The sequence below is a fragment of the Anaerostipes rhamnosivorans genome (assembly GCF_005280655.1).
In the GTDB taxonomy this organism is placed as follows: domain Bacteria; phylum Bacillota; class Clostridia; order Lachnospirales; family Lachnospiraceae; genus Anaerostipes; species Anaerostipes rhamnosivorans.
In genome coordinates this window covers 95,001-152,671 of sequence record NZ_CP040058.1, presented here as the reverse complement: position 1 = coordinate 152,671, position 57,671 = coordinate 95,001, and the positions used below count along the sequence as shown (strand labels likewise).

Sequence of the window (57,671 nt, the reverse complement as noted above, 5' to 3'; positions counted from 1 at the left end):
CTTCGGGCAGGCAAGACTTAAGATAAATTATTTCAATCTTAAGGAGGAAACAACATGACAAACAAACAAATGGCAGAAGAAATTCTGCAGAAAGTAGGCGGGAAGCGAAATGTGATTTCTTATTCCCACTGCTCCACAAGGCTTCGCCTTGACCTGAAAGATTCCAGCAAAATCGACCGGGAAAGTCTTGATAAGCTGGATGGTATTCTATCTGTGATGGATGTAGCAGGGCAGACCCAGATTGTACTCGGTCCCCAGGTCCAGTACATTTATGAAGAACTCCAGGGGATCTTTCCGCAGAGTTCTTCTGCTTCTTCGGATGCCGGCAGTCAGAAAAAGAAAGGGTTTTTAGGATCAGCTCTGGAGATCATCTCCAGTCTGTTTACTCCCCTCATTGACGTACTGATCGGCGCTGGTATTTTAAAGGGACTTTTGAGCATCCTCACTGCATCCGGTCTTTTGACAGACGCCAGCGGAACCTATCAGATTTTAAATGCAGCTGCGGACAGTCTATATTATTTTCTTCCAGTGGTGCTGGCGATCACTTGTGCCAAACGCTTTAAGACAAATATGTTTGTGTCCGTAACAATTGCCGGAGCATTATTATATCCGAATCTGACGGCTCTTTATGATGCCGGAAAGGCTATCAGCTTTTTAGGTATTCCTGTACAGCTTACTACATTTAAGAGCAGCGTATTCCCGATTATATTTGCAATCTTACTGCTCTCCTATGTAGAAAAAGGCCTCGCAAAACTGCTTCCTGAGAAGATCAGAAGCCGGATTGCTCCGTTTTTCTCTCTCCTAATTGTAGTTCCTGTGACGATTACCGTCTTTGGACCTCTTGGCTCTATGCTCAGTAATACGATAGCAGGCTTTTACATGAATCTGTATGGATTTAACCCTATGATTGCGGGAGGTTTCATCGGCGCCATTGCTCAGGTGCTTGTTATTTTCGGAATTCATTGGGGATTATTCCCGATCATTTTCTCCAACATTGAAAAGTTTGGTTTTGATACTATCCTGGCTGTATTTGGTCCCAGCATTATCGCCCAGTCAGGCGCCGCTTTCGGTGTATGGCTGAAAACAAAAGATCAACGGCTGAAACAGATTGCGGCCCCTGCGGCTCTCATGGGATTCTTCGGGATTTCTGAACCCGCAATTTATGGAATTACACTAAAATATCGCAGAGCATTTGCGGCTGCTATCATTGGAGGAGGTATCGGTGGTGCCGTTGCAGGAGCCTGCGGTGCCAGGGCTATGGCTGTAGCCGTCGCTGCCATTCCAACCTTCCCTGCTTACTTCGGTGCCGGATTTACCGGGTTTATAATTGCCTATTTTGGTGCTTTCCTGATTTCCGCTGTTCTTACTTATCTTTTCGGTTTTAATGATTCTATGATACCGGAATCAGAACGGGCTGATGCAAATATCACGGCAGATCATACAGAGCTCGGTACATCCACATGCAAGGCTGTGGCAATCAAAGTACATGCGCCTGCTGACGGAACGGTTCTCCCTTTGAACAAAGTAAAGGATCCTGCATTTTCCTCTGAGGCCCTTGGAAAAGGTATTGCAGTAATTCCCAAAAATGGACAAATCACCGCACCTGTTGCTGGAACTGTGGCCGCCGTTTATCCAACCTTGCATGCCTATGGCATTGTAAGTGAAAACCAGGAAGAATTTTTAATACATATCGGAATTGACACGGTAAAATTAGATGGTAAATACTTTACGTCTCATGTAAAGACTGGTGATATTGTCATGCCTGGAGATTTAATTGCTGCAGCTGAAATAGATGAGATTAAAAAAGCAGGGTTTGACCCTACGGTCATCATTGTTGATACATCCGGCGGCTCTGAGAGAAAAATGACCTTACTCCGGGAGGGATCCGTCTCTTCCCAGGAAGATCTGCTGCTCATAGAATCATTATAAGGAGATCTGTATGTTTAAAGAAAAAACGATCCCTCTTTATGCTGAAAGTAACGATTGCTGCAGACTGAAACAAATTCCCTGCTGTAACAGGGACCACCTTCTCGATCCTTCTGTGATCGGGAAGGTGGAAAAGTCCGGAGTTTTTCTGACAGGCTATGAGAACGCCCCCTTCACACCTTTTATGGATCTCTCTTCCCTGAGGCTTGAAATGGGATCTGAGAATTTGGACATCACACAAGAGTTGGTAGAAGAAATGCCCTTTTTGATCAGACTTTCTGACCGCTTTATCCCTGTAACTTTTTTTCGTTTACCAAATGGGCAAATGCAGAAACCTGTGATTTTCTTCCACGGCGGAGGCTTCCTCGGGGGAAGTACTAAGGTTCTTGAGAATCAATGCAAGTTTCTGGCAGAACAGTCCAAAGCTACTGTCATTTCCGTGGACTACCGATTGATTCCTGAAAATCCGTTCCCCGCGGCTCTCAATGACTGCAAAGAGGTTATCTCTTGGATCTGGGACCATGCGGAAGAATGGAATTTGGACAGAAACAAAATCACTGCTGCCGGCGAAAGTGCCGGCGGCAATCTGGCAGTTTCATGCTCCCTTTCTGAAACAGGAAAAAAAGTTGCGCTGACCATGCCGGTGTACGGTGCACTGGATTTATCATATGCCGAAGATACGGACTACTGGGACTATCATAAATATGAAGTCATCCCTGAACACTACAATCATGCAATCACAAGACTCAACCGCTTTCGGATTTTAAACAATACCATTCATGATTTGTACGCAGCCAACGGAGAAGATGTGAAGGATCCTTCGATTTCTCCGCTTTATGCAAATGATTTGTCCAAACTAAAAAAAGCGGTGATCATCGAAGCCGAATTTGACTATTTCCGCTTATCCAATGATTTATTTGCTGAAAGATTGTGGGATTCTGGGATACCGTGTGAGGTGATCCGTTACCAGGGTATGGATCACGGTTTTTATGACCGCTTGGGATTTTGCCAGCAGACAAAAGATTGTATTATGGAAATGGCACTACAGATCAGAAAACTGTAAAAGAATAAAGGCAGCGGATGGTGTGATGATAGTATTATACCTCACACCCGTTGCACATGTAGTCTGCAAAGATCCTCATGGCATCTGTCTGCGCTGTTCCCGCAAGCTTTGCAAGGACAACAGATAATTTCGTAGGCGGATCCAGCGGTACAACTTTTACCTGGCCGGCCTGAAAGATCCGGAAGTTGCTTTTTGCCAGCAGGCTGATACCTTCGCCCACTGCAACGCCGCTGATAATGGATTCTACCCTTCCGGTCCGAACAATCTCAGGAGTAATGCCTGCGTCTTTCAGAATCTGGATGCAAAGCTGGTGTATGGATGTGTACGCATTCATTAATATGAACTTTTCATCGTACAGATCCGTCAGCTTTACAGATGAACAGCTGCATAATCTGTGGTTTTCAGGGAGAACGGCCATCAGTTCATCCTCTGCCAGCGGAACAGAGACACATCCAAGCTTTGAGAATAGATTCTCCCTGGCAATAATATAATCATACTTTTTCTGGCGAAGCCCTACCAAAAGCTGCGCCTCTTCTGTCTCTTCAAAAGAAAAATCAATCCATGTATTTTGCTCCGTGAACAATTTTAAACGGGCCGTCAGATTATATTGGGTCAAAATCGGCAGTGTACCGATACAGAGTCTCTGCCTCCGGTTCCCCTGATAGGGCTTCAGTCTTGTGAGCATCTCAAAATAGTCCTGGTTCAGACGGCAGGCTTCCTCATAGAATATCCTTCCGGCCTCAGTCAGCGAGGCTTTTCTTTTACTCCGATCAAATAATTTTACATTCAACTCTCTTTCCAGCTTAATGATTTTTTTTGACAGAGTTGATTGAGATATATTCAAGGTTTCTGCTGCTTCCAGAAACGTGTCATTTTCCACTACGGCGATCATATCACTTAATTGTTCAAAGGTCATGGCTGCCTCCTATTCATTCCATTATGGAATCAATTATACTACAAATCGAATTGATTCACTACCTGCCCCTTGCTAATATGGTTACAAAAGGCCCCTGTTTCACATAAAATTCATGAAATACAAGAAAGGAATAAGATTTATGTCTGATAAAGTTACTGATCTTCGAAGTGCTATTGAACGATTAAAAGAAATGCCCGGACAGCTTTTGGAAACCCATGTTCCTGTGGAACCTATGGCAGAGCTTTCCGGTATCTACCGCCATGTGGGAGCAGGAGGGACTGTCAAGCGCCCTACAAAGGAAGGGCCGGCTATGCTGTTCCACAGAGTAAAAGGACATCCTGGGGCTAAAGCCGCCATCGGTCTTCTGGCAAGCCGCAAACGAGTGGCTTCCCTTCTGGATTGTCCCCCTGAGAAGCTTGGCTGGAAGCTGTTTGAATGTGCCGGACATCCCATAGAGCCAGTGGTGATCCATGGAAAAGCACAGTGCCAGGAGGTGGTCCACCGGGCGGATTCCCCGGATTTTGACTTGAGAAAGCTGGTCCCGGCCCCGACCAACACACCAGTGGATGCTGGACCTTATATTACCCTTGGCATGTGCTATGCCTCCCATCCAGACACAGGTCTCAGTGATGTGACCATCCACCGGCTCTGTATTCAGGGAAAAGATGAACTCTCCATCTTTTTTACTCCCGGTGCGCGGCATATCGGCGCCATGGCAGAGCGGGCAGAGGAGCTTAACCAGCGGCTGCCGATCTCTGTCAGTATCGGTGTGGATCCTGCCATCGAGGTTGGCTCCTGTTTTGAACCGCCCACCACACCGCTGGGATTCGATGAGCTGTCCATCGCCGGTGCCCTTCGTGGGGAACCTGTAAAGTTATGCCGCTGTCTCACTGTCAAGGAACATGCCATTGCCAATGCAGAGTATGTTATTGAAGGAGAAGTGATTCCCGGAGTGCGTGTGCAGGAGGACCAGAACAGCCATACAGGTTACGCCATGCCGGAATTCCCGGGATATACGGGTCCTGCCAGCAGTCAATGCTGGATGATCAAGGTGACGGCTGTGACACACCGGAAAGATCCTATTTTACAAACATGCATCGGTCCCAGCGAAGAACATGTATCCATGGCAGGAATCCCCACAGAAGCCAGCATTATCGGAATGATCGAAAAGGCCATGCCCGGACGTCTTCAGAATGTATACTGCTGTTCTGCCGGGGGAGGCAAATATATGGCAGTCCTGCAATTCTGCAAAAAAACAGCCAGCGATGAGGGACGCCAGAGACAGGCTGCTCTTCTGGCATTTTCTGCCTTCAGCGAACTGAAGCACATATTCCTCGTTGATGAAGATGTGGACTGTTTTGATATGAATGATGTGTTATGGGCTATGAACACCAGGTTCCAGGGTGATGCGGATATCATCACCATCCCCGGTGTCCGCTGTCATCCGCTGGATCCATCCAATGATCCTGACTTTTCACCGAGTATCCGGGATCATGGGATCGCCTGCAAGACCATTTTTGACTGTACTGTTCCCTTTTCATTAAAAAAGCGGTTCCAAAGAGCACAGTTTTTAGACGTTGATCCCAGCCCGTGGATGTCTGGACAGAAGGAACATGAGGTGTAGAATATGAGAAAAAAACGATTATTGGTGGGCATAAGCGGGGCATCCGGCATGCCGTTGGCCGTGGAAGTACTGCGGGCATTAAAAGCTTCCAGAATAGAAACTCATTTAATCTGCACAGACAGTGCTGCAAGAACCCTCTCACTGGAAACCAATTTAACCTTAGAGGATCTCCAGGGCCTTTCCCATACAGTCTATGATAACCGCAATATCGGTGCCGCTCCGGCCAGCGGCAGTTGTCCCATGGACGGTATGATCGTTGTTCCATGCAGTATGAAAACCTTAGCGGGGATTCACTGCGGGTACAGTGACAGCCTGCTTCTCCGGGCCGCCGATGTGACCTTGAAGGAACGCCGGAAACTTGTGCTTGTGGCCAGGGAGTGTCCTCTTAGCAACATCCACCTGAGAAATATGTATGAAGTTTCCCAGGCTGGCGCCGTCATCCTGCCCCCTGTGCTGAGTTATTACAATCATCCTCAGTCTGTGGCGGATATGACAAGGCACGTGGCCGGCAAGATTTTAGATCAGTTCGGAGTAGAATTTGAAGGATTTCAGCGATGGGAAGGAAAATGAAATGATAAAGCAGACTTTGCTGAAGACAGAATTGTTCGGGTATGAGATCTGTGCCCATGTGACCCATCTCGATGAGGGTATCCAAGTTCTTATCGCAGGCGGAAGCCGCACTCATATTGGCGCGGTGAGTTTTATGGGGTATAATGGAAATATTCAAACTCTACAGTTTCCGGGACATAAAGACGGATATGTGAGTACACGCTGGGCCAATGCCCTCTGGGAAAACCTGCACGAACCTGTCTGTATCCAATGTGGGATCCATTATGATCGTCTTGAAAACAACCAGATAAAAGAAGTACTTAATGTTTGTGATGAGATGTTGAATACGTTTCTTATAAGTCTATAATCAAAAGATTGATTCTCCTATCTTTTAATAGCATTAATAGTATTCATAAAACGGAAACGACTTAACGCCTTTTCTAGTCTTGACTAAAAGCTCCATCGATGGTATAGTGTACAAAGATTATATGCATATAATGGAAACTATTGATATTTAAAGAAAAAAAGGTATTGACATGAAAAGACTTTTAATTGGTTTATTAATCACAACAACTATATTTTCCTCATCTACTTCTGCCTTCGCCATGGATAAAAGAGTCAAGGCATCAAAACATTGGGTTTCGACTAAGGAAATCACGGCTAAAGAAGCAAAAGCAAACAAGAACTGGAAAAAAGGTTATCTTAAAGGAAACGGCAAGGGGTATGTAACGGCAAACCAGAAGCATTATGTTACAGTTAAATTGTGGGCAGACTATTCAACAGGATGTTGGAAAACTTCAAAAAGAATATGGGGAAAAGGCAAAGTGGAGAATAGTACCGGATGGGCCACAAAAAATTGCTGTCTGATTGATTTGTATTCTTCAAGTGTGTATTATGGATTTTAATAACAGACTGAAACATTATCTGGTTTTCGTGACCATTATAATCATATTTGTCTTTGGATCATCTGTCTATTCTTATGCCTTAATTGTCGAAAGAAATAATTCCTCAATTTCTCAAAATAGCAGCCAAGGAGATTGGCTGCTAACTGACAATTACGACAGAAAAGGTTACCGTTATGAAAACTTTCTAAGAAAAAAAGATTCTTTAAATATTTTAAAACAGGTATATCAACATCTTATGAATATAAAAAATATTGATTATTATGAAATATCAAACCAAGATTTTATTTATACAAAAAAATTTCAAGGCAGCAAAAGTTTCATTAACAGGAAAGGAAACCAAAAAATAGATGATGTGCTGATCACACCCTTGAAATCTATGCAGGTTTCAGAACTCTATGCAAAAAGACAAAATCTCGATCAAAGCATACAAACTGGAGAATTTTTTAATCAATCTGCATATAAAAAAACTTCTAATCAGATCGTTCCTGTTGTGGCGGGTGCAAATTATAAACATATTTTTAAGCTAAATTCTATTGTTGAAAACTCGTATCTAGCAACTAAAAATATCCGCTGTAAAATAATAGGTTTTCTAGACAAAAAAACAAATGTCAAGGTTGATGAAGAAATTATCAATTTAGACAATTATTTAATCATGCCTAGCATTAAGCTATCTCCTCAGGATACTCTGGATTTTAAACAGATTCTTTTATCTGACAAGTGTGAAGGGTATCTACATTATGATAATAAAAATGAATATCATCAGGTTGTCCAGCAAGTAAAAAGAATTGTGAAAGAAACCGGCTATGAATATATCATACCGCCCGAAGAAAAACATAATCTATATAACCTTTCCATTGGGCAAACTTTTCTGATTTTTCTTTCATCTGCTTTAGCTTTTCTGTTGGTTATTAGGAAATTATACCGAGATTATATCATTAAAACAGAAAAGGGGCTGTTTTTCGTCACATTTAAGAATCTTACAGTTTATCTCGGTTGGCTGTTTTCAGCTTTTGTCATCAGTCAGGGGATTCTTTTAGCACTATACAAGAAGCACCAGAATATATTTATTCGTACAAGGCTCACTACGGTGCTGTTTTTCCTGGCGGTTGGCTGTTACCTGACATTATTGTCTGTGCTCCGATGGAAGAAAGAGGATTAATCATGAAAGAAAATTTTTCTAAAGGCGCTATACTGCTTGCCCAGGCTCTGATCGCTGGATTGATTATTTATGCATTAATTGCAATCGTATTAAAAGTAATGGGTAAGACAAAAACTTTTAAAAACGGCGATTGGTTTTTGCAGTACCTCTTTACTGTATATCTTATTTTTATTGGTATTGTCACGGGCATGTTTGCTTTTGATGCCTGGAGTCTCAATGGAGCCCATAACTATAATCTGATTCCTTTTATCGGTGAAGACCTTTCTTACATCATATTAAATATCTTGTTGTTCCTGCCCATGGGAGTATTTGTCCCCTTAATGCAGCAGACTGAAAAACGAAGTCTGAAAAAAACAGTGCTAATTATATTGCTTTTGTCCCTTTTCATCGAATGCATTCAGTTTTTCTTCGTGGGAAGGCTGGCAGACATTGATGATCTGATTGCAAATACCCTTGGAGGACTTTTGGGTTATACTTTTTTTAAGGTTTCAGCTTGTCTGGTCAACCGATATAATAGTGGCAGAAAATCTGGCCTTGGAACTTATTCCATTGTCCTCAGTGTCATTACTCTGTTTTTTGGTTTTACTTTTCCACCTATGACCTGTTATGGAGATATGATTCTTGCGCGATTTGGAATTCCGATCTGGTCAGGCAATCAAAATGGAATCATTTCTCTGGACGGACTACATTATAGTTTATTTCTCTATTTGATATTAAGCTTTCTGGGACTTCTTTTAGCTATGAGATATCCCGGTGATCTTGGAGCTAAGACCGGCAAATTCATATCATACATTGCTATTTTATACTTTATAATTAAAATAATTCTAAATCTTATGCAAACCTATCTGTAATGGAATTTAAATGTAAAATAGACTGTTTGGAAAATCATTTTCGATTTTCCAAACAGTCTATTTTAAAATTAATTTTCCTTTCCCATAAGCCTTCTCCGATCCATCTCGATCAGCTCTCTGGCGGAATGAACATCGGTCACCAGCCCGTCCACGATCTTATGTTTGAGAGCCGCATACAGACTTGCCGCTTTCTCTGTCCCCTCTGTCACAGCAATCACTTCCGGAATCCGTTTGATCTCTTCAATATTTAAAGAGATGAGCTGCCTGTTCCATTTACAGTCTATCAGTTCTCCCTCTTTGTCAAAATAATTATAAGAAATGTCACCGACCAGGCGTCTGCTGATGTCATCCTTCTCCCGGTTGATCCCGTGCAGATAAGATTCGGTCAGCTCAAAATACTGAGGTGAGCTGCCAAGTCCCACCACAGCCAGTTCCGCATTTCTGGCTTTTTCCATAACACTTTTAATAAAGTGCTGCTTTAAAAGCATTTCCTTTGCCTCATAGGAATCTAAAACAATGGGGGCATGCAGCTGAAGGCTGTTCCCCCCGCTGTTCTTTGCCATCCGCTCACACACCACATTGGCCTGGATCTCCCACCGTTCTTCCCCCAATCCTCCCGACATAGGTACAAATGTCACATGGTCAAAGGGCACTCCCGATGAAAAGCTCTCAGCGATCTGGCGGGTGGTAGTTCCCGCCGTCATTGCCACATACTTCACAGTAGACAGCTTTCTCGCCACATATTTTGCTGCTGCCGCACCCACTGTTTTTACCGGATTTTCACTGTTTTCCACACTGACGCACACTACCTCTCTGATCTGAAACCGTTTCTTAAGTTCCTCCTCCAGCTTCCTGTACGGGTGAAACTCCTCGTCATGGATAATGATCTCTACAATCCCGATCTTTCTCGCTTTAGAAAGCAGCTTCGAAACCAGGGACCGGCTCATATTAAACTTTTTAGCGATCCTCTGCTGTGTCCATTCCTCCTCATAATAAAGCCTGGTGATCTCAGCAAGCATCCTGACTTCCTCTGCATCTGCCATCATTCTCCCTCCCACACTGACTGTATTCCCTCTGCTGACACGATTATAGCAGATCTGCAGGTCACTCATCCATTCCAAATATTCTCATGGCAGCCATCACATCCTGCTTCATAGCTTCCGTGGCCGCCAGTGTAAGACAGTCATAGGCCAGATGTTCTCCGGACTGTTTTACAAAGCTTCTAGCCGCGTTCCCTCCCGCTGTATTCATATATGTATAATAGTTAATCTTACAGATTCCCTCTTTTATGGCTCTGCGGTAATTGTCTCCGGATACCCCAGAGCCCCCGTGCATGACCAGGGGAATGCCGGTTTTTTCACTGATCTGAGTTACAATGGAAAGATCCAGCCTTGGCTGCTTTACATAAAGACCATGCACTGTGCCAAAGGCAACGGCCAGGCAGTCCACTCCAGTACGCTTCACAAACTCCTCAGCCAGAGCAGGATCCGTATAAATGTTGTCCTCCCCGGGATCCTCATTGATATTTGCCACATGCCCAAGTTCTGCTTCCACAGATACTCCCACACTGTGGGCAGCTTTAACAATCTCTGCCGTCTCCATGAGATTCTGCTCAAACGGCTTGGCAGACGCATCATACATAACAGAAGTAAACCCTGCCCGTATTGCCTCCATGCACCGTTTGAAGGTGCTTCCGTGGTCCAGATGCACTGCCACCGGCACAGAGGCACTCCTTGCATAGTGCAGCATCAGCGGGGCAATCTCATTTAAATCTATGATCGTATCATGACTCTGGGCATGCTGGAGGATCACCGGCCTCTGAAACTCCTCAGCTGCACCGATTATGGCACGAATTCCTTCCAATGTGGTTCCGTTGAATGCCCCAACCGCCTGTTTTTTGTTCTTAGCATCTTCTAATAATCCCTTTAAAGTAACTAACATTCCCTTCCTCCCTATCGTGTCAGATCTACATTATATTCATCCAGCAAAATCTTTTCAGCCTCCGCATTCCAGCATCCGTTGTGGGCCTCACATGATACTGCCAGCTTTTCAAACAGTGGATTCTCCCTGCCAAGCTCCGCAAAATCTTCAATAGCTGTCAGCGGCAGATCGATCTGTGTATAGATCATTTTTTTCCCGCCCGGGATCTCCGGAACATGCAGAGTAGTCTCAATGGCACTGCTTAATCCTCCGATATGTGTTACCATCACCGTAGGGCGGATTCTTTTTTGTTCCATCAGCTTCAGGGCGTCATGGAGATCCTCATTGGTGCTTCCGGTAAATCCCACCAGATGGGTGTATGAATAATGCACATTGTACATATTGATCCTGGCTGAAAGCGATTGATCCACAGGGCCAGCAAAGAAATTCATGCACCCGTCTTTTCCCAGCACCCGGTCCGCCTGCTCGATCAAAGTTTCCACCGGAGCATAGACAAACACATCATCATATCCTCTGCCACCGTTCAGATCTTTCAGTTCCTCTGCCGTATCCCGGCATTCATTTGCATTCACAAAATACAGCTCTTTTCCGCTTTCCGGGTCAGGAACCAGCATTTTTTCTGCTCTGTTAAGCCGGTCTTTGGACATATCAACGGCGACAATCTTAGAAGGCCCGTTTTCCAGCTGTAGGGCATAGTCAATACACTCTAGCCCCATGGGTCCGCACGCTCCAAAGATCACAAGACTTCCCTGGGGTTTCACTCCCATACGGTGTTCATGGTCTTCCTCCGATGTGTGGTACATTCTCCGATACCCGGCAATGATACAGGCCGTGGGCTCTGATAAGGAAGCTTCAAAAAAGGAGTCTCCATTAAATGGAATCAGACAGCCGTGCTCCATAACTTCCCGGGGAAGAATACAGTAGGTGCAGTCTCCCCCATAAGTCTCGTAGTAGTAACCCGCTGTTTTCATCCGGCCGTTTTCAGTGACCGTGGGCAACACCGTAAACTTCTGGCCCTCCTGGTATAGATCTTTCCATTTCGCGCCTGTTTCTATGATAACTCCTGACATCTCATGCCCGATGACCGAAGGCCTCTCTTTAAGATCCGGCCTGGCTCTCTTGTGGGCTGCCCCCTGCTTAGACAGCTTATAAGTGGACATACAGACGCTGTCAGAAATGACCTTTACCAAAATCTCATCTTCCTTTATAGGCGGCAGTTCAAATGTATCCAGCCTCAAGTCCTCTTTTCCATAAAGTCTGATCGCTCGTGTTTGCATAGTTAGCACCTCTTTCTTATAATTCAGGTTTGTATTGAAATTCAACCCCATCATAATTACCTTCCTTCACCTTCGTCAACCAAAAGTGAAGACATGGAACAAATGTTATGGAACACTCTGGTTTTTTGTATTTATTTTTGTGCAATCGTAAAATATGTTCCAAAACAATCAGATGAATTGACTTCACTTTGAGGGCAGGATAGTATCAACACATGTTAAGAGTTCACGTGAAACTTCTTGTCAATCTATTCATATCAAGGAGGTGCTAACCACTTTATGTTTACTTATGTTCTTGGGATCTTGATGGTCACAATGGTAGCTCAGGCCGCCTTCGGCTGGTTTCAGATCAAACGAATGTACCAGTCCATTGAAGACCTGAAGAAGGCCTACCGCCATACACCGAATCTTCTGGCCATCGGAACTGCCAAATCCGGCCTGACCTTCCGCCCGGGCGTTATCGTGCTGGTCGTGGTCAATGAATCAGATGAGATTGTAGATTACTATGAAATGAAAGGACGGACTGTATTTTCCAGATTCAATCAAAAAAATGACTATATCGGATGTCCTGCCTGCTCTGTCACTGCCCTGATGAAACGGAAAAATGATAAGGCCGCTTTTGCCTCAGCCTTAGAACAAATTTCCGGTAAACGGAAAACTGCTGTCTGTCCATGTTAAGGAGGATATATTTATGAATGTATTTGTAAAACTAGCCGAAGGATTTACCGGGATCGTATCCGCAGGAGGAGAAAACCTGATGGGCCTGATCACCGGAATTCTTCCCAATCTTCTGATCCTGCTCACCTGTATCAATGCCATCATCACTCTGGTAGGAGAGGACAGGGTCATGAATTTCTCTAAAAAACTGACCCGGTTCCGCCTGCTCCGTTACACCCTGCTGCCTGTAATCTCCCTTTTCTTTTTGACCAATCCCATGTGCTATACTATGGGACGGTTCGTGGAGGAAGACCAGAAACCTGCCTTTATCGATGCCTGTTTCTCCTTTGCGCACCCTATCACCGGCCTGTTTCCACACGGAAATGCCGGAGAACTGTTTGTTTGGACCGGTATCGCAGCCGGCATTACAAAGCTCGGCTACTCCACTATGCCTTTGGCCGTACGTTACCTGCTGGCCGGCGTCATCGTTATCTTTATTCGTGGAAATGCCACTGAATTCCTCACGAAAAAGATCATGGCAAAAAATAAAGGAGGTGCAGCAAAATGAAACCATCTGTAACGATCACAAAAGGCTCCAGCGGATGGGGCGGGCCATTGACTGTCTATGAAACGGAAACCAGGAAAGTCGTCGCTTCTGTCACCGGAGGCTCCATTCATCCTCTGGCTGAAAAAATTGCGTCGCTGCTTGGTGTCCCGGTAGTGGATGCCTTTAACAACAAAGTGGAACCCGACACCATCATCATCGCAGTGGTAGACTGCGGCGGGACGCTCCGGTGCGGTGTTTATCCGAAAATGGGAGTAAAGACCATCGATATCCACCCCATCTCCCCGTCCGGGCCGCTCAGCAAATATATCAAAGAAGATAATTTTGTCTCCGGCACTACACTGGACTGTATTACCCAAAGCGGTGAGGCTGTTCCATCTGAACCTGAAGTATCCGGGCAGGCTGTCCCAGAACCGGCTGAGATAAAAGAATCCTCCCCCGCCTCTGGAGGAAATCAATTTTTTAACTTTATTACCAGCATGGGCCGCGGCATTGGAAGTATTGTGAATGTATTTTATCAGGCCGGCCGGGACACTCTGGATATTGTCCTGAAAAACATTTTGCCGTTCATGATCTTCGTCAGCATCATGGTTGGTATCATCAACTATACCGGCATCGGCGATCTCCTGGCAAATGCCATCAAACCATTGGCCGGAAGTCTTCCAGGCCTTCTGGGGCTGTCCGTTTTCTGTGCCATTCCGTTCCTGTCCCCGGTCCTTGGACCCGGTGCGGTGATCGCACAGGTGGTAGGTGTACTCCTCGGTGTAGAGATCGGGAAAGGAACCATTCCCATCGCTTATTCTCTTCCTGCACTGTTTGCCATCAACTCTCAGGTAGGATGTGATTTTGTACCTGTAGCGCTGACCCTGGCGGAAGCTGAGGACGATACCGTGAGCGCCGGCGTACCCGCCATGCTCTTTACAAGACTTGTCACAGGACCTGCGGCTGTACTTGTAGCCTATCTGTTGAGTTTTGGGCTTTACAGTTAATATCAGGTGTTAAACGAAAAAACAATCAAACTGCGAAACCTCCTTCAGCAGTTTGATTGTTTTTAGATTCTGTCATATTTTTTCTTTCCATGCGCTGATAAGCTGCCTGAATTCTGGCTCATCCTGTAGAAAATGAAACTCCTCATTTTCAGGGTCTTCAAATTCGCTTAAGATCTTTGGAAGTATCGACTTTCCAAAATGGTCCGTGCTGGACTTACTGCCTGTGTATCTGTACAGCGGCGATTGGCCCGGCTCCCATTTTTTAAGAATTGCCGGAAACATATCTTTCAGTATGGTGATACACTGACCGGTATCTTTCCTTGCGAATGCAAGCTGAAACTGTGCTGAGTAAGACCCATAATCCCACAACCCAAACAAACGCACCACCTGCCTTGATATATCAGCGATCTCATCTGCGTCTTTGGGCCTGTTCTCTTCAAAGGCTATGGTCATCAAATCCATCAGCGCAGCTTGGATATCATTTAATTTCTTCAAAAGTCTGCTTTCCAGGACACGGCCCGCATCCTCCCACTGTTTCTGTTTCATATACAACCTTGTCCGAATCTGGTTCTTATCCATCATGGACTCCTCCGGCAGCTCCTTAAGGAATATTTCTGCTCTGTCATATTCCTCCCGGTCTATATACTTAAAGATCAGCAGAGAACGCGCCCGGTCCCTGACCTCTGTATCAGTGCTCTGGACTGCCCGTTCATACAGTTTTTCAATATCATTCTTTAAATCAGTACAGTCCTCCTTGTAGTAAATACCTAAAATTCCTTCCAGTGTGACCGCAACATTCAAAATCAACGGATCACAGGATGGATACTCCCGTACTTTTTCCATTCCCATATGAAATGCATGTCCCGCTCCGTTACTGGAAACATCCGCTGCCAGTTCATTGAGAAAATCTGTGATTTCCTCTTTGGTTGGTTCTTCTTTAAAGGACAGAAGGGTATTCAGGTCTGTCTCCAGTAACCGTGCCAATGCAGGAAGCAGTGTGATATCTGGATAGGACACTGCTTTTTCCCATTTGTTGACCGCAGGGGCGGAAACCCCCAGCAGAGAAGCCATCTGTTCCTGGGTTAAACCTTTTTTTATCCGCAGTTCCCGAATCATTTCATTGATCTTCATAAGCCCATCTCCTTTTCTCTTTTCATTGTATCAGCCCAATGAAACTCCTACAATTGAATCCTTTTTTATTTTTCCTCAGGAGAATTTAACCAATAGTTAAAATGATGATCAATCTAAAACAACGTTGTCAGGCCTACTTCATCTCCCCAGCCCCTGACTCTTTAAAAGCCTGAAATACACCTTCATAATTAGGTGCATTTCAGGCCTTCGCTTTTTCTTATATCAATATGTCTTTCATGTCAGCGATGGTTCTTCCCTGTCTTTTAAGCTCCTGTATTTTCCCAATCCTTGCGACACTTTCTTCTCTCTTATATCTGCGGGTTAGATTCTCTTCTTCCTGTTCAAACGGAAGGATTTTTTCTTCCGTATAATACTTTAACGTGCTGTAGCGGCAGCCAGTGATACGGGCTAATTCTCCGATGGTCACATACTCGGAAGAAAGGATCTTTTCCATGGTTCTCTGCCTTGACATAACTGCACCTACACATATGCCGGAACTAAATTAACGCCCTGCACCGGTATTTTATAATAAGCTTTTGTCATGGGAAATATACGGTAATAGCTGTTGTCTATGAGCAGCAACGTCTCAGGTCCGTTTTTGACCTCTTGTGCATAGTGCCCTCTTTCAGCCAGATAGCAGAGCACTGCCTCCCTCCGGCTTTTGACCGTTGAACCTAAAACCACCAGATCAATAAAAATAGCACTTCTGCGTTCTAAAAAAGGAAACAAGAGGTTCACGCCTTCAAGATAGGGATTTTGGAATAGATTTTTCTTTGTTTTTAAAAAACTGGAACTAAAACTGTTAAATACACTGTGAAATTCTGCTTCAAACAACATCCTGTAGCATTCATTTTCTGTTGATGCTTCACCGATCCGCTGTTTCACCGCAACCTGTTCGGTAGAGGAAAACAATTCAGAGATCAAAAAGGTTTCACGGAACAGCCAAAGCAGACAAAGGCTCTCCGCAGAAGGCTTCCCGTCCTCCAAGATCTCGGCACGGATGCTTTCTACAACTCTTCTGTATTCTGTCTCATCGCTCCGGTACTCCATGATCTTTACACCTGCTGTTTCATAGTTCATATCACAGGCAATCAACGCAGGAACTTCCTCTAGGACCCCATCTCCTTTTAAAGACGCGGCTGTCTCTTTCTCTATTGCTTTTGCCTCTTTTTTCCCCAGTCCCTTTACATTTTGTATCAGTTTCGCCAGATGATCTTTAAAGACAGCAGACTCTCCCTTCTCTATCACCGGAATCAATGGTTCCAAAGCCGTCGCGGCAGCAATCCCCCTGATCACGGCGCTTTTGGCCTGTGTCAGATGGTTGGATTCCAAAGTGTCAAATCCTACGATGGCAGTCTGTTGTGACAGTCTATACTCTTTCATAAGCTACATCCCCTTCCCCGGATACTTATTACTTACTACTTACGATTTAAGTATACCATAAACACAGAGCAATTTATATAAGAACTCTCTATAACGAACAAAGTGGGCAAGCCCACTTCAACACCCCAACCCCTCACTCTTTGAGGGGCTTGGCAACTTTGCGCGCCAAATGCGATTTGACGCAGTCAAATAGTTACCTCACGCATTTGTGTGCATAATGCCCGCAGGGCTTTTAGTACCATAAAAGTGTAGTTGTTAGAGAGTAATTAACTCTGACACCTGCACTTATTTTATTTATAATAAGGGGAGTCATTGGTCTTACGTGGGCTTTTTTGGATCTTTGCATCCGTGAATAAAACCGTTAACCAACCCCTTGTTATAAGCATTCGATTAAGCAGGTAGGGATTCGCTCCCGTGTAACCAACTAAACTGGATGGTAATAAGTGCGGCTGGAACAATGACGAATAACAGTTATAGGAGGTTCGAGATGATAAGCGTAGGAATTGATGTATCGAAAGGGAAAAGCACCGTCTGCGTACTTAAGCCATGCGGAGAAATAGTGTGCAGCCCTTTTGAAATGCAGCATGTGCAAGAGGATTTGGAAGGCTTTCACAATCTGCTTCAAAAATTAGATGGGGAGATACGTATTGTGATGGAAGCTACGGGCATTTATCATTTGCCTGTATTAACGTTCCTTCACGAAAAAGAGTATTTCATATCTGTCATTAATCCGTTTGCAATGAAGAAGTATGCGAAGGATAACAGCATCCGAGGAGCAAAGACCGACAAACTTGATTCAATAATGATTGCGAATTACGGAATTGAGAAATGGTTCAAGCTGCAAAAGTATGAAGGTGATGAAGAAACCTATGCGGAGCTTAAACTTCTGGGACGCAGATACCGGTACTATATGGAGCTTCATGTGAAAGCTTTGCAGGAGTTGACGCATATCCTGGATTATGTGATGCCGGGTATTAAGAAGATGTTTAACAGTTGGAATGAAGCAAATGGCAGGGACAAGCTTAGCGACTTTGTGGAGAAATTTTGGCACTTTGATTTCATCACATCCATGAGTCTTGAAACATTTGCTAAGGAGTATCTTGTTTGGGCAAAAGAAAAGAAATACCACCGAAGCAGATCCAAGGCTGAGGCAGTCTATGAATTAGCTTCAAGTGGTATTCCCACACTATCTTCCAGTACCCCATCCACCAAAATGTTAGTACAGGAAGCTGTATCAGTATTGAGAACTGTGGATAGTTCTCTGTCTCTGATTTTAACACGAATGCAAGAACTTGTGAAGTCCCTGCCTGAATATGAGGCGGTCAGGGAAATGGGCGGAGTTGGCGAAGTCCTTGCGGTTAAGCTGATTGCAGAGATTGGGGATGTGAGAAGACTACACAGCGCAAAGGCACTCATAGCATGGGCAGGAATTGACCCACCAGCATATGAATCAGGGCAGTTTATCGGTTCAAAACGCAAGATAACGAAACGAGGTTCTTCAACACTCAGAAAGGTGGGATATGAGGTGATGAGAGTTCTTAAGAGCCATCCTGCTCCAAAAGATGATGCTGTATACAACTATATCTTAAAAAAGGAAAGCGAAGGTAAAAGTAAGAAACATGCAAAAATTGCTGGCTTGAATAAATTTCTGCGGATTTATTATGCAAGAGTAACTGCTGTTTATCAATAGATTGCGAAAACATGAGTTTGTGCAGGCTGGAGCACAATGCCAGCCTTTTTAGCATGCAAAAAATAGACGGATGAAATAATTTAATAATCTGCTGAAAAGTCCTTGACTTTTGTTAGCAGGTTTTATTCCATAGGGAGGTTCGCAGAACTTTCCTATGGAAGAACAAAGGGGACAAATCCGCTTCAACTCCCTATGGAACAAAAAAAACTGCCTGTAAAAACAGACAGTTCTTCAATAATTCTTATAAGCGGGTGATGGGAATCGAACCCACGTGATCAGCTTGGAAGGCTGGAGTTCTACCATTGAACTACACCCGCATCTTTCAGACAAGTGATAGTATAGCAAAACTAAATACAAAATGCAAGAACTTTTTTAAAATTTCTTAATTCTTTTTTATTGCCTGTTTTACAAAACATGCAGTCCCAAGGCTTGCCGCTGATACAAAAAGAAACAACACGGGAACCGAAATACCTGCTTCTAGAATCTGTCCGAACAAAAACTGTCCGGGAGGTATCGTGGCTGTCGCTGCTGCCGTGGAAAACGCACTGGTCTTTCCGATCATAGATCCGGGGACTGCCTGTTGCATGTAAGTCAATGAAATCACATTGGACAGCCCAAGAGAAAGCATGACAGCAAAGCCTCCTGCCCCAAAAGCACATAGATTCATCAGCGGGCTTTGGGACACAAATCCAGTCAGACACATAAAAAGAAAGGAAACCGGCATCAGGTAAAGCACTCTGTGGATCACAGCCATGGAAAAACTCTTGGGAAACACACCGATCAGTACTCCCCCCGTGATCATCCCAAGCACTGTGATCCCCTCCACAGATCCATAGACTTCTGAAGAAAGACCCAGCACATTTTTTACAAAATGCGGTGCTGCTACGGAGAAAACCGGAACAATGAACAGGTTGGACAGACCGTATGAGAAAATAATCCTTAATACGATCGTTTGACATTTTTTTAAGTACAAAAACCCTTGATACATTTCGTTCACACTGTTCAAAAAAGAGATCTTGTTTTTGGAACCGCTCTTTTTTTCCGGCAGATGCAGAAATCCTTCCATCAATGCTGAGGCAAAGAAGCTGATTGCATTTAAAACGACGATCCAACGAATCCCCAGAAAACCATACAGCATCCCCGCAATGACGGGTCCTGCAAAATTGGCAGCGGATCCGATCTGCTGTACAATGCCGTTGGCCCGGTAAAGCTGTTTTGCTGAAACAGACAGAGGGATGGAGGCTGTCACCGCCGGTGAATACACAGTACTCGCAGATGACAAAAGGATCATCGTGACAGCTATGACAGCTGGCCGGTCATGTCCAGAAAATAAAAAAACTGCATAACAGCTTATAACAATGCCGCTGAAGATGTCTGTACAGACCATGATCTTCTTTTTGCTGAAGGAATCTGTGATATTTCCAGCTACCGGCGCGAGAAGAACATATGGAAGCATAGAAATTGAAAGGATCGTTGCAAAGATACCTGGACTCCCGGTTAGCTCCAGTACATAGAGAGACATACAAAACCGCTGGATGGCACTGCCGAACAGAGAGATCATCTGCCCCGCCGCTATGATAACAAAATTTGCTTTATTCCCCCGTATGCTCATTCCAGCTCATACTCCGTGCAAACCGGATATGTGCCGTCCTCACTGAGTGTAAGCTTAGCCCGTATACCATAAAGTGTCTTTAAATTCTGTTCTGTTATCACATCCGCAGGTGTTCCCTCAAACACCATCTGCCCCTCCTTCATTCCAATGATATGATCTGCAAACCTGGATGCATGATTGATTTCATGGATCACCATGACAATGGTTGTTTGGTTCTTTTGGTTTAATTCTTTTAATAGAGAGAGTATTTCCAGCTGGTGAGACATATCCAGATAAGTGGTTGGCTCATCCAGTACAAGAATTCCCGTCTGCTGCGCGAGCGCCATGGCAATCCAGGCCCTCTGCCTCTGTCCGCCTGAAAGAGAATCTGCCCTTCGGTCTTTCAGCGATAGGATGCCTGTTGCCTCCATCGCCCATCGGATCACCTGATGGTCATGTTCTGTCAGTCCGCCTACAGGTTTCTGGTAAGGAAACCGCCCGTATGCCACCAGTTCCTTTACTAAAAGTCCCTCCGGTACCTGCGGGCTTTGGGGCAGAACTGCCATCTGTTTAGCGGTCTCCCTGGGAGCCTGTTTTTTGATCTCTGTACCATTGATAAAGATCTCGCCCTTTTTGGGCTTCAGTATCCCGGCCACAGATTTGATCAGTGTAGACTTTCCGCATCCATTGCCGCCGACTACGATGGTGATCTTCCCACCAGGGATATTCAGATTCAGCTTTGGTATGACGATGGTCTGCTCATAGGCGACAGTGATATCCCTCACTTGAATCTTTTGTTGTTCCATTTTACACCCTTACCTTTCTTTCATCAGGAGATAAACAAAATATGGCACTCCGATCAGGGAGATCATGATACCCGCTGGTATTTCCAGCGGTGAAAACAGATTCCTCGCAAGTGTATCCGCTCCCAAAACTAAAATACTGCTTAAACATGCTGCCGCAGGAATCTGTCTTTTGTGCACAGGCCCCACGAGACGTTTTGCTAAATGCGGTCCGATCAGTCCGGCAAATGCAATATTCCCGGCCACAGAAGTGGCACAGGCAGCCAGACAGACTGCGAGAACAAGGAAAATCTTTCTTTCTCTCTCCACTTGAACCCCTAATCCCATAGCCAGCTCATCACCCAGATCCATCACATCCAGCGTTCTGTTTTTGTAAAAGACAATGAGGATCAGCACAATAATAATGGGCGCAGTCATGGCAACATACATCCAGCTGCTGCCCCACAGGCTGCCACCAATCCATGCCAGAGCCTGATTATAGTCTCCTTTTGACATGTTCAGCTGATAAAGAGTGATCAGGGCATTGATCCCTGTGTTGACACCAATACCTGCCAAGATCATTTTTACAGGCCTCACACTCCCATTATCCCTGGCCAGAAGATAAATACACAGAAAGCTTATAAAAGCACCAGCCGCTGCTGCTACGGGCATGAGCAGAACAGTGCCAAAGCCCAGTGCCGTATAATAGCTGGTGCTCTGTACAGAAATCAAAAGCACAACCGCAAGTGCCGCGCCTGCATTGATACCGATGATCCCGGGCTCTGCAAGATCATTTTTGGTGACACTCTGCAAAATACAGCCTGAGACAGATAATGCAGCTCCGGTTAGAACCGCTGTCACTGCTCTTGGGAGCCGCAGATCAAGTACAGCGATATTCTGCATGCCGTCCCCTTTGCCGAAAAGCGTCATTACAACATCTTTTGCCGTCATGGAGTAGCTTCCATACATTAAGTCTCCCACAAACACGGCCAGAAACAAGAACACCACCAGGGCCACTGCTGTACGCTGCCTTTTTTTCATCTGCTTTGCTCCTTTCTAATCAGCCACAGAAATACTGGCACACCTAATATAGAGGTAAACAGCCCTACCGGAGTCTCATATGGCTGGTTTGCCAGACGCGCGGCCAGGTCCGCCCATACCATCAGCACACTTCCGCCTAAGAAAGACAACGGTATCATTCTTCTGTAGTCATTGTCGAATATCTTTCTTATCATGTGGGGAATGACCAATCCAACAAAGGCAATATTTCCTGCGCTGGCCACACAGACGGCACAAACCGGAATCAGCAGAAGAATCGACCAAAGCCTGATCCTTTCAGGACGGACACCCAGTCCTGTGGCCGCCTCATCTCCAAGGCTCAGGATGTTAATGCTGCCTGCCAGAAAGAAAAACAGAATCAAAGAAATCCCTCCTGCAAATAGTAAAAGCCACACATGACCCCATGTGATGGACTTAAATCCTCCCGCTACCCAAAACGCAAGCTCCTGTGAACGATTTCCCAGAATCCCAATCAGGGAGGATAACGATAGAAAAAAAGTTCCCAGGGCTGTCCCCGCCAGCAGAAGCCTTGAGACACTTAAATTTGTCGTTCGCAGGCAAAATCCAAGCACAAGAATCCCGCCGAGAAAAGCACCAATAAGGGCCGATGCTGTCAAACCAAAAAGACCGGATACTGCCGGTATTACACTTGCAGCTGCCACAGCCAGGGACGCCCCCTGCGTCATTCCCATGATGGACGGCTCGGCCAGAGGATTCCTGGTCACTCCCTGCATCACAGCGCCCGCACTGGCAAGCATCCCTCCTGTCAATACAGCGGCGATGGCCCTAGGCAGCCTGACTTCCCTGATCAATTTTATATCCAGTGAATCCCCACCTTTAAAGAGCGCCGAGGCCACCGTTTCAAACGGCAGCCTCTCTGCTCCAAAGGAAACAGCCAGCAGCACTACAGTTATCAAAAGGATAACGGAAACTGCGGTAAACACAGAAACCCTTTTACTCATTCATCTTCTCCATTAAACCGTTCACTTCATCCAAAAATGAGAGACGCCCAATGGAACTGTATCCCTGGTTAAAGTAAGGGCTTGCGGGAAGCTCTGCCACATGTCCCTTCTTCACGGCAGGAAGTTCTTTCCACACAGAGTTTTTCTTTAACGCGGCCATATCATCTTTGGTTCCTATGGCAAGAATATAATCTGCCTCAATGGACGCCAGCCCTTCATAGGATACTACCGGAAGACTGATATCCTTCTGCTCCGGCAGTCCCTTCGGTCTTTTTAATCCCATATCTTCATATAAGATACTTCCGATCCCGGCCTTGTCATACACAAAGATTTGGCCTCCACTGGCAAGGATGGAAAGGTAGCTTTTATTCTTTCCGTAGGATTTTTTGATTTCTTGTCCCTTTTCCCGGGCTTTTTTCTTATAGTCTGCAAGCCATGCTTCGGCTTTCTCTTTTTTCTGCATGATATCGGCTACCTTGAGCACATCTTCTTTCCAGTCTGTCTGAGCCAGCTTCAGCATAACTGTAGGAGCCGCTTTGGAAAGCTGCTGATACATTTTTTCCTGAACTGAGGAAATAATAATCAGGTCAGGCTTTAAAGCAAGAATCTTCTCAACGTCCATTTTGTCCTGCATACTGTAGCCCAGGATCTCAGCACCGGAAAGCTTCTTTTCTAAATAGGATGGGAACTTTGTATAGTCATACGCATCTGAGTTGGCGGTTCCGACTACAGAATAACCGAGAATTGAGAGTATATCACTGTTTCCGCTGATATCAACGATTCTCTTTGGATCTGCAGGTATTTCAACCTTTCCTTTGGCATCTGTCACAGTGATGGTTTTTGATTCCTCTTTTTTATCTGTCTGATCTTTTTCACCTGAGCATCCCGCCAGCAATGCTGCCAGGGCTGCCATAACTAAAATGACTGTAATTAACCTTGATTTTTGCGTTCTCATTGTACTTTTACCCTTTCTTCCTGTATACTATCTTTGGTTAGTCCTACCTAACGACCTCGCAACGTATTGTACCTAACCCGTACTCGCTTTTCAATTGATTTTTATTTTATTCATCCATTTGAATAAATCTGACACCCAATAAAATAACTCGGAAAGGAATCTATGAAATGACCATAACCTCCAGTAAAGCTTTCCGGGAGGAAGTGCTGAACCAGCTTTCATTTCAGCCGTCCTCCCATGGACACTGTACTTTATATCAAAACGTATCAGCACCGGAAAACGGGTATTTTTTATTTTATTCCCGTCCTGGTTATTATGAGCTTGGAATCGCAGATTATACGATACCTAAGGATTTTCAGATTCAGTTTGACAATCCGGAATCTCTTTTGAGGTTTGGCACCGTATATAAGGGAAGTACAAAGTTTCAGCTGAAAAATCAGCAAGTATCATCCTTTACTCCTTCTTCTTTTTTTGTGGCAGAAAAAAATCTGAAAGGAAAACAGGCCTGGCACAAGGGACAGCATTTTCACGGGACAGAGATAACCGTCCACAAAGCCTTTTTGGACGAGATTGTTTCCGTGCCTTTCCCTGATTCCCTTTCCCTGAGTGACTTTAAACAAAATCATACTTACCGCTATCTGCCCCATACTGTCATTTCCGTTATCCACCAGCTTAACAGCCTGTCTGTCTCCGGCCGTCTGTCTCCTCTTTTTTTGGAGAGCAAGATCCTGGAATGTATCGCACTTCTGACAGAGGAAGTCAAAAAACCTAAAGATAATATGTTTCAGCACCAGCTTGATTTTGGGTTGATACAAATTGGAAAAAAACGCAGCTTCAGGCTTACGGCCTCAGATATCTTGGCCATTCAGAAGGCCCACGATATTTTGACGGAGCAGGCAGTTCATCCTCCTACCATTGAAGAATTGAGCAAGAAGGTGTTTCTAAACCAGCAAAAGCTGAAGGCTGGTTTTGCGAAGCATTATCATATGACCATCGGGGAATATACCAGCAGCCTGAGAATGGCAATGGCGGCCGGCCTTCTCTCTGCCACAGATCTTTCTGTCAGTGAGATTGCAAAAAGAACAGGCTACCGGTACAGCGGAAACTTTTCTAAGAAGTTTAAAAGTTATTATGGTGTAAGCCCTCTGGAATACCGCCGGTCCCAATAGAACTTGAAATTAATAAGGTTTATCTCTATAATATTTCAGGAAAGGAAAATTTCATCATTTATTACACAAAAGAAAAAGAGGAGGATTTAACTATGATAAACGCTTATAAAGCGTATTGGAAACGCTATTTCGATTTTAAAGGAAGGACATCCCGTTCTAATTTCTGGTGGGCAATCCTGGGACAGTTTATTGTATCAATCGTTGTTGGTTTTCTTGCAAGGATGTTAGATACAAACGCTGTTAACTCGCTGTGGTCACTGATCACTTTTATCCCCGGACTGTCATTGAATGTACGCCGTCTGCATGACGTAGACCATTCAGGTTGGTTGGTTTTGCTTGCATATATACCGATCATTTTACTTATGGTCAGCTTAACCTTGACAACCGCATCCTTGCTGATGAGTGCGGAAGCTGCCTCCGGCGGATTTGGGCTTGCAACCATTGTATTCGGAATTCTGGCCCTGATCGTTGTAATTTATTTTATTATTCTCTTTGTTAAACAAGGGGTGCAGGGCACAAACCGTTATGGTATGCCGGATAACGATTAGTATCAGTACTAAAACATTTTCCTTTCATTTTTTATATAAAAATTCAGGAGACAGCGAGGGCAATCGCTGTCTCCTTTTAACATCTGTTTTTCTGTGGAGAAAAACAATCAGGTGTTACCGTATGTAATTAGAATGTGATAATATTGCGGAATTTATCCCCTTTTATCGCTGATTCCAATGCATCTTTTATATTTTCTGCCGGATACACTCCGCTGATAAAAGGTTTTAAGTCGATCACTCCCCCGGATACCATCTGGGCCGCTCTCATAAAGTCTCTATCATTGGAATTAGCCGTTCCCATGATCTGAACAGACTTTCCGTGAACCCAGTTAGGATCAAACAGAACCGGCTCTGCCGGATGTATGGAACTGTAAAGGACAATCTTTCCCGCATTGCTGACACACTGAAATGTATCCTCTACCACTGACGGTATGGGTGTCGTGTCAAAGACCACCTGAGCCTTGATCCCCCCTGTAAGCTCCTCTACTTTCTGTTTCAAGTCTTCCGCCGCCGGATTTATGACGGCCTTAGCCCCAAGTGTCTTGGCCATCTCAAGCCTTTCTTCATTTACATCAGATACAATAACCTTGGCTCCCCTTTTTGTACAAATGGCCGTATGCAGCAGTCCCATGATGCCGCAGCCAATGACCAGCACTGTATCCCCAAGGCTGACCCGGGCTGTCTCTACACTGTGTACCACACAGGATACCGGTTCTATGATGCACGCTTCCTCCGGTGCTGCATTGCTGTACTTGAACATACAGTCTGGGGAGACCAGAAGATACTCACTGAATCCTCCCATACCTCTGTAAGGAAGCCCCGGCAGATGAGCGCTGTGGTCAAAATGCTCACAGCTCTGCTCATTTCCAGTTTTGCAATAATAACAGTTTCTGCACGGAAGTGTCACTCCTACCACGACCTGATCACCGACACTCCACTCATCCTGATTCACTTCATCTCCCATCGCTTCGATATGGCCTGCGATCTCATGTCCTCCGATAAAAGGAAATACTACTTTATTCACCCCTGTGTAAACCCTCTGCTCCCAAGTACAGATGGCCGCGGCATCTACCTTGATCAGAACTTTATTTCCTGATGGAGATGGCTTTTCACATTCCTTAATTTCAACTTGTTTAATATCTGTAAACACTGCTGTTTTCATTTTGCCGTTCAAAATAGCTCCTCCTGTCCTATCCTAAAATTCCTGTCAATCCGAAGACTGCGCCGATAATAACCAGAATCAGCATGACATAAGTGGATTTCATCTTTTTATTCTTTAATAAATATAAGGTAAACAGCGTGATTCCCAGTGGGATCATACCCTTCAGCAGTTTATCCAGAACATCCGCCTGGAGAGCCAGCTTGGTGGCCCCTACCTTGATCTTCATATGAGACTCTGCCGACACGTAGTTCGCTGTCAGGGATCCAAGCACGGTAGCGCCCATAATGGATGCGGCTGAGATCAGCTGTTTCATTTTACCTCCGCCAAGAATCGCCTCAACTCCACTCTTCCCTGTCTTATAGCCTCTCATGTACATAAAGTAAGCAATCGGCAGCATGATACCTGCCATTAAAGCTGCAAACGCCCCTGCTCCCATTACATTTCCCCCTGTGGCAATGCTGATACCCACTGCCAGAAGAATGGGCTGAAGAGTTCCCTGCCACAGAGTATCCCCTATGCCTGCCATAGGCCCCATGAGACCTGTTTTTACACTGTTGATGGCATCGTCTGTAATATCGGCGCCGTTGGCCCGCTCTTCTTCCATTGCCACGACCATACCGTTGATGATCCCTCCAAAATGGGGCTCTGTATTATAAAATGCCATGTGGCGCTCCATAAATTTTTGTTGCTCCTCCTGGTTTCCCGGATATAATTTTTCCGGAAGATGGGACATAGACTGGAGAACACCACTGGCCTGCAGACGTTCATAGTTATAATTTGAATGTGAAAAAAATGTCCATTTCCAAAATGCTTTCAGCACATCTTTTTTACTTAAGTGAATTTTCTTATCCTCTGCCATTTAAGTTTCCTCCTCTATTCAAAGTCATCGTCAAAATCGTCATCAAAACCGGCTGCTCCAACTGCTATGGCAGTCTGTTTCTCCTCTGCGAGTGCTACCACACCAGTGTAGATATAAGCTACGATACCTGCAATGATCGCGATCGGCATAGTATCCAGATTCAAGTAAACCGCAATGATGAAGCCAAGCACATACCACAGGAGAATCCCCGGCTTACTGATAGCTCTCAAGTTCATGGCAATACCAATGGCCGGCAGCAGTCCGCCGATAACCTCCAGTGCCTGGAGAGGCCTTCCGCTCAGTGCATTTATAATGTTTGTCACCACGTCGGATCCAAAGTAACAGCCCAGGGCTACCGGAATACATCCGATCACAAAGGCAAAGATCTGCGGCGGTACAATATGAAGGAATTTGGCCTTTTTCATATTGCCCTCTTCTGCTGCCTTATCAATCATATGTACAAAAAATACATCCACCGTCATATGAACCACCCAGATGATGGTTCCCAAAAGCCCAATCGGAACTGCCAGAGCAATGGCCGCTGTAGGTTTAACGCCGGCTGCCATAGCTAATGCAGTTCCCATAGTGCCTGCAAGCCCTGGATCTGTAGGCGGCGCTCCCCCAGCTGAGATATAAGCGATGAATGGAAGCTGTATCGCCGCACCGATGATAGCTCCCTGGACTGGATCACCAAGGATAAAACCTACCAGGACACCGGAAACCAGAGGCTTCTGAATGATCGTACTTCCCAGAAGGGTAAGCCAAGGGGTTCCGTTGATTCCCAGATAATATACAATTCCAATGAGAATTGCCTGAACAACTGAAATACTCATAATAAATCCACCTTTCTTTTCTAAAATATATAGAAGTTATTTATCACTGTCTCTATTTTGCTGAATAACCTTCATTGAATAACGCCAGTTTATTTGTTGGATATGAAAAATTTATTACCAAAAAGGCACCGCCTACCTGAACGGAAATCATGTGGAACATGTCATAGTAATTTTGCCACATCTACTTTTGCATCTTCCGCTATGATCTGGATTTCTGTCTGGCAGCCGCTGTCTATGATTTTTTTTAGGATATCTTTTTCTTCTTCGGAAGCGGATATGTTTTTATAAAATTTTTCTCTTCCCTTGCCTGCTCCCATACCGCCGATATTCAAATGGTCAAAAGCGATTCCCTGCTCCATAAGGCTTAATATGGTCCTCGGATATTTTACTAAGATAATGACCTTATCCTCAGGTTTGAAGCCCTTCTTCAACCTTGCGGCAGCTTTTTGGGCTGTAAACACACCAAGCCCCACATTTCCCGGAACCGCATTTTTTAAAACAGTTTTCATAAATGGATCAGCCGCTGACTGGTCATCAATGACCATGATCTTGTTGGCACTTGTAAAGTTGAGCCATGAAGTCATCACCTGTCCATGAATCAGTCTGTCATCAATCCTTGTCAAAACTATTCCCTGCATCTTTTTCCCTCCTAGATCTCATCCATCTCTGTATCTTCAAGCATCTCTTCATACTGCTTATGCAGCAGCACTACAGGCTGGTTTCCTGCTTCCTCGCATAGGTCAGCCAGCTCATCTAAGCCGCATTGATCTCTCATCATCACAGCCTGTACCACCATTCCCATGCTGACGCCTGCGATTGCTTTAAAATTCTTTGTGTCCGCCATACATTTCATCACCATATTGGATGGACTACCACCTAAGATATCCACAAATCCCAGTACTCCGTCACCATCGTCCAGCTCTTTTACTGCCGTCCTGATTTTTTGTTCAAGCTCATCTATTCCGTCACCATGATACAGTCCGATGGTCTTCACCTGGTTTTGTTCTCCAGCGATCAGTTCCACCGCATTTAACAGTCCTTCCGCGAATCCTCCATGGGTTGCAATCAAAATTCCAACCATTGCCATTCCTCCTTTTCTTTTATAAATCCATCATAGCAGGGCAGCGCTGAAAATGTTTTCTTGTTAAGGATGACGCTGTCGATGTATATCAGTTGAAATACCGGAGAAATGACTGTGTTTACACAAAAAGAGAGCGTGAAAACCCAGTATCTCCCTTTTCACGCTCTTGCATTATTACTATTTATTTACTTTTTTTACAGTTTATATATACAAAACAAAAGATTAATTATATAATGAAATTGCTGTCGATTCTTTCCAGCTGAAAGGAGGTGACACAGTGGAATACATACTTCGTTTTCTTATGTCAGTCATGTCAACTATAGTAAATTACTACATCCATAAATGGCTGGATCATAGAAGAAAAGACAGTTAATAAAAAACCCCCGGAGAGTAATGGTCTCCGGGGGTTTCTCTGTCACAGTGGACATACTTCTATTTTCTTACTGCTTTTATAATACCCTTTTTAGTAATTATTGTCAACAGTAATTTTAGTCCATCCTCAAAGATTCAAATAATCAATCAGCGTTCTTGCAATGATCTGCAATGGAAGCCTGGATACGATATCAAAGTCCTCGATGGTTTTGTTTCTCTGGTTATATCCCAGGACAGACAAGTCTGAATAATCTTCTAAATCTGTCTTTGGCAGACAGCAGCAGGTCACCACATTTGCACCTACCTTCTTCGCATTTTGGGCAGTCAACAGCAGCTCCGGCGTACTGTTCTTTATAGAAAAAATAATGATCAGGTCTCCCTGCCTGAAGAGCTTATCCGACTTTTTCATAACCTCTGAATCTGACAGCATATAGGCATTATACCCAAGCAGCTGAAGCTGCAGTTCCACATCTTTGGCAATCCATGCGGTAGAACCTCTAGCAATGATATAAATCTTTCGGGCAGTCTTAATAAAACGCACCACCTTGAGAATCGTCTCCGCTTTCAGTATCTCAATGGTTTTCATGCACTCCGTGACAGACTTCTGAAAAATCTCATTGACAATCTCTCCCTCCACCATATCTTCTATCTTTGCAGAAAGTTTATAGCGCAGCTCCGAGAGACCGTTATACCCACACTTCCTCACAGCCCTTGAGACAGTCGGAGGGGAGGTGAAACTCTTTTCGGCGAGTTCAGTGATCGTCAGCTTTAAAAACTGATCTTCATGTTGATTGATATACTCTATCACCTGCCGTTCAGCTTCTGTAAGCCCGCTTTCCAGTTCTTCTGTAATCTCAACTATCATAACCTATTTTTTCCTTCTCACGTTGAAAAAGATGATTGTCTGTGATATAGTAAATATACAGTAAAGAGCAGCTGTCCCAATCTGGGATGGCCATTATAAAAGTACATGAAAAACCACCTTATAACGACCAGGTAATAAGGGTGGTTTTTCGCTTTTCTAAATTAATGACATATCATATATATGAATGTCAGCAATGCCAGAAGAAACATTCCAAAAGACATTAAATCTTTAAAGTCAAAATGTTTCATAGCCACCACCTCCATCCTATGTAGAATGAAGGCCATCCACCCTTTAACAGCTGCTCTCTCTAAATAATATAACAATATTTGTAAATTATCAACATCTTATTGAAAAAGAACCCTGCCCATAGTCTGCACAAGGTTCTTTTCTTTTATCAATATTTCTAGCAGATCTCTGCCCCTGCTGGCATGTCTTTTTCCGGCACTACCAGGGCCAGTTCTCCCTTTTCATTCTCAGCACACAAAAGCATTCCCTCAGATAAAACACCTGCAAGCTTAGCAGGCTTTAAGTTTACTAAGACCATGACTTTTTTGCCGACCATCTCTTCCGGCTTATAATAGGCCTTGATACCAGAAACGATCTGCTTCACTTCACTTCCCACGCGCACCTGGGAGCAGAGCAGCTTCTTGGACTTTTTGACTTCCTCGCAGGCAATGATCTCACCTACCTGGAACTGCATCTTTCCGAACTCGTCAAAGGTGATTTCTTCTTTTGGCTCAATATCGATCACAGGACCTGCTGCCGCCTGTGCCTGCTTGTTCATCAGCTCTTCCGCCTGTTTGAGCACCTCTTCTTCATCAAGCCGCGCAAAAAGGATCTCAGGCTTTTCTGTCACTTTCGTACCGCTCTTATAATGGCCAAATGTGGTCAGATCCTCAAAGCTTCTAGGTTCCGCATTCAGCTGTTTTAAGATCTTTCCTGCAGTCTCTGGCATATATGGCTCCAGCAATGCTGCCCCGGTTAAAATACCTTCCACCAAATTATATAATACCGTTGCGAGACGGTCTTTCTTTTCTTCATCCTTTGCCAGCACCCACGGCATGGTTTCATCAATATACTTGTTGCAGCGCTTGAATACATTAAAGATCTCTGTCATGGCATCTGCCACCTTGAGCACGTCCATCTTTTTCTGGACCTTATCTCTGGCACCGGTTACCACAGCTTTCAGCTGGTCGTCAAACTCATCCACAACACCCTTATCTTCCACGACTCCATCAAAGTATTTGTTGGACATGGAAATGGTGCGGTTCACAAGATTGCCTAAGGTGTTAGCAAGATCAGAGTTCATACGCTCAACCATCAGCTCCCATGAGATCACACCGTCATGTTCAAACGGCATTTCATGGAGGACAAAATAGCGCACCGCATCCACGCTGAACATATCAGCCAGATCATCTGCGTACAGAACATTTCCTTTTGACTTGCTCATCTTACCGTCACCCTGTAACAGCCACGGATGTCCAAATACCTGCTTTGGAAGCGGAAGGTCAAGTGCCATCAGGATGATCGGCCAGTAGATTGTATGGAAACGGATGATGTCTTTTCCGATCAGATGCAGGTCCGCCGGCCAGAACTTGTTGAACTGTTCTGTGCTGTTTCCGTCACAGTCATATCCGATACCAGTGATGTAGTTGGTCAGTGCGTCTAGCCATACATAGACCACATGCCCCTCATCAAAATCTACCGGGATTCCCCACTTAAAGGAGGTCCTGGACACACACAAGTCCTGAAGTCCCGGGAGCAGGAAGTTGTTCATCATCTCATTTTTTCTGGACTCCGGCTGAATAAATTCCGGATGGGTATTGATGTGCTCAATGAGCCTGTCCGCATATTTGCTGAGTTTTAAGAAATACGCCTCTTCCTTGGCCGGCTGGACTTCCCGTCCGCAGTCAGGACATTTGCCGTCCACGAGCTGGCTTTCTGTGAAAAATGACTCACACGGGGTACAGTAAAGTCCCTCATAGTGATCCTTATAAATATCACCCTGCTCATACAGCTTTTTAAAAATCTTCTGTACCTGGGCTTCATGGTCTGCATCTGTTGTACGGATAAACTTATCATAAGAAGTATTCATCAAATCCCAGATCCGTTTGATCTCTCCTGCCACGTCATCCACAAACTCTTTCGGTGTCACACCCTGCTCGGCTGCTTTTAATTCCACCTTCTGTCCATGCTCATCGGTACCGGTCTGAAAAAATACGTCATGACCTTCCATTCTTTTATATCTGGCAATACTATCTGCCAAGATGATCTCATAAGTATTCCCGATGTGAGGCTTGCCAGATGTATAAGTAATCGCAGTTGTTATATAATATGGTTCCTTGCTCATGTTTCTCCTCCAATTTCGCATTATACTGTGTTTTATTATAGTACATCTTGCAAAGATAGTCTATTTTTTTCCTTCAAAAAATAGTATAATAGTATCTAAGAGATTCTATTCAGAAAGGATTCTTATGCATAAATATACATATCGTAAGTTTCTTGCATTTACCATGGCTGTCATGGTGGCATTTACCGGCTGTTCCAAAGGATCAGATCCCGGCAGCACCTCCACAGCAGAAGAATCAGAATCCACCAAAGACAAAGCATCGGACCGGCAGAAGTTTGACTCCTATTTGAACCAGCTTTTCAAGGAAGACGTCAATTCCAACACGGTCAATCTGCATTATACCCTTGCACATCCAGAGCGCTACGGCATCAAGGCCAAAAAGGCCAATCTGGGCAACATAGACCTTAAGGATCTTGACCAGGCCGAAGCCAACTGTAAGAAGGAGATACAAAAGCTCAAGGGATTTAACTACAAGAAGCTATCCAAAAGCCAGAAACAGTCTTATGACTATCTGATGGATTACTTTAAGCGGCAGCAAAAACTCGCCCCTTATCCCTATCTGCAGACAGTCCTAGGCCCCACTCTTGGTTCCCAGGCACAGCTTCCGGTGACCCTTTGCGAGTTTCCTTTAAGAAACAAGGAGGATGTAGAAACCTATCTCTCTCTGCTCCCCAAAGTCAGCTCCTACTTCGATACGGTGATCCGCTACGAAAAGGAACAGGTCAAACGGGGATATTTCATGTCAGATACGGATGTAGATGCCGTCTTAGAACAAATCAACGATTTTACACGGGCTACGGACCACAACTACATGATCGAGGTTTTTAACACCAACATCGATTCTGTCCCAGGTCTCAGCACAAACCAAAAGAGAAATTACCGGAAAGAAAACCGCCGGCTGATCTTAGAAAAAGTAATCCCAGCCTACGAGAATCTGTACAGTGACCTAAAGAATCTGAAAGGAAACGGTAAGAACAAAAAGGGATATGCCCACTTCAAGAATGGGAAGGCATATTATTCTGCTCTTGCGTCCTACAAGACTGGTTCAGACAAAACGGTGCCACAGATGATCAAAGCTACGGAAGACCATCTCTTATATCTTCAGACGGAGATGACAGAGATCATTAAAGAGGACCCTTCCATCTATCACGCGTTCTTAGATCTGGACCTGAATAAATATTCCAGTAAGAAACCAGAAAAGATCCTGACGCAGTTAAAAGAAAAGATCAAGAAAAAGTATCCTGCTGCCGCGGATGTGGACTGTGAAATCAAGTATGTCCATTCTTCCCTGGAGGAGACCTCCAGTCCGGCCTTTTACATGATACCTGCCATCGATGACTATAAGAAAAATGTCATCTACATTAACAAAGCACAGACCGGGCAGGAATCCCTGTACCCGACACTGGCCCATGAGGGCTATCCGGGACATTTGTACCAGACGACCTATTTCCACAGCAAGAAGGAACATCCAATCCGCTATATCCTGGATTACCCTGGCTACAGCGAAGGATGGGCAACCTATGTGGAGATGGATTCCTACAGCTATCTTGATATGAAGTCTGAGCTTGAGCCTTTAAAAAAGCTCCTGCCGGACAATTATCTATATAATATGGCATTGAGCGCCAGAGTGGATCTGGGTGTCAACTACGAAGGATGGAGCGTTGATCAGGCTGTCAAATATATGCAGCAGTACGGCACCATCAGTACTTCTGGCATGAAAGCTCTCTACCGCTATGTCATTCAGAACCCAGCCAACTATTTATGCTACTATATCGGCTATTTGGAGTTCATGGAGTTAAAAAATTACTATAAACAGAAATCTGGAAATGCTTATGATGAAAAAGTTTTTCATAAAATCATATTAGATGCCGGACCTAACAGCTTTCGTATACTCAAACAACGCATCGACGAGAACCTGTAAATCCGGGTACGATCTTTGTACCTGCAAAACACATAAGTTTAGGAGGAAAGATTATGTCAACAAAAGCACGTTACACCCATGACGAAATTGGAAAAGGAAAACCGGGATTCTCAAAAACCCGTTCCATCATCGAGGCCGCATTTTACGGCAACAATGTTATTGAGGTCGTAAACCTGAAGCAGGCCTATGAGCTTGCGAAAAATTCTCCAGGTACCATTGTCACTGACATGCCGGTTTACAGAGGAGAAGAGTTTGGCCTGAAAAAGGATTCTAAGGTCCTGCTGTTTAATGACGGTTCTGTCACCGGACGCTGCGCGGCAGCCCGAAGGATTGCCGGAAGTCCCAATGTGGATACCAACGACCTGGATCTGAAAGTCATGGATGCAATTTACGATACACGCAAAAAGACCATGTATCACGCAGAGGTTTACATCGGTCTTGACCCTGAATTTATGGTAAAAGCGCATCTGTTGATCCCTGAAGGCGAAGAAAATATTCTCTACTCCTGGATGCTCAACTTCCAGTATGAGTCTGACGAATACAACAAGATGTATAAAAAGTCCCGTCCGATCGGCAGTGAATCTGATATTTACATTTTCTCAGATCCGCAGTGGAGCCATCCGGAACATCCGCTCGGACTTACTTATTTCAATACACAGACCAACTGTGCGGCGCTGCTTGGAATGCGCTATTTTGGGGAACATAAAAAAGGAACCCTTACCATTGCATGGGCCATCGCTAACAGAAATGGATACGCTTCCTGCCACGGAGGACAGAAAGAATACCGCCTAAGCCCGAACCACAGCTATGTGGCTTCCTTCTTTGGATTATCCGGGTCAGGAAAATCAACATTAACTCATGCGGTCCACAATAATAAATATGATATTACCGTTCTGCATGACGATGCATTTATTATTAATACAGAGACCGGCTCTACCATCGCCATGGAGCCTACCTACTTTGACAAGACCGCTGACTATCCAACCGGATGCGAGGACAATAAATATCTCCTGACAGCACAGAACTGTTCTGCTACCAGAGATGACAAAGGCAATATCGTCCTTGTAACTGAGGATATCCGGAACGGAAACGGCCGTGCCATCAAGTCCAAACTCTGGTCTGCCAACCGTGTGGATAAGATTGAATCTCCGGTCAACGGTATTTTCTGGATCATGAAGGATCCGACTATCCCGCCGATCATCAAGGTCAATGGATCTCATCTGGCCGCCGTTATGGGTGCCACTCTCGCCACAAAACGTACTAACGCTGAGCGCCTGGCCCCTGGAGTGGATCCGAACCGTCTGGTGGTGGAACCATACGCAAACCCATTCCGTACTTATCCGCTGGTGGATGACTATAAGAAGTTCCGTTCCCTTGTAAAAGACCGCCATGTAGAATGTTATATTCTAAATACCGGTGATTTTATGGGCAAAGATATCACGCCGAGCGTCACATTATCTGTTCTGGAACAGGTTGTTGAGGGCAATGCCCAGTTCAAACCATGGGGACCTTTCAGTAATATGGAGACCATCGATGTTGAGGGTTATATTCCTGACTTTGATGATGAGACTTACGTGAACACCCTGAAAGCAAGAATGACAGAGCGTCTGAACTTCATCTTCGAGAAGGATACGGAAGACGGCGGGTACAACGCTCTTCCTACAGAGGCAAAAGAAGCACTGGCAAAAGTGATCAGCGAAGCACACAACCATGTAAAATAAAAGTGAGGTGAATACTTACCGTGACGAAAGAGCAGCTGAACGACATCGTGGTCAGCCTTTTCCATGAGATATCCTATCAGGAGGAAAAGGCTGTCATTACAGAAGAGTTCAAAGACATTTCCAACAAAGAACTGCATATTATCGATGCCATTGGAACCGGCAGTCCGAAGAACATGTCTTCCATTGCAAAAGCTCTGAACATCACGGTTGGTACCCTGACCATTGCCATCAACAGCCTTTTGAAAAAAGGCTATGTGATCCGGAAACGCGGGGAACAGGACCGGAGGATCGTATATATTTCCTTGTCTGACAAGGGAAAAGAGGCCTATGCGCACCACCGTAAGTTTCACCGGGATATGCTGGAAGACGTACTTTCCCGTCTGAATGACGATGACGAACGGCTGTTGATCCGGATCATGGAGTATTTCCGGAATTACTATGAAACAAAGAACAATTAAAAAGGAAGCTGGAACAAAAATGTTCCAGCTTCCTTTTTACTGCATCCCCGTCAGGATCACACTTGCCATAACTCCCGCGAAGGTTGCCAGCAGAGCTCCGGTAAGCGTATATCTCGTCTTCTTTATATGTATTGCTGAGAAGTAGATAGACATTGTATAAAAACATGTCTCTGTGGAGCTTAAAATAATGGATGACAGCACCCCCTGAGTTGAGTCAGGACCAAAATTCTTAAAGATATCCAGAAGGAATCCCGTGGCCGCTGAGGATGAAAACAGCTTTGCGAAGATTACCGGGAGCACGTCCTTTGGTATCCTCAAGAGTTTTCCCACCGGAGTTAATGCAGACACCAGCAGATCCAATGCTCCTGAGGTCCTGAAGATTTGGACTGCCAGAAAAAGCGCAATAAGTGTCGGCGCGATTTCCAGAACCACCTTAAATCCATCCTGAACCCCTTCCAGAAACGGCTGGTACATTTCCTTTTTTGATATCAGTCCATATAAAATAATAACAAACAAAATCAAGGGGATGATAATGCCGGATAGCGATACAATCACATTCACGTCCCGCCTTATTTCTTCATACTATAATATATCCACAAACCCTTGTCCCATATACCTAAAAAAGAAGCAGGCGTTCATCAGCCTGCTTCTCTGCATATACTTCTGTTATTTTTTATACTTCCTTCTTCGTACTACAAACAAGATGATTCCGATTCCTGCTGCCGCAATGGCTGCAAGCAGTGCCGTCTTGGAATTATCTCCAGTACTGGTCACCTCCGTGGCCGTGGTTTCATTTTCAATTACTTTGCTGGAGGTCTTGGATCCTCCGTCTCTGTAATAAGAATCCTCTTCATCCTCAGAGGATGTTGTCTCTGTGTATGTGGTGGAAGATTCTGTTGTACTGCCTCTGTATTCATCGTCATCAGATGCCACATCCAGCATGGTAATATTCTGGATTTCCTCATCTTCACTGACTGTGAACCTGATGTCAGCAGCTTTCTCATAGCCAAACGGAGCTTCAATCTCCCGCAGAATATATTCCTGTCCGACGGCCAGCTTTGCAGTGATCACATGGTCTGTACCGTCAGAGGTCCACTGCTCAACCAGGGTTTCTGCGCCATTGGCTTCAACTTTAAGGATCTGGAGCCTGGCATCCGCCAAAGGTTCCTTTGTTTCACTATCTTGTTTGGAGATGGTAACCTTCGTCGGAACATTCACCACAGAAACCCCTGCCGGAGTTTCCACAGACTCATCGTTGATGGTGAACTCATACTTTGTATCTCCATTCAGGTGATACCCTTCCGGTGCCTTCGTCTCCTGAAAATAGTAATCTCCGAATCTCAGATGTCCACGCTTAAGTGTACCATTCTCATCAGTTTTAAGGCCCTCCTCCAACAGGACTCCATCCTTGGTGTATAGGCTGAATTCCGCTCCTGCCAAAGTCTTTGTCTCATCTTCGCTGTCAAGCTTCTTAAGCTCCACAGAGCCATACTTAGCTTCGTTCTCTGCTGTTATAACGATCGGTGTACTTATGGCTTCATCGTTGATGGTAAACGCATACTTTTTACCGCTGTCCAATTTGAATCCCTCTGGAGCTTTCGTCTCCATGAAATAATAATCTCCGAATTTTAAATAATCATATTTAATTTTACCCTGGTCATCTGTTTTCAGATTCTCAGCAATCAGCGTGCCATCTTTCTTATGCAGACTGAATTCCGCATCCTTCAGCACTTCCGCGGCATCCTCAGAGTTTACTTTCAGAAGTTCCACAGAACCCCTCTTAGCCATATTATCAATCCCCAGCTTAATGTTTAAGGTCCCAGTGCTGTCTGGTTCAAAGCTGTATGTAGTTCCGTCAAATATAATGGCAACTTTGCTCTGCCCTGTCACTTTCTGTCCAATCTCTAACTTAAAATCCTTCGCCGGGAGTTCGTATCCGTCTAAAGTCTGGACTTCTCTTAAATAATAAGTATTTTCATACTTTAAGCCTGCATCAAACGCAATTCTTCCAGTTTCGTCTGTGCGCTTTTCATCACCCACTTTGTTGTTATTGGAATCATACAACTGAAATACTACATTTTCGAGAGGATACGTAGTGCCGGCCTCGTTTTTCTGAACGATGACGCGGATATTGTCACCGGTTAAGCCACTGCTGGCTCCTTCCAGAATAAGCGGGATCTCTTCCGTTGTGGAAGAAACCTCTTCTGCGCTGGCATCCAGAGTGATCGTATTTTTGATCTCCCCGGTGGCTGTGGTAACATCTGTGATAAACTTCATTTGATAATAGTGATCGAGGCTCAAACCATCCGGCAGGGTAAATACGATCTTACCGTCAATGGCGTCATACTCTGCCTCAACGCCTGAAATCACTGTATCCTTATTGCTTTTATCTACCAAACTTACGGAACCCATTCTATATGTAAGTCCTGCGGGAAGATTGTCTGTAAGCTTAGCTTTCTGCTTTGTAAGCACTTTGTGATTCTTGTTGATATCAACAGTCCACTCTACATAGTTTCCTTTTTTGTAGGATGTAGTTTTTTCCACACTCGGAGTAAATGTTACGGTTACGGTACTTTTCGCAGTCAATTCACCGCTGATCTCATCCGCTGCCGCACTGACCGTATTCACGGCTGTGACTGTCTTTTCTTTCGGCTGGTCAGTCGTTGTGCTCAGTGTGATCTTAGAGGCAGATGTAAAAATCTGATCTCCCGGAAAATGGATCACAATCGTTCCATTGTTCTCCTCATAGTATGGCGCCGTTGCGTTTGGATCCTTCGTGAGCACAGTATTTCCAAACTTAAGGCTTCCATCTACGAGAGTATGATGTTCCGGAAGCTTATCTGTCATTACAAAGTTTTGAAATGCCAGACCGTAGGAATTTGCTGTGACCGTCCAGTCATATCTGTCTTCTTTGGCATTATAAGCACCGCTTTTTTTAAGGTCTGTTTTAATGGTCACTGCACCCTGCCCGGAAGTCTCTTTGTCCTTATCCTCCCAGAAAAGCTTGACCTGGTTACTAAACTTTGTCCCGGTATGAGTAGTGCTGTCCCCAATCTGTTTCAGATCAAGATCGCTGGTAATTTTTGTGCGGTATGTGATGGTACACACATTTTTACCCAGATTCTTAATCGTATATTTAATGATGTTGCCCTGGACTACAGGGTCAGTGTAATCCTTACCGCCATAGCTGGCTTTAAAGCTGCCGCTGACATATTCCAAGCCGTCTCCGAGAGTATCTGTAAAGTCGACATTCCCTGTCACATTTTTCGAAGGGTTCTTGTTAATCGTTACTTTCCAGTCGATAAATTGCTTTCCATCCTTATTTACCAGACTGCCAGACTTGTTCAGATCTATTTTTTTCGTTTCATATCCGGGAGTCCAGCCAAATCCATCTTCCCACTCAGTCAACTCAATATTGTTACCGATTGTTATGACTGCGTTATTCTTGGGATTAGAAGAAAGTTCTCCATGGTTTCCCTCTGTATCCAACCAGATCTTATAATAAACATTGGCGGAAGTCTGTTTAGGATCCAGCTTTATTTTCAGGATGTTTGTCTTCTCATCGTAAGTATACTGGTTGATTCCAGGCTCGGAGCCAGAGACCTTTTTGAGGATAATATCCTTATCCCCGTAGTTAACTCTCAGCGTATTCTGTTCTTCATTCAAGTAAGTGCCGGAAGGAAGCTGATCGGAGATCAACACCGGTTCTACAATCCTTCCTCCATTATCATATATCGCTGACAGCTTATACCCAAGCCAGGTTCTGTCCGTTGCCTCATCATATCCCCTTGCACCATTCTCATCTTTTGTCTTAATAAACTGATACTGTGTCGCACGGACAGAAGCTGTGGAACTTGCTTCGCCTTTCTGGTCCGCTGTTTCTATTTTAACAGTATTCGTTATATTATTATTGATTTGGGCAGATCCATTTTGATTGTATTTCATGTCCTCGAAATACTTGTCCGGGATCTTTGTTTTATATGTGACTATATGATCCCCATCTGAAACATCTCCAAATGTATATTCCCACCCCTTTTCCGTCAGTGTGGGATCTGCAGCCGGAGTCCCATCCAGCGTCATGGAGCCGCTGACAAATTCCTGCTCTTCTGGATTCTTAAATGTATCGGTAAGCTTGTATCCCTTCAGATTTTTATCACCTGCGTCCGGAGTCACCGTAACACTCCAGGTGATGGTCTGGTCATCCCGGTTCAGGGTTCCTGACTTTTTCACCTTAGGGCTTTTCTTTGTTACCTCTGGTTCCACATCGGTCTTATATTCTTTCCCATAGCCTTCCAGCTGTCCCAGGTCAAAGATGATCACTTGGTCAACCAGTTTTTCCGCATCCACACTGCACTGGATCTGTATATATCCTTCCACGTTGGATTCTGTCAGCGTCTTCGGAAATGCTACCGTAATCGTATTGTCACTGTGAATGGTCCAGTTCGGGACCTCATCTACCGCTGCCTGCTGGCTCTCATTGAGCTTTCTCGCCGTACCGGTAAGGTTTTCTAAATGAAAAACACTCGGAAGCTTCAGCTTATATGTAGAGCCTCCCTCAATATTTACATTGTTCGGAATCTTAAACTCATAGCGGATCAGAACGCTGCTGTCCTTTGTCACTGGATGAGTGTCAGAAAATGACTCTCCTGTTTTCTGGTCCTTAAACTCAAATTTTGTAAGGAACTTTGTAAAATCTCCGTTTATTATAACAGCGCTTTTGGAAGCTTTACTCTTGTTAACAGCAGTCCTTTTCTTCGTCTCTGCAGTTGAAGCTGTTGCCGCCTTTTGGACTTTTGTGTCAGCCTGTGTTGTGGCCTGAACTTCTGTCGTCTTTTCTGTGGCCGCCGTTGTGGTTTTCTCTGCTTCGGTGACCTGCGTTGTTGACTCTGTACCCTCTGTTGTCATCTGTTCCGTGGTTCCTGTGTTCTGAGCCATCTCTTCTTCCTGCGCTGACAACCCCTTCAGGTGATTGCTTCCCAGGATTGCCGCAACCGTGAACACTGCCACAAAGATCAGTGCCGCTTTTCTTCTTACTTTTCTCTTCTTAAACATAATAGATCCCCCATTTCTCATGATTAACAAAAAAGACTGAAAACCCAATGGATTTTCAATCTACACATAAATAATCATTTATGAGGCAGCTGGCTGCCACGGCTTTACCGCCAAGGCCCTTTAGCTTTGCGTCACTGCTTTTCAGCAGGTTTGCCTATTTACTTGCTACTTTAAGCATATTATGTTTACCAAAATAAGTCAAGTAATTTCCTTACGCATATATGTGCATCACGCCTGCGGAACTATCTTATGGAACAAAAAGGGATGCATTTTCACCAGTTCTCCGGCTTGCTGTCTCAGGGACGTAAGATTTTCTAACTTTCAGCAAAGCCTCTCCGGCGGCCCGTTCGGAACTCGCTGACGCTCAGACAGCCTCACTGCGCAATGCGCACCGCCTACGAGTCTTTACTTCAAGAAGAAAAACTAACGTCCCTTCGAATGCAAGGCCTCCGAACTGGTGAAAATGGACGTAATGTCTGCTGGAGATGGCTGTTGCAAGACAAAAGGCGCCACCTACGATAGTTATTTACCACTATTGGAGGAGCGCATTTCAAAAGCGCGACGGAAATAGTGGTAAATAACTCATACTTATGAAACTGTCCGCCTCAGTAAGTATCCCTTTTCCTGTTAAGTTTTATTATCTGCGTCTTCTCCTTACAAGGATCCATACCGCACCTGCCGCGCCTGCCGCAGCTAAAATGAATAAAGCTGTATAACTTCTGTCTCCAGTTCTGGAAACCTCAGACTCTGTTACAGTGGTCACTGATTCACTGGAAGTCTTAGAGGTCTTATTCTCTTCCTTGTAATAGGAATCTTCTGGTTCTTCATAAGTTGTTGTGGTTGTCGTTGTCTCAGTTGATGATGTCTCTTCCTCGTTGTCTCCATAGTATGGATCTTCCGGTGACGGTTCGTCGTACATCTCGATCTGTTGGAGCTCTCCTCCGGCTTCGACTGTAAACTCTACATCCTCGGCAAGCTCATATCCAAATGGAGCCTCTGTTTCCCGCAGAAAATACGTTTCCCCAGGGATTAGTTTCCCTGTAACCTGATGAGCCTCTTCTGTGGAAGTCCATTCTTCAACGGTCTGCTCTGATCCATCTTCCTGAACCTTGATGATCTGAAGCTTTGCTCCTGAGAGAGCCTTCTTTGTCTGTGCATCTAATTTGAGCACAGCAACCTTTGTCGGGAGATTCTCAGCCTCAACAGTCACCGGAGTCTCCACGGCCTGGTCATTGATCTCAAAAGTATATTTTGTGTCTGCGTCCAGGTTATATCCTTCCGGTGCTTTTGTCTCCTGAAAATAATAACTGCCGAACCTTAAATAATCAAACTGGATCATTCCCTGGGCATCAGTCCTGAGTCCTTGTGCTACCAGTTCACCGTTTTCCTTGTAAATGCTGAACTCCGCCCCTTCCAGTGACTCGGAAGCATTCTCACTGCTAACCTTCTTAAGCAGTACAGAGCCTCTTTTTGCATCGTTGGTTACTGTAAAATCAAAATTTAATGTTCCGTTTTCATCTGTAGTAAACTTGTAATCCTTGCCGTCAAACTGCACAAGGACCTGACCTGAGTCTTTTTCTCCGATGGTCAGCTCATATTCTTTTTGGTCCAGAACATAACCGTCTAACGCTTTTGTTTCTTTCAGATAATAGGTGTTTCCATATTTCAGTCCTGCATCAAAGGCAATCCTGCCCTTTGCGTCTGTGGTCAGAGGAGTTCCCACTTTATCTCTGTTATGATCGTAAAGCTGGAATTCAACCTCTTCCAAAGGAGCCTGATTTTCAGAATCCGTTTTATTGAGGATGAAACGGATATTGTCTCCTGTGAGCCCGCTGTTCATGCCCTGTAAGATCAATGGCACACTGCCGCTGGTAGCTTTTGTCTCTTTGGCACTGGCATCAAATGTGACTGTATTCTTTACATTCTTTGTAGCTGTTGTCACATCTGTGATGAAAACCATCTTATATTGATGGGCCAGATCGACGCCTTCCGGAAGTGTAAACACAATCTTTCCTGATGTTTCATCATAATCTTCAGCTACATCGGCGACTTTTTTATTTCCATCTGTCACATCATAGAGTTTTACAGATCCTTCTCTGTAGACCAACCCCGGCTGGAGTGTGTCTGTCAACTCCGCTTTCTGTTTTGTCAGGACCGCATTATTTTTGTTGATATTGACCGTCCACTCTACAAAGTTTCCTTTTTTATATGATGTTGTCTTTTCTACATTCGGAGTATAACTTACATTTACTTCTGCTTTTGCTGTTAATTCTGATTTAAACTCATCTGCGGATACGCTGACTTCATTTACCGCCTTTACAGATTCCGGTTTTGTCTCTTCTTTTGTCTCATCCGTCTCCGTGCTCAGTGTCAGATCATTCTGGTCCGTAGGCAGCATCAATTCTGGAAAATGAATGATGAGATTGTTTCCGCTCACTTCATAGTACGGCTGTCCCGTGCTTTTCTCTGTCCCAAGAACTGTACTTCCGTACTTGAGGCTTCCTTCCACCAGCTTGTGGCCTTCAGGAAGTTTTTCTGTGACCGTCATGTTATGGATATAAAGACCTTTTGATCTGAGCCAAATGGTCCAGTCAAACTGATCCTTACTGCTGTTATAGCTTCCTTTTTTTGTTACAAATGTCTGGATGTTGACTGTTCCAGTTCCTATAATATCCTGTTTGTTTCCATCCCACTCAAGATACACATGATTCTTAAAAGAGATTGAAGGTGAGCTTCCGTCTGCTTTCTGAGTAAACTGGAGTGCACCGCCTTTGATCTTTGTAGTATACGTGATGGTGCATTTGTTTTTTCCAAGGTCTTTGATCGTATAGTTTAATTCGTTTCCATTTACCTGGACGTTTTTATCATTTTTGCCTTTATAATTTGCATTAAAAGAGCCGTCTACATATTCCAGGCTTTCCGGCAGGACATCTTTAAATTTGATATCTGTATTTACCGTCTTTGTAGGATTTTCATTAATGGTAACCGTCCATTTGATGGTATTATCATTATCCACTCTGGCAAAGGCACCAGATTTTTTAAGTCCGAGTTTGCCTTCCTGATAGCCGACTCCCCAGTTAGAATCTTCCCAATCAGAAATACTCACATGATCACCAACCGTCATCGTTGCCGTATTTCTAATCTTTCCGGCTTTGACTGCCGTCTCTGTAGACAGCCAGATCTTGTAGTTAACAAAGACATCTTTGCCGCTGGCATCGGGATCCAGAGCTATCTTAAATTCTCTTGTTGATTCATTATAAGTATATTCATTCACCTCAAGTGTCTGGCCAGATGCTTTGGTAAGCTTCAATGCTGTGTCTTTGCCATACTGCACGATGAGCTCTCCATCCTTTTCCATTAGGACTGTTCCTTCCGGAAGCTTATCTGTAAGAGTTACAGGGAGCTTCTTGCCCGCTGCATCATAATTGCCTTTTAATTGAAATCCAAGATAGGGTTTCTTTTCTGTTTCATCATATCCTACATTGTTGGATGCACTTTTATTTTTCCAGAACGCATATCTTACAGCCTTCACAGAAGCATTGGCTGAAGCCTCACCTTTTCCATCCTTCGTTTTTATGGTAACAGTGTTAGCAACACCTCCGGATAAATCAGCAGCGCCGCCGCTATTATAATGAATGTCGAAAAACTCATCTGTTAATTTTGTCTTATAGGTAAGAGTGTGCTTTCCGTCACTGACCTTTCCAAATGTATACTTCCATCCATTGTCTGAGACCTCAGGATCTGCTGCCTGGACTCCGTCAAGCTTCATGGAACCTTTTACATAGGACTGATACTTTGCGGTTCCTGTCTGGGCATTTTTATAAAATACGTCGGTAAGTGTGTAGCCCTCCAGGTTCTTATCGGATGCATCCGGTTTTGCCGTGATTGTCCATGTGACAGTCTGGTCCTCTCTGTTTAAGGAGCCTGACTTTGCCACTTCCGGGCTTTTCTTCGTTACTTCCGGTTTATAGTCAGTCTCAAATTCTTCTCCGTATCCCTCAAGCTGTCCCAGATCAAAAATAATGGTCTCGTCTTTTAATTTATCTGCATCAACGCTGCAGTTAATCTCCATGAATCCTTCAATATTAGACTCTGTCAATGTCTTTGGGAATGTGACCATGATAGTAGAGTCACGGTTGACTTTCCAGTTGGGAACGTCTTCTACATTACCCGCCTGCTGTTTATTCAGCTTCTGCGCAACGCCGCCTAAACCATCAAGGTGAAAAACGTTTGGCATCTTCAGGATAAAAGTGGATCCTCCCTGGATTGTTATATCATTGGGGATCTTAAACTCATACCTGATGATCACATTGCTGTCCTTTGTGACAGGATGTGACTGCGAAAACTCTTTTCCTTCATGGTCGGTAAATGCAAATTTAGTTAAATATTTGGTAAAATCGCCGTTTGTCACTGCAGGCTCTGAAGCCTTTTTTACAGACTTTGCGGCTGTTTTTTTCTGAACTGCTGTTACAGATGCAGTGCTCTGCTCCGTGGTGGATTTGGCAGTGCTCTCTGTATTGGCCTTTGGCTCTGCTGTTGTGGCAGACTCCGTGGCTGTTGTAGATACTTCTTCTGTCGCAGAAGAAGCTTCAGATGTAGAAGTGTTTTGATCTGCTGTACTCGCTGTTCCTGTCTCCTGTGCATATACACTGCTAAAAGCGCCGTTTCCTGCAATAAAAGATACAGTCAGCACAAATGTTGCAAGGATCGCAAGACCTTTCCTTACTTTTTTATTCATTTTTATACCCCCATTAATTATATGAAATAAAAAAGACCGAAAATCCTATGGATTCTCAATCTACACATAAATAATAATTTATGAGGCAGCTGGCTGGCACGACTGTACTCCCTATACAATATAGCCCCTATAGCTTTGCGTCACTGCCTTTCGGCAGCTTTGCCTATTTATTTGGTTACTCCCTTTACCCTATTCTCATCATATACAAATTGACGCTATAAATCAAGTGCTTTTTTGAAATTTCTCCATGATCTTTGCAAAAAAGATTCCCACAATGGTTGAACAGAAGGTCGCGATTATAGCGGGGGCAACAATCGCAGTTGGATTTACGCTGCCGTACTGACTTCGGAATACAATGATGTTGACAGGGATCAGCTGCAGGGAGGAGATATTCAAAATTAAAAACATGCACATTTCTCTGGTTGCAGTTCCCTTATGAGGGTTGATTCTATCCAGAGCCTTCATCGCTTTGATTCCTGAAGGCGTGGCTGCCCAGCCCAGTCCCAGAAGATTGGCCACGATATTCGTGCTGATGTATTCTTTCGCTTCCTTATCCCTTAATCTCGGAAACAGCAGCCTTAAAAACGGCGCGATCAGCCTCTCAAGCTTTTTCACCAGCCCGAGAGAAACCGCAACATTCATAATGCCGGACCATACCCCTACAACACCGAACATAAGAATACAGAGTTGTACAGCCTCCTTGGAGGAATCCAGAATCGTGTCTGAAACTGCATTCAGATTGCCGTTAATACTTCCTATTAAGATACCTGCTAAAATTAAGACACTCCATATATAATTGATCAAAGGAAAACTCCTTTTTCTTTCATACTTTATCCTATTCCCTGTGTTAAGGTAATATGCTTCAAAGCCCGGATTTGACAAGCTTTCTGAGGTATGATATTGTTAGGTATAGTAGTTTACTAATTTGCAAGGAGGGAAGCGAATATGAAGAGTACAGGTATTGTAAGAAAGCTTGATGAGCTAGGACGTATTACTTTACCAATTGAGTTAAGACGTAATCTGGATGTGAATGAGAGGGATCCCCTTGAGATCTTCGTTGACGAAGATACCATCATATTGAAAAAGTACAATCCAGCGGACATCTTTACTGGCGAAATGGATGATCTCGTTGAGTACAAAGGCAAAAAAGTTTCAAAAAGTTCTATCATTGAATTAGCCAAGCTTGCTGGTTTAAATGTTGCAGAATAAAATGAAAGATGATATTTAGGAGACATATGAACGTTCATATGTCTCTTTTTAAATTACTGCTCTTTATATTTCAGCAATTCTTGGTACACGTCCCTCTTTCCAACTCCCCGGTCCTTGGCTACCAGCTTCATAGCCTCTTTCTGCGTGTAGCCTCTTTTCATATAGGTTTCCATGTGTTCCATCAAGTCCAATTCCTGATACTGTTCCTGACTTTCTTTCACAATCTCCTGAAAGGTCCTCCCCTGGATCACCAGAACACATTCTCCCTTTACCGGATGCTCACTATAATACGCAATCACTTCTTCTATATTTGAAACAAACGCTGTCTCATGCTTCTTTGTCAGTTCCCGACAGACTGTCATCTTTCTGTTGCCCAATGCGTCATACAGCTCCTCCAGAGTTTTCATCATACGGTGGGGAGCCTCATACAGGATTATGGTTCTTGTTTCATCCTTCAGCTGGCTTAAAACCATAGCCCGTTCCTTTTTATCTGCAGGCAGGAATGCCTCAAAGCAAAACCGTCTGGTAGGCTGTCCTGAAATGATCAGGGCATTGATCAGAGCGCATGCCCCGGGAAGGGCTGTCACTGGAATCCCATTTTCATGACACTGCTTCACCAATTCCTCCCCCGGATCAGAAATCCCCGGAGTCCCTGCATCCGTGATCAACGCGATGTCTTTTCCCTCACTTAAAAGTTTCACAAGGTAACGTGCCTTCTCCACCCGGTTATATTCGTGATAGCTGGTCATTTTAGTCTTAATCTCAAAATGATTCAAAAGCTTGATACTGTGTCTGGTATCTTCTGCGGCAATCAGGTCTGCGTTTTTTAAAGTTTCCAATACCCGGAATGTTATATCTTCCAGGTTACCGATCGGTGTCGCACATAGATATAATGTTCCTGCCATTTAAACCTCCCCTGGCTTCCATCCATAGATCTCGTAAATTTCTTTTGTATACTGGCCCTGTTTTTCATAGATGATCAAAGGCGGTTCCACCTTCATTCTGGATCTTCCGCCTTTCACTGCCTCCAGAAGAAAAATATTAGACTCCTTATCCCTATAGGGATAGACAAAACGGATCCTCTTTGGTTCCAAGCCGTCTTCTCTCAGGCAGTGAAGTATCTCTGCCAGCCGGTAGCTCCGGTGAACTAAAAACAAACTTCCGCTGTGCTTTAAAAGGACCCTGGCAGCCTTTGACACATCCTCAAACTTGCACAGGATCTCGTGTCTGGCTATGGCTTTTGCCCCATTAGGATTCTTGAGTCCATGATCGTCAACCATGTAAGGCGGATTGGATGTGACCACATCAAAACTGTCATGTGAAAAAATCGTAGAAGCCTTGGTAATGTCGCCTTCTACGATCTCAATCTTTTCTTCCAGGCCGTTTGCTGCAGCACTTCTCTCTGCCATCCTGGCCATCTCACTCTGGATCTCCAGCCCTGTGAAATGTCTGCCCGGTGTCTTAGCCTCCAGAAGAATAGGAAGAATACCGGTTCCAGTACCCAGATCCAGTACCTTCCCTCCCCTTTTTACTTTGACAAAGGAGGACAAAAGAACCGCGTCCATTCCAAAACAGAATCCATCTCTTTTTTGAATGATCTGATAACCCTTGATGCCCAGATCGTCCAGACGTTCCCCATCTTGAAGCTCAATTTTCATAATTCTTCTGATTGCCCTTTCCCCGTCTTTTTCTTCCGCCTTTTGGGTGATAGTTCAGGTCATCCAGCTTATACTCAACGATCTCTTTATCCCCATTGTCATCTACTACGATCAGCTTCACGTTCTGCCTTAAGATATTGACTCTCTGTACTTCACCGGTACGGCCGTCCGCAGTTTTCACCACATCCCCGATGTTCGGAAGCTTTTTGTTCAAATATTCGTAAGTCTCCTGCTCGTTTTTCAGACAGCACATCAGACGCCCGCAGACCCCTGAAATCTTTGTTGGATTCAGAGATAGGCTCTGTTCTTTAGCCATCTTAATAGAAACCGGAATAAACTCTGACAGATAAGAACTGCAACACAGTGCTCTACCGCAGATTCCGATCCCTCCCAGCATCTTGGCTTCATCTCTCACACCAATCTGGCGAAGCTCAATCCTTGTTCTAAAGATAGATGCAAGGTCTTTTACCAATTCCCTAAAGTCAACTCTTCCATCTGCCGTAAAATAAAACAACACCTTATTGTTATCAAACGTATACTCTGTAGCTACCAGTTTCATCTCAAGTTTATGTTCACGGATCTTCTGGGTACAGATTGAAAACGCTTCTTTTTCCTTTTTCATATTCTCAAGGGCAGCTTCCCTATCTTCCTTTGTGGCAATTCTCAGCACTGGCTTTAATTCGTCGGAGATAGAATCCTTTTCTACCTTCTTTCTTGCAATGACAACCCTGCCGTATTCCACACCGCGGGCAGTCTCCACAATAACATGGTCACCCTGTTTTATATCGAATTTCTTTGGGTCAAAAAAATATACTTTCCCGGCAGTCCGGAAACGCACCCCAACTACTTCTACCATACTTTTCCATTCTCCTTCATCGTAAGAAGCAACATCTCCATGGTCACTTCAAAATTCACGTTCGCGTTCAGGCGTACTCTGGCCTTTTGTATCTCATCCATGATATGGGTCAGGCCTTCAAATGTAATATAAATCTCCTGTTCCTTCAGCTGGCGGTACTTGTCCTTAAAAATCAGGTGATTGACAGACCCTGTAGTTTTCAGAATCAGCATATCCCTGTACCAGTCTGTCATAATGTCAAGAAAATCATAAATCTGTTCTTTGTATTTAGTCAATGTCTTCAGATAAGAAATCATCTCATGAAGCTCAACATGATGGATATAACCAAGCATCCCCAGTGCCTCATTGAGCATATCGTGAAACTCTTTTGTTGTGGCTACATGGATAGCTTTCCCCAAATTCCCCAATGAAAACGACACTGCGAAATCAACCATGTCCTCATCTGCATCTGTATTCTTTTGCAAATACTCACGGATCTGATCCTCAGGAACCGTTCCCAGTGACATGCATACACACCGTGACAGAATCGTCTCCAAAAGGCGGTCCTTGTTGTTTGTCAAAAGCAGGATCACTGCATACTCCGGCGGTTCCTCCAACGTTTTTAGCAGAGCATTCTGGGCTCCAACATTCATACGGTCCGCATCATCCACAACATAGATCTTATAGTCACTGCTGTACGGTTTAATGCCGATCGTCTCATTAATTCCCTTTCGGATCTCATCCACGCGGATCTCATACTTTTCATGTGTAATGTAAATCAGGTCCGGGTGATTCCCTGTATCCACCTGGCGGCAGGCCGTGCACTCACCACAGCCGTCATGGGATTCACACAGTAACGTTTTGGCAAAGGCCTTCGCCAAAGTCATCTTTCCTGAACCGTCTTCACCATTCAACAGATATGCATGTGAAATCTGCCCGGTCTGAACAGCCTCTTCAAAATGTTGAATAATCTTCTTATGCCCAACCACGTTATCAAAACTCTTCATCGCATCCTCTTCCATCCCTTAATAAGGTATTATTAACTGCTCCCTTTATCTGACGGTGAATCTCCTCTATGGAATTCCTTCCGTCAATCTTAACCATTCTATTCTTATCTCTCTCGGCCAAAAGCCGGTAACCCTCTACAACCTTCTTATGGAATTCCAGCTTCTCTGATTCCATCCGGTCCAGTTCTGCCTGCTTTTTCTTTCTTCCGATGCCAGTCTCAGCATCAATATCCAAAAGAATAGTGATATCGGGCATGGTGCTGCCCACTGCAAACTGGTTGATCTCATATACCAGATCAATTCCCATCCCTCTTGCGATTCCCTGATATACTGCCGAGGACTCAATAAACCGGTCACAGATGACCACTTTTCCCTCCTCCAGAGCAGGCTGTATCACTTCTTCCACCAACTGGGCCCTGGCCGCCGCATATAAAAGAAGCTCCGTCATATGCCCCATGTTTTTGTAATCCTTATTAAGAATGACTTCCCGGATCGCTTCGCTGATAACTGTACCGCCTGGTTCCCTGCATACTATTATATCATACCCTCTCTCCAATAAGTAGCCTCTTAGTAAATCAATCTGTGTAGACTTCCCGGCACCGTCCGGTCCTTCCATTGTTATAAATATTCCCATGTCAAACCCTTTCATCCACTGTATAAATATGCTCCTCATCGAGGCCGATCAGATTCATTTTTTGTTCCCGGTACTTCAGTATTTTCTTTATGGCGTCTCCTGAAATCCTCTCTCCCGGTACGATCACAGGAATACCCGGAGGATACAAAAATACATATTCCGCACTGATCTCTCCGGCTGCCTGCTCTAAGCGTATCCGTTTTCTATCCCTGATTTTTGCCTCATAAGGAGTCAAAACCAACTCATTTATTATATTAAAAGTTTCATGATTTTCTTCAGTATCCTTCAAGCTGCCGTCTATTTCTATCAGTGCACTGCACAGCCGGTCCAATGCCTCCCTTGAGTCACATATGCTGGTCATTGCAATTGCGTACGGGATCTCGGACATCTCCAACTCCATTTTATACTGCATCCTTAAAATATCAAACAACTTTTTTCCGGTCAAATCTGTATTTCCGGTCTGGATCACCAGTTTTCCAGGATCATCTGTTTTCAATAGCTTGAGATGCCTCATTTGGTCCAGCCTTGTCCGAATCTCTTTCAAATTCTGTATATAATCCTCAAAAAGCTGGGGGCTGCCAGCACATTTCCTGACGCAGTAATCAATCGATGCCATTAAAATATAGGATGGACTGCTGCTCTGGAATGTAGTTAAAGCCTGTTCTATTTCTCTTTTTCTTATGCGGCTGCCGCAAATGTGTAAAAGGCCGGTCTGTGTCAAAGAAGGCAAAGTCTTGTGCAGGCTCTGGATTACTGCATCCGCCCCCTGTGAAACCGCGCTTTCCGGAAATCTACTGTGGAATATGAAATGGGCCCCGTGGGCCTCATCTACAATCAGCGGAACGTTACGTTCATGGAGCACTTTGGCAATCCCTCTAATATCTGAAACGATCCCTTCATAAGTGGGAGATACAATTACCGCAGCTTTGATCCCATTTTCCCGGTTGAGAATCTCCCTAACCTGATATGATGTAATACCAGTGCAAATATCCTGTTTAATGTCTGGATATAAGTAGACAGGACGAAGGCCCAGCAGGGATATCGCATGATATACAGACTTATGGCAATTCCTGCTGATTAGAATCTTGTCCCCGTATCTGCAAGCCGCAGTTACAGCCGACAAAATCCCCGCAGTGCTGCTGTTGATCAGGAAATAACTTTCCTTACTTCCATATATATGTCGGACATACTCCATTGATTCTTTAATCATGCCTTCCGGATGATGCAGGTCATCAAAACCAGTGATTTCTGTAGTATCCAGCGCAAAGACGGCATCGCCTTCCATAATAGATTGCTTCTGCCTTTTATGTCCTGGCATATGAAATGGATAAACGTCTTCCTTATTCAGTTGTTTTAATTTATCATAAATAGGATAATTCATATGTTTTATTTAGCCTCATTTTATCCTATTCTATCATAGACACAGAGGAGATTCCAAGACCTTTTTCCTCACGCATTTGTGTGCATCATGCCCGGAGGGCTTTTTTGTTCCATAGAGAGAACTTTCCTATGGAACAAAAAAAAGTCCTGATCATATCAGAACTTTAAGATGCCCAGAGCCGGAATCGAACCAGCGACACGAGGATTTTCAGTCCTCTGCTCTACCGACTGAGCTATCTGGGCAGGTGTATTAACTTAATCAGTCCGTGTACTTAGAATAAAGAAATTCTCTGTTCAAGGCATTTCTGCCTATAAAACATTAAAAATAAATAATTCTGACCATAAATGACCAGCCTTATTTATTTTAATATGTGCACACTTAAATGCAACTGGAAGTTGCGGGGGCCGGATTTGAACCAACGACCTTCGGGTTATGAGCCCGACGAGCTACCAGACTGCTCCACCCCGCGCTAAAATGGTGGGAGAAGGATTCGAACCTTCGAAGGCGTTGCCAACAGATTTACAGTCTGCCCCCTTTGGCCACTCGGGAATCCCACCATACTCATATATTATACCATTTCAGCATAAAACTCAAACATAAAAATGCATTTTATATGCTTCTATGAGAGCCGTTGACCGGACTTGAACCGGTAACCTGCTGATTACAAATCAGCTGCTCTGCCAATTGAGCCACAACGGCTGATAAAAAATGGGACCAATAGGGCTCGAACCTATGACCCTCTGCTTGTAAGGCAGATGCTCTCCCAGCTGAGCTATGATCCCAAATTTATATATAAATCCTTAATAATAAGGAAAAGCGACCCGGATGGGAATCGAACCCACGACCTCCGCCGTGACAGGGCGGCGCTCTAACCGGCTGAGCCACCGGGCCAAATCTTTACAAAAAACAAAAACTAAGAAGTAAGAACCAATACAGTTTTTATTTCTTATGTTTCATTTTTTATGTTGAGATACAAAATATACCTTCAAAACTACATACAGAACCTTTCATCAAACATCTTCCTTACCTTCTTTGGTTAAAGCCTCGACCGATTAGTAACAGTCAGCTCCATACGTTGCCGCACTTCCACCTCTGCCCTATCTACCTCGTCGTCTTCAAGGGGTCTTACTAGATTACTCTATGGGAAATCTTATCTTTAGGGGGGCTTCACGCTTAGATGCCTTCAGCGTTTATCCCTTCCAGACTTGGCTACTCTGCTATGCATTTGGTAATACAACAGATCCACCAGTGGTCCGTCCATCCCGGTCCTCTCGTACTAAGGACAGCTCCTATCAAATTTCCTCCGCCTGCGCCGGATAGGGACCGAACTGTCTCACGACGTTCTGAACCCAGCTCGCGTACCGCTTTAATGGGCGAACAGCCCAACCCTTGGAACCTGCTACAGCTCCAGGATGCGATGAGCCGACATCGAGGTGCCAAACCACTCCGTCGATGTGAACTCTTGGGAGTGATAAGCCTGTTATCCCCAGGGTAGCTTTTATCCGTTGAGCGATGGCAATCCCACGTTATACCACCGGATCACTAAGTCCTACTTTCGTACCTGCTCCACCCGTCGGTGTCACAGTCAAGCCTTCTTCTGCCTTTGCACTCTGCGAATGGTTTCCGACCATTCTGAGAAGACCTTTGAGCGCCTCCGATACCCTTTCGGAGGCGACCGCCCCAGTCAAACTCCCCACCTGACATTGTCCCCCAGCCGGATCACGGCTGTTGGTTAGAAATCCAATACTGCAAGGGTGGTATCCCAACAGCGGCTCCAGAAGGACTGGCGTCCTTCCTTCACAGCCTCCCACCTATCCTGTACATGCAGTACCGAATCCCAGTATCAAGCTGGAGTAAAGCTCCATGGGGTCTTTCCGTCCTGGCGCAGGTAACCAGCATCTTCACTGGTATTTCAATTTCACCGGGTGTGTTGTTGAGACAGTGCCCAAATCATTACGCCTTTCGTGCGGGTCGGAACTTACCCGACAAGGAATTTCGCTACCTTAGGACCGTTATAGTTACGGCCGCCGTTTACTGGGGCTTAAGTTCAGACCTTCGCGATCACTCGCTAAGCCCTCCCCTTAACCTTCCAGCACCGGGCAGGCGTCAGCCCATATACTTCACCTTGCGGTTTTGCATAGACCTGTGTTTTTGCTAAACAGTTGCTTGGGCCAATTCTCTGCGGCCATCTTTCGATGGCACTCCTTCTCCCGAAGTTACGGAGTCATTTTGCCGAGTTCCTTAACAACACTTCTCCCGTCGGCCTTAGGATTCTCTCCTCATCCACCTGTGTCGGTTTACGGTACGGGCGCATAAAAAACAATAGTGGCTTTTCTTGACAGCCGGGGGCCTGGGCTTCCCTACTTTTGTTCGGTCCGCGTCACAGCTTTGCCTTGCATGAGGGATTTTCCTCCCATACGGCTCCTCTGCTTGCGCCAGTCTTTCCATTCCTGGCTCCCATTTCCCTTCTGTGTCCCCACAGTTCTGTTTTTATGCGGTACTGGAATTTCAACCAGTTGTCCATCGACTACGGCTCTCGCCCTCGCCTTAGGTCCCGACTTACCCAGAGCAGATCAGCTTTACTCTGGAAACCTTAGATATTCGGCCGGAAGGATTCTCACCTTCCTCTCGCTACTCATTCCGGCATTCTCTCTTCTAAACAGTCCACCACTCCTTACGGTATGGCTTCATCCCGTTTACAATGCTCCTCTACCAATGTATCAATACATTCCACAGCTTCGGTGTCGTGTTTTAGCCCCGGACATTTTCGGCGCAGGATCTCTCGACTAGTGAGCTATTACGCACTCTTTCAATGTATGGCTGCTTCTAAGCCAACGTCCTAGTTGTCTCTGAAATCCCACATCCTTTTCCACTTAACACGTACTTTGGGACCTTAGCTGGTGGTCTGGGCTGTTTCCCTTTCGACTGTCCAACTTATCTCGTACAGTCTGACTCCCTGGCATCATCTGTATGGCATTCGGAGTTTGATATGTTTTGGTAAGCTTTGACGCCCCCTAGACAATTCAGTGCTCTACCTCCACCAGACTCTTACCAGAGGCTAGCCCTAAAGCTATTTCGAGGAGAACCAGCTATCTCCGGGTTCGATTGGAATTTCTCCGCTATCCACACCTCATCCCCACCCTTTTCAACGGATGTGGGTTCGGTCCTCCACTTCCTCTTACGGAAGCTTCAACCTGGACATGGATAGGTCACCCGGTTTCGGGTCTACCCTCACTGACTTAAAACGCGCTCTTAACGCTCGCTTTCACTTCGGCTCCAGACCTTAAGTCCTTAACCTTGCCAGTACGGGTAACTCGCCGGACCGTTCTACAAAAAGTACGCAGTTCCTCTCAAAAGGAGGTTCCACAGCTTGTAAACATAGGGTTTCAGGTTCTCTTTCACTCCCCTCCCGGGGTCCTTTTCACCTTTCCTTCACAGTACTATGCGCTATCGGTCACTAAGGAGTATTTAGCCTTACGGGGTGGTCCCCGCTCATTCCCACAAGGTTTCTCGTGTCTCGTGGTACTCTGGATTCTGCTAGGGTACTTCTGACTTCGGATACGGGGCTTTCACCCTCTCTGGCCGGCCTTCCCAGGCCGCTCTCCTGTCATACATAATCCCATGTTGCAGTCCGAACCCCAGGATGCACGCATCCTGGTTTGGGCTTTTTCCATTTCGCTCGCCGCTACTTTGGAAATCGAGGTTTCTTTCTCTTCCTCCGGGTACTTAGATGTTTCAGTTCCCCGGGTTCCCCGCGCATGGCTATGAATTCACCATACGCTGACGGAGGAATCCTCCGCCGGGTTTCCCCATTCAGAGATCTGCGGATCAAAGGATATTTGCTCC

The 57,671-nt window shown here is 44.7% G+C and carries 47 protein-coding genes, 7 tRNA genes, 1 rRNA gene and 2 riboswitches (1 of these 57 only partly in view); of the genes, 18 read left to right on the top strand and 37 right to left on the bottom strand.

What is annotated here, in order from left to right; genetic code table 11:
- Positions 1-54: 54 nt before the first annotated feature.
- Together AR1Y2_RS00740 and AR1Y2_RS00735 are read left to right on the top strand one after the other, a co-directional pair.
- Complete coding sequence (locus AR1Y2_RS00740; RefSeq protein ID WP_054335585.1) at positions 55-1,929, top strand: beta-glucoside-specific PTS transporter subunit IIABC; 1,875 nt, start codon at positions 55-57, stop codon at positions 1,927-1,929.
- 10 nt (positions 1,930-1,939) lie between these two features.
- Positions 1,940-2,989 (top strand): alpha/beta hydrolase, encoded by a 1,050-nt coding sequence (locus AR1Y2_RS00735; RefSeq protein ID WP_137327240.1) that lies wholly within the window; start codon positions 1,940-1,942, stop codon positions 2,987-2,989.
- A 34-nt stretch (positions 2,990-3,023) separates the two neighbouring features.
- On the opposite strand, the gene AR1Y2_RS00730 is transcribed toward AR1Y2_RS00735, so the two are convergent.
- On the bottom strand, positions 3,024-3,905 hold the full coding sequence (locus AR1Y2_RS00730) for a LysR family transcriptional regulator (RefSeq protein ID WP_137327239.1): 882 nt from the start codon (positions 3,903-3,905) through the stop codon (positions 3,024-3,026).
- Positions 3,906-4,044: 139 nt separating this feature from the next.
- Here AR1Y2_RS00730 and AR1Y2_RS00725 point away from each other — a divergent pair, with 139 nt between their 5' ends.
- The 6 genes from AR1Y2_RS00725 (at position 4,045) to AR1Y2_RS00700 (ending at position 8,993) form a co-directional block, all read left to right on the top strand.
- Entirely contained in the window at positions 4,045-5,529 is a 1,485-nt protein-coding gene (locus tag AR1Y2_RS00725; RefSeq protein ID WP_137327238.1) for a UbiD family decarboxylase, read from the top strand.
- Between the two features lie 3 nt (positions 5,530-5,532).
- Positions 5,533-6,099, top strand: coding sequence for a UbiX family flavin prenyltransferase (locus AR1Y2_RS00720; protein ID WP_137327237.1), 567 nt, complete (start codon positions 5,533-5,535; stop codon positions 6,097-6,099).
- 1 nt (position 6,100) lies between these two features.
- Positions 6,101-6,445, top strand: coding sequence for a prenylated flavin chaperone LpdD (gene lpdD / locus AR1Y2_RS00715; RefSeq protein ID WP_054335588.1), 345 nt, complete (start codon positions 6,101-6,103; stop codon positions 6,443-6,445).
- A 169-nt stretch (positions 6,446-6,614) separates the two neighbouring features.
- A complete protein-coding gene (locus AR1Y2_RS00710) occupies positions 6,615-6,983 on the top strand; it encodes a hypothetical protein (protein ID WP_137327236.1) in 369 nt (122 codons plus the stop codon).
- A complete protein-coding gene (locus tag AR1Y2_RS00705; RefSeq protein ID WP_137327235.1) occupies positions 6,973-8,142 on the top strand; it encodes a hypothetical protein in 1,170 nt (389 codons plus the stop codon). The genes AR1Y2_RS00710 and AR1Y2_RS00705 overlap by 11 nt, the downstream gene beginning before the upstream one ends.
- 2 nt (positions 8,143-8,144) lie before the next feature.
- A complete protein-coding gene (locus AR1Y2_RS00700) occupies positions 8,145-8,993 on the top strand; it encodes a VanZ family protein (RefSeq protein ID WP_175403549.1) in 849 nt (282 codons plus the stop codon).
- A gap of 68 nt (positions 8,994-9,061) precedes the next feature.
- Here the strand turns inward: AR1Y2_RS00700 and AR1Y2_RS00695 are convergent, their stop codons facing one another.
- The 3 genes from AR1Y2_RS00695 to AR1Y2_RS00685 are packed head-to-tail and all read right to left on the bottom strand — an operon-like array spanning position 9,062 to position 12,211.
- Positions 9,062-10,105 carry a sugar-binding transcriptional regulator gene (locus tag AR1Y2_RS00695; protein WP_243118896.1) on the bottom strand — a complete coding sequence of 348 codons (1,044 nt, stop codon included), beginning with the start codon at positions 10,103-10,105 and terminating at the stop codon, positions 9,062-9,064.
- On the bottom strand, positions 10,098-10,934 hold the full coding sequence (locus tag AR1Y2_RS00690) for a class II fructose-bisphosphate aldolase (protein ID WP_137327232.1): 837 nt from the start codon (positions 10,932-10,934) through the stop codon (positions 10,098-10,100). Before AR1Y2_RS00690 ends, AR1Y2_RS00695 begins: the two co-directional genes overlap by 8 nt.
- 11 nt (positions 10,935-10,945) lie before the next feature.
- On the bottom strand, positions 10,946-12,211 hold the full coding sequence (locus AR1Y2_RS00685) for a zinc-binding dehydrogenase (protein ID WP_243118814.1): 1,266 nt from the start codon (positions 12,209-12,211) through the stop codon (positions 10,946-10,948).
- Positions 12,212-12,487: 276 nt separating this feature from the next.
- Here AR1Y2_RS00685 and AR1Y2_RS00680 point away from each other — a divergent pair, with 276 nt between their 5' ends.
- Genes AR1Y2_RS00680 through srlE form a run of 3 tightly spaced genes read left to right on the top strand, consistent with a single transcriptional unit; the run spans position 12,488 to position 14,419 of the window.
- Positions 12,488-12,886 carry a transcriptional regulator GutM gene (locus tag AR1Y2_RS00680; RefSeq protein WP_137327230.1) on the top strand — a complete coding sequence of 133 codons (399 nt, stop codon included), beginning with the start codon at positions 12,488-12,490 and terminating at the stop codon, positions 12,884-12,886.
- Positions 12,887-12,899: 13 nt separating this feature from the next.
- Positions 12,900-13,433: a PTS glucitol/sorbitol transporter subunit IIC gene (gene srlA / locus AR1Y2_RS00675; protein ID WP_006567948.1), complete on the top strand. Its 534-nt coding sequence runs from the start codon at positions 12,900-12,902 to the stop codon at positions 13,431-13,433.
- Positions 13,430-14,419 (top strand): PTS glucitol/sorbitol transporter subunit IIB, encoded by a 990-nt coding sequence (srlE, locus tag AR1Y2_RS00670; RefSeq protein ID WP_137327229.1) that lies wholly within the window; start codon positions 13,430-13,432, stop codon positions 14,417-14,419. Before srlA ends, srlE begins: the two co-directional genes overlap by 4 nt.
- Before the next feature lie 72 nt (positions 14,420-14,491).
- Here the strand turns inward: srlE and AR1Y2_RS00665 are convergent, their stop codons facing one another.
- The 3 genes from AR1Y2_RS00665 to AR1Y2_RS00655 form a co-directional block, all read right to left on the bottom strand.
- On the bottom strand, positions 14,492-15,550 hold the full coding sequence (locus AR1Y2_RS00665; protein ID WP_137327228.1) for a helix-turn-helix domain-containing protein: 1,059 nt from the start codon (positions 15,548-15,550) through the stop codon (positions 14,492-14,494).
- A gap of 217 nt (positions 15,551-15,767) precedes the next feature.
- Entirely contained in the window at positions 15,768-16,022 is a 255-nt protein-coding gene (locus AR1Y2_RS00660; protein ID WP_137327227.1) for a helix-turn-helix domain-containing protein, read from the bottom strand.
- A gap of 8 nt (positions 16,023-16,030) precedes the next feature.
- Positions 16,031-16,933 (bottom strand): hypothetical protein, encoded by a 903-nt coding sequence (locus AR1Y2_RS00655; RefSeq protein WP_137327226.1) that lies wholly within the window; start codon positions 16,931-16,933, stop codon positions 16,031-16,033.
- Between the two features lie 487 nt (positions 16,934-17,420).
- On the opposite strand from AR1Y2_RS00655, the gene AR1Y2_RS00650 reads away from it, so the two are divergent.
- Positions 17,421-18,623 carry an IS110 family RNA-guided transposase gene (locus AR1Y2_RS00650; protein WP_137327225.1) on the top strand — a complete coding sequence of 401 codons (1,203 nt, stop codon included), beginning with the start codon at positions 17,421-17,423 and terminating at the stop codon, positions 18,621-18,623.
- Positions 18,624-18,869: 246 nt separating this feature from the next.
- Here the strand turns inward: AR1Y2_RS00650 and AR1Y2_RS00645 are convergent.
- From AR1Y2_RS00645 to AR1Y2_RS00620, 6 genes are all read right to left on the bottom strand, one after another.
- Positions 18,870-18,940, bottom strand: a tRNA-Gly gene (locus tag AR1Y2_RS00645).
- Between the two features lie 65 nt (positions 18,941-19,005).
- Entirely contained in the window at positions 19,006-20,235 is a 1,230-nt protein-coding gene (locus AR1Y2_RS00640; protein ID WP_137327224.1) for an MFS transporter, read from the bottom strand.
- A complete protein-coding gene (locus AR1Y2_RS00635) occupies positions 20,232-21,020 on the bottom strand; it encodes an ABC transporter ATP-binding protein (RefSeq protein ID WP_006567952.1) in 789 nt (262 codons plus the stop codon). The genes AR1Y2_RS00640 and AR1Y2_RS00635 overlap by 4 nt, the downstream gene beginning before the upstream one ends.
- 9 nt (positions 21,021-21,029) lie before the next feature.
- Complete coding sequence (locus AR1Y2_RS00630) at positions 21,030-22,037, bottom strand: FecCD family ABC transporter permease (protein ID WP_137327223.1); 1,008 nt, start codon at positions 22,035-22,037, stop codon at positions 21,030-21,032.
- Positions 22,034-23,017, bottom strand: a complete 984-nt coding sequence (locus AR1Y2_RS00625; RefSeq protein ID WP_137327222.1) for a FecCD family ABC transporter permease — start codon at positions 23,015-23,017, stop codon at positions 22,034-22,036. Before AR1Y2_RS00625 ends, AR1Y2_RS00630 begins: the two co-directional genes overlap by 4 nt.
- A complete protein-coding gene (locus AR1Y2_RS00620) occupies positions 23,010-23,972 on the bottom strand; it encodes an ABC transporter substrate-binding protein (protein WP_137327221.1) in 963 nt (320 codons plus the stop codon). The genes AR1Y2_RS00625 and AR1Y2_RS00620 overlap by 8 nt, the downstream gene beginning before the upstream one ends.
- 167 nt (positions 23,973-24,139) lie before the next feature.
- Between AR1Y2_RS00620 and AR1Y2_RS00615 the strand changes: the two genes are divergently transcribed.
- Together AR1Y2_RS00615 and AR1Y2_RS00610 are read left to right on the top strand one after the other, a co-directional pair.
- Complete coding sequence (locus AR1Y2_RS00615) at positions 24,140-25,141, top strand: helix-turn-helix transcriptional regulator (RefSeq protein ID WP_137327220.1); 1,002 nt, start codon at positions 24,140-24,142, stop codon at positions 25,139-25,141.
- 92 nt (positions 25,142-25,233) lie between these two features.
- The gene (locus AR1Y2_RS00610; protein WP_137327219.1) at positions 25,234-25,689 is read left to right on the top strand and encodes a DUF805 domain-containing protein; all 456 of its coding nucleotides are present in this window, start codon (positions 25,234-25,236) and stop codon (positions 25,687-25,689) included.
- 127 nt (positions 25,690-25,816) lie between these two features.
- Here the strand turns inward: AR1Y2_RS00610 and AR1Y2_RS00605 are convergent, their stop codons facing one another.
- The 7 genes from AR1Y2_RS00605 to metG all read right to left on the bottom strand — a co-directional run bounded on the left by AR1Y2_RS00605 (position 25,817) and on the right by metG (position 33,211).
- Complete coding sequence (locus tag AR1Y2_RS00605; protein ID WP_243118813.1) at positions 25,817-26,863, bottom strand: zinc-dependent alcohol dehydrogenase; 1,047 nt, start codon at positions 26,861-26,863, stop codon at positions 25,817-25,819.
- A 16-nt stretch (positions 26,864-26,879) separates the two neighbouring features.
- The gene (locus AR1Y2_RS00600; RefSeq protein WP_137327218.1) at positions 26,880-27,710 is read right to left on the bottom strand and encodes a PTS system mannose/fructose/sorbose family transporter subunit IID; all 831 of its coding nucleotides are present in this window, start codon (positions 27,708-27,710) and stop codon (positions 26,880-26,882) included.
- Positions 27,711-27,724: 14 nt separating this feature from the next.
- The gene (locus AR1Y2_RS00595) at positions 27,725-28,543 is read right to left on the bottom strand and encodes a PTS mannose/fructose/sorbose/N-acetylgalactosamine transporter subunit IIC (RefSeq protein ID WP_137327217.1); all 819 of its coding nucleotides are present in this window, start codon (positions 28,541-28,543) and stop codon (positions 27,725-27,727) included.
- Positions 28,544-28,704: 161 nt separating this feature from the next.
- Positions 28,705-29,181 (bottom strand): PTS sugar transporter subunit IIB, encoded by a 477-nt coding sequence (locus AR1Y2_RS00590; RefSeq protein ID WP_137327216.1) that lies wholly within the window; start codon positions 29,179-29,181, stop codon positions 28,705-28,707.
- Between the two features lie 11 nt (positions 29,182-29,192).
- Positions 29,193-29,624 (bottom strand): PTS sugar transporter subunit IIA, encoded by a 432-nt coding sequence (locus AR1Y2_RS00585; RefSeq protein ID WP_137327215.1) that lies wholly within the window; start codon positions 29,622-29,624, stop codon positions 29,193-29,195.
- Positions 29,625-30,123: 499 nt separating this feature from the next.
- Positions 30,124-30,861, bottom strand: coding sequence for a MurR/RpiR family transcriptional regulator (locus AR1Y2_RS00580; protein ID WP_006567967.1), 738 nt, complete (start codon positions 30,859-30,861; stop codon positions 30,124-30,126).
- Positions 30,862-31,264: 403 nt separating this feature from the next.
- Positions 31,265-33,211: a methionine--tRNA ligase gene (gene metG / locus AR1Y2_RS00575; protein WP_137327214.1), complete on the bottom strand. Its 1,947-nt coding sequence runs from the start codon at positions 33,209-33,211 to the stop codon at positions 31,265-31,267.
- 124 nt (positions 33,212-33,335) lie between these two features.
- Here metG and AR1Y2_RS00570 point away from each other — a divergent pair, with 124 nt between their 5' ends.
- Genes AR1Y2_RS00570 through AR1Y2_RS00560 form a run of 3 tightly spaced genes read left to right on the top strand, consistent with a single transcriptional unit; the run spans position 33,336 to position 37,311 of the window.
- Positions 33,336-35,132 (top strand): DUF885 domain-containing protein, encoded by a 1,797-nt coding sequence (locus AR1Y2_RS00570; RefSeq protein ID WP_243118812.1) that lies wholly within the window; start codon positions 33,336-33,338, stop codon positions 35,130-35,132.
- A 53-nt stretch (positions 35,133-35,185) separates the two neighbouring features.
- Positions 35,186-36,853, top strand: a complete 1,668-nt coding sequence (locus AR1Y2_RS00565; protein ID WP_137327212.1) for a phosphoenolpyruvate carboxykinase (ATP) — start codon at positions 35,186-35,188, stop codon at positions 36,851-36,853.
- A 20-nt stretch (positions 36,854-36,873) separates the two neighbouring features.
- The gene (locus AR1Y2_RS00560; protein WP_137327211.1) at positions 36,874-37,311 is read left to right on the top strand and encodes a MarR family winged helix-turn-helix transcriptional regulator; all 438 of its coding nucleotides are present in this window, start codon (positions 36,874-36,876) and stop codon (positions 37,309-37,311) included.
- A 36-nt stretch (positions 37,312-37,347) separates the two neighbouring features.
- On the opposite strand, the gene AR1Y2_RS00555 is transcribed toward AR1Y2_RS00560, so the two are convergent.
- From AR1Y2_RS00555 to AR1Y2_RS00540, 4 genes are all read right to left on the bottom strand, one after another.
- A complete protein-coding gene (locus tag AR1Y2_RS00555) occupies positions 37,348-37,866 on the bottom strand; it encodes a spore maturation protein (protein WP_137327210.1) in 519 nt (172 codons plus the stop codon).
- Between the two features lie 111 nt (positions 37,867-37,977).
- On the bottom strand, positions 37,978-42,363 hold the full coding sequence (locus AR1Y2_RS00550) for a SpaA isopeptide-forming pilin-related protein (RefSeq protein ID WP_175403547.1): 4,386 nt from the start codon (positions 42,361-42,363) through the stop codon (positions 37,978-37,980).
- 81 nt (positions 42,364-42,444) lie between these two features.
- Positions 42,445-42,528: riboswitch (cyclic di-GMP riboswitch) on the bottom strand.
- A 472-nt stretch (positions 42,529-43,000) separates the two neighbouring features.
- Positions 43,001-47,101 (bottom strand): MSCRAMM family protein, encoded by a 4,101-nt coding sequence (locus AR1Y2_RS00545; RefSeq protein WP_137327208.1) that lies wholly within the window; start codon positions 47,099-47,101, stop codon positions 43,001-43,003.
- A gap of 81 nt (positions 47,102-47,182) precedes the next feature.
- Positions 47,183-47,275, bottom strand: a riboswitch (cyclic di-GMP riboswitch).
- A gap of 48 nt (positions 47,276-47,323) precedes the next feature.
- Positions 47,324-47,905: a nucleoside recognition protein gene (locus AR1Y2_RS00540; RefSeq protein ID WP_137327207.1), complete on the bottom strand. Its 582-nt coding sequence runs from the start codon at positions 47,903-47,905 to the stop codon at positions 47,324-47,326.
- Positions 47,906-48,046: 141 nt separating this feature from the next.
- Here AR1Y2_RS00540 and AR1Y2_RS00535 point away from each other — a divergent pair, with 141 nt between their 5' ends.
- Positions 48,047-48,310: an AbrB/MazE/SpoVT family DNA-binding domain-containing protein gene (locus tag AR1Y2_RS00535; RefSeq protein ID WP_006567976.1), complete on the top strand. Its 264-nt coding sequence runs from the start codon at positions 48,047-48,049 to the stop codon at positions 48,308-48,310.
- A 53-nt stretch (positions 48,311-48,363) separates the two neighbouring features.
- Here the strand turns inward: AR1Y2_RS00535 and rsmI are convergent, their stop codons facing one another.
- The 13 genes from rsmI to AR1Y2_RS00470 form a co-directional block, all read right to left on the bottom strand.
- Complete coding sequence (rsmI, locus tag AR1Y2_RS00530) at positions 48,364-49,215, bottom strand: 16S rRNA (cytidine(1402)-2'-O)-methyltransferase (protein ID WP_137327206.1); 852 nt, start codon at positions 49,213-49,215, stop codon at positions 48,364-48,366.
- Positions 49,216-49,968, bottom strand: a complete 753-nt coding sequence (locus AR1Y2_RS00525; RefSeq protein ID WP_137327205.1) for a tRNA1(Val) (adenine(37)-N6)-methyltransferase — start codon at positions 49,966-49,968, stop codon at positions 49,216-49,218.
- On the bottom strand, positions 49,958-50,824 hold the full coding sequence (locus tag AR1Y2_RS00520; RefSeq protein WP_137327204.1) for a PSP1 domain-containing protein: 867 nt from the start codon (positions 50,822-50,824) through the stop codon (positions 49,958-49,960). Before AR1Y2_RS00520 ends, AR1Y2_RS00525 begins: the two co-directional genes overlap by 11 nt.
- A complete protein-coding gene (gene holB, locus AR1Y2_RS00515; protein WP_175403546.1) occupies positions 50,818-51,810 on the bottom strand; it encodes a DNA polymerase III subunit delta' in 993 nt (330 codons plus the stop codon). Before holB ends, AR1Y2_RS00520 begins: the two co-directional genes overlap by 7 nt.
- A complete protein-coding gene (gene tmk, locus AR1Y2_RS00510) occupies positions 51,797-52,444 on the bottom strand; it encodes a dTMP kinase (protein WP_243118811.1) in 648 nt (215 codons plus the stop codon). The genes holB and tmk overlap by 14 nt, the downstream gene beginning before the upstream one ends.
- Before the next feature lies 1 nt (position 52,445).
- Positions 52,446-53,825, bottom strand: coding sequence for an aminotransferase class I/II-fold pyridoxal phosphate-dependent enzyme (locus AR1Y2_RS00505; protein ID WP_137327201.1), 1,380 nt, complete (start codon positions 53,823-53,825; stop codon positions 52,446-52,448).
- A 169-nt stretch (positions 53,826-53,994) separates the two neighbouring features.
- Positions 53,995-54,067 (bottom strand) — tRNA-Phe (locus AR1Y2_RS00500).
- 153 nt (positions 54,068-54,220) lie between these two features.
- Positions 54,221-54,294 (bottom strand) — tRNA-Met (locus tag AR1Y2_RS00495).
- 6 nt (positions 54,295-54,300) lie between these two features.
- Positions 54,301-54,382 (bottom strand) — tRNA-Tyr (locus tag AR1Y2_RS00490).
- 69 nt (positions 54,383-54,451) lie between these two features.
- Positions 54,452-54,524 (bottom strand) — tRNA-Thr (locus AR1Y2_RS00485).
- Between the two features lie 10 nt (positions 54,525-54,534).
- Positions 54,535-54,607: transfer RNA gene (locus AR1Y2_RS00480), tRNA-Val, on the bottom strand.
- A 35-nt stretch (positions 54,608-54,642) separates the two neighbouring features.
- Positions 54,643-54,716, bottom strand: a tRNA-Asp gene (locus tag AR1Y2_RS00475).
- Between the two features lie 141 nt (positions 54,717-54,857).
- Positions 54,858-57,671: ribosomal RNA gene (locus AR1Y2_RS00470) — 23S ribosomal RNA — on the bottom strand; it runs 84 nt beyond the window's last position.

Excerpts from the sequence above, each read along its gene's own strand:
- AR1Y2_RS00740 (WP_054335585.1), top strand. The coding sequence starts at position 55 with ATGACAAACAAACAAATGGCAGAAGAAATTCTGCAGAAAGTAGGCGGG.
- AR1Y2_RS00735 (WP_137327240.1), top strand. The coding sequence starts at position 1,940 with ATGTTTAAAGAAAAAACGATCCCTCTTTATGCTGAAAGTAACGATTGC.
- AR1Y2_RS00730 (WP_137327239.1), bottom strand. The coding sequence starts at position 3,905 with ATGACCTTTGAACAATTAAGTGATATGATCGCCGTAGTGGAAAATGAC.
- AR1Y2_RS00725 (WP_137327238.1), top strand. The coding sequence starts at position 4,045 with ATGTCTGATAAAGTTACTGATCTTCGAAGTGCTATTGAACGATTAAAA.
- AR1Y2_RS00720 (WP_137327237.1), top strand. The coding sequence starts at position 5,533 with ATGAGAAAAAAACGATTATTGGTGGGCATAAGCGGGGCATCCGGCATG.
- lpdD (WP_054335588.1), top strand. The coding sequence starts at position 6,101 with ATGATAAAGCAGACTTTGCTGAAGACAGAATTGTTCGGGTATGAGATC.
- AR1Y2_RS00710 (WP_137327236.1), top strand. The coding sequence starts at position 6,615 with ATGAAAAGACTTTTAATTGGTTTATTAATCACAACAACTATATTTTCC.
- AR1Y2_RS00705 (WP_137327235.1), top strand. The coding sequence starts at position 6,973 with ATGGATTTTAATAACAGACTGAAACATTATCTGGTTTTCGTGACCATT.
- AR1Y2_RS00700 (WP_175403549.1), top strand. The coding sequence starts at position 8,145 with ATGAAAGAAAATTTTTCTAAAGGCGCTATACTGCTTGCCCAGGCTCTG.
- AR1Y2_RS00695 (WP_243118896.1), bottom strand. The coding sequence starts at position 10,105 with ATGAGTGACCTGCAGATCTGCTATAATCGTGTCAGCAGAGGGAATACA.
- AR1Y2_RS00690 (WP_137327232.1), bottom strand. The coding sequence starts at position 10,934 with ATGTTAGTTACTTTAAAGGGATTATTAGAAGATGCTAAGAACAAAAAA.
- AR1Y2_RS00685 (WP_243118814.1), bottom strand. The coding sequence starts at position 12,211 with ATGCAAACACGAGCGATCAGACTTTATGGAAAAGAGGACTTGAGGCTG.
- AR1Y2_RS00680 (WP_137327230.1), top strand. The coding sequence starts at position 12,488 with ATGTTTACTTATGTTCTTGGGATCTTGATGGTCACAATGGTAGCTCAG.
- srlA (WP_006567948.1), top strand. The coding sequence starts at position 12,900 with ATGAATGTATTTGTAAAACTAGCCGAAGGATTTACCGGGATCGTATCC.
- srlE (WP_137327229.1), top strand. The coding sequence starts at position 13,430 with ATGAAACCATCTGTAACGATCACAAAAGGCTCCAGCGGATGGGGCGGG.
- AR1Y2_RS00665 (WP_137327228.1), bottom strand. The coding sequence starts at position 15,550 with ATGAAGATCAATGAAATGATTCGGGAACTGCGGATAAAAAAAGGTTTA.
- AR1Y2_RS00660 (WP_137327227.1), bottom strand. The coding sequence starts at position 16,022 with ATGTCAAGGCAGAGAACCATGGAAAAGATCCTTTCTTCCGAGTATGTG.
- AR1Y2_RS00655 (WP_137327226.1), bottom strand. The coding sequence starts at position 16,933 with ATGAAAGAGTATAGACTGTCACAACAGACTGCCATCGTAGGATTTGAC.
- AR1Y2_RS00650 (WP_137327225.1), top strand. The coding sequence starts at position 17,421 with ATGATAAGCGTAGGAATTGATGTATCGAAAGGGAAAAGCACCGTCTGC.
- AR1Y2_RS00640 (WP_137327224.1), bottom strand. The coding sequence starts at position 20,235 with ATGAGCATACGGGGGAATAAAGCAAATTTTGTTATCATAGCGGCGGGG.
- AR1Y2_RS00635 (WP_006567952.1), bottom strand. The coding sequence starts at position 21,020 with ATGGAACAACAAAAGATTCAAGTGAGGGATATCACTGTCGCCTATGAG.
- AR1Y2_RS00630 (WP_137327223.1), bottom strand. The coding sequence starts at position 22,037 with ATGAAAAAAAGGCAGCGTACAGCAGTGGCCCTGGTGGTGTTCTTGTTT.
- AR1Y2_RS00625 (WP_137327222.1), bottom strand. The coding sequence starts at position 23,017 with ATGAGTAAAAGGGTTTCTGTGTTTACCGCAGTTTCCGTTATCCTTTTG.
- AR1Y2_RS00620 (WP_137327221.1), bottom strand. The coding sequence starts at position 23,972 with ATGAGAACGCAAAAATCAAGGTTAATTACAGTCATTTTAGTTATGGCA.
- AR1Y2_RS00615 (WP_137327220.1), top strand. The coding sequence starts at position 24,140 with ATGACCATAACCTCCAGTAAAGCTTTCCGGGAGGAAGTGCTGAACCAG.
- AR1Y2_RS00610 (WP_137327219.1), top strand. The coding sequence starts at position 25,234 with ATGATAAACGCTTATAAAGCGTATTGGAAACGCTATTTCGATTTTAAA.
- AR1Y2_RS00600 (WP_137327218.1), bottom strand. The coding sequence starts at position 27,710 with ATGGCAGAGGATAAGAAAATTCACTTAAGTAAAAAAGATGTGCTGAAA.
- AR1Y2_RS00595 (WP_137327217.1), bottom strand. The coding sequence starts at position 28,543 with ATGAGTATTTCAGTTGTTCAGGCAATTCTCATTGGAATTGTATATTAT.
- AR1Y2_RS00590 (WP_137327216.1), bottom strand. The coding sequence starts at position 29,181 with ATGCAGGGAATAGTTTTGACAAGGATTGATGACAGACTGATTCATGGA.
- AR1Y2_RS00585 (WP_137327215.1), bottom strand. The coding sequence starts at position 29,624 with ATGGTTGGAATTTTGATTGCAACCCATGGAGGATTCGCGGAAGGACTG.
- AR1Y2_RS00580 (WP_006567967.1), bottom strand. The coding sequence starts at position 30,861 with ATGATAGTTGAGATTACAGAAGAACTGGAAAGCGGGCTTACAGAAGCT.
- metG (WP_137327214.1), bottom strand. The coding sequence starts at position 33,211 with ATGAGCAAGGAACCATATTATATAACAACTGCGATTACTTATACATCT.
- AR1Y2_RS00570 (WP_243118812.1), top strand. The coding sequence starts at position 33,336 with ATGCATAAATATACATATCGTAAGTTTCTTGCATTTACCATGGCTGTC.
- AR1Y2_RS00565 (WP_137327212.1), top strand. The coding sequence starts at position 35,186 with ATGTCAACAAAAGCACGTTACACCCATGACGAAATTGGAAAAGGAAAA.
- AR1Y2_RS00550 (WP_175403547.1), bottom strand. The coding sequence starts at position 42,363 with ATGTTTAAGAAGAGAAAAGTAAGAAGAAAAGCGGCACTGATCTTTGTG.
- AR1Y2_RS00545 (WP_137327208.1), bottom strand. The coding sequence starts at position 47,101 with ATGAATAAAAAAGTAAGGAAAGGTCTTGCGATCCTTGCAACATTTGTG.
- AR1Y2_RS00535 (WP_006567976.1), top strand. The coding sequence starts at position 48,047 with ATGAAGAGTACAGGTATTGTAAGAAAGCTTGATGAGCTAGGACGTATT.
- rsmI (WP_137327206.1), bottom strand. The coding sequence starts at position 49,215 with ATGGCAGGAACATTATATCTATGTGCGACACCGATCGGTAACCTGGAA.
- AR1Y2_RS00525 (WP_137327205.1), bottom strand. The coding sequence starts at position 49,968 with ATGAAAATTGAGCTTCAAGATGGGGAACGTCTGGACGATCTGGGCATC.
- AR1Y2_RS00520 (WP_137327204.1), bottom strand. The coding sequence starts at position 50,824 with ATGGTAGAAGTAGTTGGGGTGCGTTTCCGGACTGCCGGGAAAGTATAT.
- holB (WP_175403546.1), bottom strand. The coding sequence starts at position 51,810 with ATGAAGAGTTTTGATAACGTGGTTGGGCATAAGAAGATTATTCAACAT.
- tmk (WP_243118811.1), bottom strand. The coding sequence starts at position 52,444 with ATGGGAATATTTATAACAATGGAAGGACCGGACGGTGCCGGGAAGTCT.
- AR1Y2_RS00505 (WP_137327201.1), bottom strand. The coding sequence starts at position 53,825 with ATGAATTATCCTATTTATGATAAATTAAAACAACTGAATAAGGAAGAC.